Annotated in this window: 51 protein-coding genes and 3 tRNA genes (2 of these 54 running past the window's edge); 10 read left to right on the top strand and 44 right to left on the bottom strand. The window is 71.1% G+C overall.

Annotated elements, in window-relative coordinates:
* On the bottom strand, nt 1-376 hold the 5' portion of the coding sequence (gene ftsY / locus ABD339_RS26845; RefSeq protein WP_344569474.1) for a signal recognition particle-docking protein FtsY. It extends 845 nt beyond the left edge of the window; the window shows 376 of its 1221 coding nt (coding positions 1-376); its start codon is at nt 374-376; the stop codon falls past the left edge of the window.
* Between the two features lie 105 nt (nt 377-481).
* Here ftsY and ABD339_RS26840 point away from each other — a divergent pair, with 105 nt between their 5' ends.
* Entirely contained in the window at nt 482-1531 is a 1050-nt protein-coding gene (locus ABD339_RS26840) for an LLM class flavin-dependent oxidoreductase (protein WP_425576103.1), read from the top strand.
* 117 nt (nt 1532-1648) lie between these two features.
* Here the strand turns inward: ABD339_RS26840 and ABD339_RS26835 are convergent, their stop codons facing one another.
* The 4 genes from ABD339_RS26835 to ABD339_RS26820 all read right to left on the bottom strand — a co-directional run bounded on the left by ABD339_RS26835 (nt 1649) and on the right by ABD339_RS26820 (nt 8133).
* On the bottom strand, nt 1649-3073 hold the full coding sequence (locus ABD339_RS26835) for a sugar porter family MFS transporter (protein WP_344569472.1): 1425 nt from the start codon (nt 3071-3073) through the stop codon (nt 1649-1651).
* Nucleotides 3074-3475: 402 nt separating this feature from the next.
* Nucleotides 3476-7066, bottom strand: a complete 3591-nt coding sequence (smc, locus tag ABD339_RS26830; protein ID WP_344569470.1) for a chromosome segregation protein SMC — start codon at nt 7064-7066, stop codon at nt 3476-3478.
* A gap of 277 nt (nt 7067-7343) precedes the next feature.
* Entirely contained in the window at nt 7344-7559 is a 216-nt protein-coding gene (locus ABD339_RS26825; protein WP_344569468.1) for a hypothetical protein, read from the bottom strand.
* Nucleotides 7560-7869: 310 nt separating this feature from the next.
* Entirely contained in the window at nt 7870-8133 is a 264-nt protein-coding gene (locus ABD339_RS26820) for an acylphosphatase (protein ID WP_344569562.1), read from the bottom strand.
* 309 nt (nt 8134-8442) lie between these two features.
* Between ABD339_RS26820 and ABD339_RS26815 the strand changes: the two genes are divergently transcribed.
* On the top strand, nt 8443-9360 hold the full coding sequence (locus tag ABD339_RS26815; protein WP_425576108.1) for a CAP domain-containing protein: 918 nt from the start codon (nt 8443-8445) through the stop codon (nt 9358-9360).
* A gap of 18 nt (nt 9361-9378) precedes the next feature.
* Here the strand turns inward: ABD339_RS26815 and mutM are convergent, their stop codons facing one another.
* The 9 genes from mutM to ABD339_RS26770 all read right to left on the bottom strand — a co-directional run bounded on the left by mutM (nt 9379) and on the right by ABD339_RS26770 (nt 15287).
* On the bottom strand, nt 9379-10242 hold the full coding sequence (mutM, locus tag ABD339_RS26810; protein WP_344569463.1) for a bifunctional DNA-formamidopyrimidine glycosylase/DNA-(apurinic or apyrimidinic site) lyase: 864 nt from the start codon (nt 10240-10242) through the stop codon (nt 9379-9381).
* A gap of 205 nt (nt 10243-10447) precedes the next feature.
* Complete coding sequence (rnc, locus tag ABD339_RS26805) at nt 10448-11356, bottom strand: ribonuclease III (protein ID WP_344569460.1); 909 nt, start codon at nt 11354-11356, stop codon at nt 10448-10450.
* Nucleotides 11357-11375: 19 nt separating this feature from the next.
* Nucleotides 11376-11549, bottom strand: a complete 174-nt coding sequence (gene rpmF, locus ABD339_RS26800) for a 50S ribosomal protein L32 (protein WP_016470089.1) — start codon at nt 11547-11549, stop codon at nt 11376-11378.
* Nucleotides 11550-11551: 2 nt separating this feature from the next.
* Entirely contained in the window at nt 11552-12148 is a 597-nt protein-coding gene (locus tag ABD339_RS26795; protein WP_344569457.1) for a YceD family protein, read from the bottom strand.
* 186 nt (nt 12149-12334) lie between these two features.
* Nucleotides 12335-13525 carry an ATP synthase subunit B family protein gene (locus ABD339_RS26790; protein ID WP_344569455.1) on the bottom strand — a complete coding sequence of 397 codons (1191 nt, stop codon included), beginning with the start codon at nt 13523-13525 and terminating at the stop codon, nt 12335-12337.
* Between the two features lie 58 nt (nt 13526-13583).
* On the bottom strand, nt 13584-14063 hold the full coding sequence (coaD, locus tag ABD339_RS26785) for a pantetheine-phosphate adenylyltransferase (RefSeq protein ID WP_344569454.1): 480 nt from the start codon (nt 14061-14063) through the stop codon (nt 13584-13586).
* Between the two features lie 53 nt (nt 14064-14116).
* Nucleotides 14117-14716, bottom strand: a complete 600-nt coding sequence (rsmD, locus tag ABD339_RS26780) for a 16S rRNA (guanine(966)-N(2))-methyltransferase RsmD (protein WP_344569453.1) — start codon at nt 14714-14716, stop codon at nt 14117-14119.
* A 242-nt stretch (nt 14717-14958) separates the two neighbouring features.
* Nucleotides 14959-15117: a hypothetical protein gene (locus ABD339_RS26775; protein WP_344569451.1), complete on the bottom strand. Its 159-nt coding sequence runs from the start codon at nt 15115-15117 to the stop codon at nt 14959-14961.
* A gap of 8 nt (nt 15118-15125) precedes the next feature.
* Nucleotides 15126-15287, bottom strand: a complete 162-nt coding sequence (locus ABD339_RS26770; protein WP_344569449.1) for a helix-turn-helix transcriptional regulator — start codon at nt 15285-15287, stop codon at nt 15126-15128.
* A gap of 87 nt (nt 15288-15374) precedes the next feature.
* Here ABD339_RS26770 and ABD339_RS26765 point away from each other — a divergent pair, with 87 nt between their 5' ends.
* Complete coding sequence (locus ABD339_RS26765; RefSeq protein ID WP_344569560.1) at nt 15375-15656, top strand: muconolactone Delta-isomerase family protein; 282 nt, start codon at nt 15375-15377, stop codon at nt 15654-15656.
* Between the two features lie 194 nt (nt 15657-15850).
* Here ABD339_RS26765 and recG read toward each other — a convergent pair whose 3' ends face one another.
* Complete coding sequence (recG, locus tag ABD339_RS26760; protein WP_425576107.1) at nt 15851-18103, bottom strand: ATP-dependent DNA helicase RecG; 2253 nt, start codon at nt 18101-18103, stop codon at nt 15851-15853.
* 164 nt (nt 18104-18267) lie between these two features.
* Nucleotides 18268-20028 (bottom strand): DAK2 domain-containing protein, encoded by a 1761-nt coding sequence (locus ABD339_RS26755; protein WP_344569446.1) that lies wholly within the window; start codon nt 20026-20028, stop codon nt 18268-18270.
* A 254-nt stretch (nt 20029-20282) separates the two neighbouring features.
* Between ABD339_RS26755 and rpmB the strand changes: the two genes are divergently transcribed.
* Nucleotides 20283-20468 carry a 50S ribosomal protein L28 gene (gene rpmB, locus ABD339_RS26750; protein ID WP_016470082.1) on the top strand — a complete coding sequence of 62 codons (186 nt, stop codon included), beginning with the start codon at nt 20283-20285 and terminating at the stop codon, nt 20466-20468.
* Between the two features lie 200 nt (nt 20469-20668).
* On the opposite strand, the gene thiD is transcribed toward rpmB, so the two are convergent.
* Nucleotides 20669-21478 (bottom strand): bifunctional hydroxymethylpyrimidine kinase/phosphomethylpyrimidine kinase, encoded by an 810-nt coding sequence (gene thiD / locus ABD339_RS26745; RefSeq protein WP_344569444.1) that lies wholly within the window; start codon nt 21476-21478, stop codon nt 20669-20671.
* Nucleotides 21479-21505: 27 nt separating this feature from the next.
* Nucleotides 21506-22549 (bottom strand): thiamine-phosphate kinase, encoded by a 1044-nt coding sequence (locus tag ABD339_RS26740; protein WP_344569442.1) that lies wholly within the window; start codon nt 22547-22549, stop codon nt 21506-21508.
* 202 nt (nt 22550-22751) lie between these two features.
* Here ABD339_RS26740 and ABD339_RS26735 point away from each other — a divergent pair, with 202 nt between their 5' ends.
* The gene (locus tag ABD339_RS26735; RefSeq protein ID WP_326687722.1) at nt 22752-22985 is read left to right on the top strand and encodes an Lrp/AsnC family transcriptional regulator; all 234 of its coding nucleotides are present in this window, start codon (nt 22752-22754) and stop codon (nt 22983-22985) included.
* A gap of 83 nt (nt 22986-23068) precedes the next feature.
* Nucleotides 23069-23533: a DUF3515 domain-containing protein gene (locus ABD339_RS26730; RefSeq protein WP_344569439.1), complete on the top strand. Its 465-nt coding sequence runs from the start codon at nt 23069-23071 to the stop codon at nt 23531-23533.
* Between the two features lie 109 nt (nt 23534-23642).
* On the opposite strand, the gene ABD339_RS26725 is transcribed toward ABD339_RS26730, so the two are convergent.
* From ABD339_RS26725 to ABD339_RS26715, 3 genes are all read right to left on the bottom strand, one after another.
* Entirely contained in the window at nt 23643-24779 is a 1137-nt protein-coding gene (locus ABD339_RS26725; protein ID WP_344569437.1) for a D-alanine--D-alanine ligase family protein, read from the bottom strand.
* A gap of 264 nt (nt 24780-25043) precedes the next feature.
* Nucleotides 25044-26069, bottom strand: coding sequence for an NAD(P)H-dependent glycerol-3-phosphate dehydrogenase (locus tag ABD339_RS26720; protein WP_344569435.1), 1026 nt, complete (start codon nt 26067-26069; stop codon nt 25044-25046).
* Entirely contained in the window at nt 26066-26947 is an 882-nt protein-coding gene (locus ABD339_RS26715) for a lysophospholipid acyltransferase family protein (protein ID WP_344569433.1), read from the bottom strand. Before ABD339_RS26715 ends, ABD339_RS26720 begins: the two co-directional genes overlap by 4 nt.
* Nucleotides 26948-27170: 223 nt before the next feature.
* Between ABD339_RS26715 and cofC the strand changes: the two genes are divergently transcribed.
* Both cofC and ABD339_RS26705 read left to right on the top strand, forming a co-directional pair.
* Nucleotides 27171-27833 (top strand): 2-phospho-L-lactate guanylyltransferase, encoded by a 663-nt coding sequence (cofC, locus tag ABD339_RS26710; protein ID WP_344569431.1) that lies wholly within the window; start codon nt 27171-27173, stop codon nt 27831-27833.
* A 20-nt stretch (nt 27834-27853) separates the two neighbouring features.
* Nucleotides 27854-28057, top strand: a complete 204-nt coding sequence (locus ABD339_RS26705; RefSeq protein ID WP_344569429.1) for a hypothetical protein — start codon at nt 27854-27856, stop codon at nt 28055-28057.
* Nucleotides 28058-28416: 359 nt separating this feature from the next.
* On the opposite strand, the gene ABD339_RS26700 is transcribed toward ABD339_RS26705, so the two are convergent.
* The 4 genes from ABD339_RS26700 to leuC form a co-directional block, all read right to left on the bottom strand.
* Entirely contained in the window at nt 28417-29070 is a 654-nt protein-coding gene (locus ABD339_RS26700) for an HU family DNA-binding protein (RefSeq protein WP_344569427.1), read from the bottom strand.
* Between the two features lie 125 nt (nt 29071-29195).
* Nucleotides 29196-29450, bottom strand: a complete 255-nt coding sequence (locus ABD339_RS26695; protein ID WP_344569425.1) for an SCO5555 family protein — start codon at nt 29448-29450, stop codon at nt 29196-29198.
* 274 nt (nt 29451-29724) lie between these two features.
* Nucleotides 29725-30318, bottom strand: a complete 594-nt coding sequence (gene leuD, locus ABD339_RS26690; RefSeq protein WP_344569423.1) for a 3-isopropylmalate dehydratase small subunit — start codon at nt 30316-30318, stop codon at nt 29725-29727.
* A 27-nt stretch (nt 30319-30345) separates the two neighbouring features.
* Nucleotides 30346-31770 carry a 3-isopropylmalate dehydratase large subunit gene (gene leuC / locus ABD339_RS26685; RefSeq protein WP_344569421.1) on the bottom strand — a complete coding sequence of 475 codons (1425 nt, stop codon included), beginning with the start codon at nt 31768-31770 and terminating at the stop codon, nt 30346-30348.
* Between the two features lie 165 nt (nt 31771-31935).
* Between leuC and ndgR the strand changes: the two genes are divergently transcribed.
* The gene (gene ndgR, locus ABD339_RS26680; RefSeq protein WP_344569419.1) at nt 31936-32652 is read left to right on the top strand and encodes an IclR family transcriptional regulator NdgR; all 717 of its coding nucleotides are present in this window, start codon (nt 31936-31938) and stop codon (nt 32650-32652) included.
* Between the two features lie 85 nt (nt 32653-32737).
* Here the strand turns inward: ndgR and ABD339_RS26675 are convergent.
* The 13 genes from ABD339_RS26675 to ABD339_RS26615 form a co-directional block, all read right to left on the bottom strand.
* Nucleotides 32738-32810, bottom strand: a tRNA-Glu gene (locus tag ABD339_RS26675).
* 35 nt (nt 32811-32845) lie between these two features.
* Nucleotides 32846-32918 (bottom strand) — tRNA-Glu (locus ABD339_RS26670).
* Nucleotides 32919-32944: 26 nt separating this feature from the next.
* A tRNA-Gln gene (locus tag ABD339_RS26665) sits at nt 32945-33016 on the bottom strand.
* 204 nt (nt 33017-33220) lie between these two features.
* Entirely contained in the window at nt 33221-34765 is a 1545-nt protein-coding gene (gltX, locus tag ABD339_RS26660; protein WP_344569417.1) for a glutamate--tRNA ligase, read from the bottom strand.
* A complete protein-coding gene (locus ABD339_RS26655) occupies nt 34755-35540 on the bottom strand; it encodes a fumarylacetoacetate hydrolase family protein (RefSeq protein WP_344569413.1) in 786 nt (261 codons plus the stop codon). Before ABD339_RS26655 ends, gltX begins: the two co-directional genes overlap by 11 nt.
* Before the next feature lie 214 nt (nt 35541-35754).
* On the bottom strand, nt 35755-36351 hold the full coding sequence (locus ABD339_RS26650; protein ID WP_344569412.1) for a GTP-binding protein: 597 nt from the start codon (nt 36349-36351) through the stop codon (nt 35755-35757).
* Complete coding sequence (locus ABD339_RS26645; protein WP_425576102.1) at nt 36332-37201, bottom strand: DUF742 domain-containing protein; 870 nt, start codon at nt 37199-37201, stop codon at nt 36332-36334. Before ABD339_RS26645 ends, ABD339_RS26650 begins: the two co-directional genes overlap by 20 nt.
* A gap of 144 nt (nt 37202-37345) precedes the next feature.
* Nucleotides 37346-37759 (bottom strand): roadblock/LC7 domain-containing protein, encoded by a 414-nt coding sequence (locus ABD339_RS26640; protein WP_344569556.1) that lies wholly within the window; start codon nt 37757-37759, stop codon nt 37346-37348.
* A gap of 10 nt (nt 37760-37769) precedes the next feature.
* Nucleotides 37770-41084 (bottom strand): sensor histidine kinase, encoded by a 3315-nt coding sequence (locus tag ABD339_RS26635; RefSeq protein WP_425576101.1) that lies wholly within the window; start codon nt 41082-41084, stop codon nt 37770-37772.
* Nucleotides 41085-41659: 575 nt separating this feature from the next.
* On the bottom strand, nt 41660-42253 hold the full coding sequence (locus tag ABD339_RS26630; RefSeq protein ID WP_344569409.1) for a GTP-binding protein: 594 nt from the start codon (nt 42251-42253) through the stop codon (nt 41660-41662).
* A 58-nt stretch (nt 42254-42311) separates the two neighbouring features.
* Nucleotides 42312-42725, bottom strand: coding sequence for a DUF742 domain-containing protein (locus tag ABD339_RS26625; RefSeq protein ID WP_344569407.1), 414 nt, complete (start codon nt 42723-42725; stop codon nt 42312-42314).
* Between the two features lie 67 nt (nt 42726-42792).
* On the bottom strand, nt 42793-43206 hold the full coding sequence (locus ABD339_RS26620) for a roadblock/LC7 domain-containing protein (protein WP_344569554.1): 414 nt from the start codon (nt 43204-43206) through the stop codon (nt 42793-42795).
* Between the two features lie 9 nt (nt 43207-43215).
* The gene (locus ABD339_RS26615; protein WP_344569405.1) at nt 43216-47496 is read right to left on the bottom strand and encodes a sensor histidine kinase; all 4281 of its coding nucleotides are present in this window, start codon (nt 47494-47496) and stop codon (nt 43216-43218) included.
* A gap of 555 nt (nt 47497-48051) precedes the next feature.
* Here ABD339_RS26615 and ABD339_RS26610 point away from each other — a divergent pair.
* The gene (locus tag ABD339_RS26610) at nt 48052-48273 is read left to right on the top strand and encodes a hypothetical protein (RefSeq protein WP_344569403.1); all 222 of its coding nucleotides are present in this window, start codon (nt 48052-48054) and stop codon (nt 48271-48273) included.
* A gap of 207 nt (nt 48274-48480) precedes the next feature.
* Here the strand turns inward: ABD339_RS26610 and ABD339_RS26605 are convergent, their stop codons facing one another.
* The 6 genes from ABD339_RS26605 to ABD339_RS26580 all read right to left on the bottom strand — a co-directional run.
* Nucleotides 48481-48750, bottom strand: a complete 270-nt coding sequence (locus ABD339_RS26605) for an acyl-CoA carboxylase epsilon subunit (protein ID WP_344569401.1) — start codon at nt 48748-48750, stop codon at nt 48481-48483.
* Nucleotides 48751-48761: 11 nt separating this feature from the next.
* On the bottom strand, nt 48762-50375 hold the full coding sequence (locus ABD339_RS26600; RefSeq protein ID WP_344569399.1) for an acyl-CoA carboxylase subunit beta: 1614 nt from the start codon (nt 50373-50375) through the stop codon (nt 48762-48764).
* A 252-nt stretch (nt 50376-50627) separates the two neighbouring features.
* Nucleotides 50628-52259: a citramalate synthase gene (cimA, locus tag ABD339_RS26595; protein ID WP_344569397.1), complete on the bottom strand. Its 1632-nt coding sequence runs from the start codon at nt 52257-52259 to the stop codon at nt 50628-50630.
* A gap of 340 nt (nt 52260-52599) precedes the next feature.
* Nucleotides 52600-54246 (bottom strand): alkaline phosphatase D family protein, encoded by a 1647-nt coding sequence (locus tag ABD339_RS26590; RefSeq protein WP_344569395.1) that lies wholly within the window; start codon nt 54244-54246, stop codon nt 52600-52602.
* A gap of 187 nt (nt 54247-54433) precedes the next feature.
* Nucleotides 54434-55540, bottom strand: a complete 1107-nt coding sequence (locus ABD339_RS26585; protein WP_344569393.1) for a branched-chain amino acid aminotransferase — start codon at nt 55538-55540, stop codon at nt 54434-54436.
* 271 nt (nt 55541-55811) lie between these two features.
* A protein-coding gene (locus ABD339_RS26580; RefSeq protein ID WP_344569391.1) for a 3-isopropylmalate dehydrogenase crosses the window boundary here: on the bottom strand, nt 55812-56746 show its 3' portion. 130 nt of this gene lie beyond the right edge of the window; the window shows 935 of its 1065 coding nt (coding positions 131-1065); the start codon falls outside the window, past its right edge — the gene reads right to left on this strand; its stop codon occupies nt 55812-55814.

Below are 56746 nucleotides of genomic sequence, written 5' to 3'. Positions count from 1 at the left end.
ACAGCAGGGTCAGCAGGCCCTTGCCCAGGGTGTTCTGCGAGCGGGAGAGCCGGGCGCGCAGGCGCACCAGGCGTCCTGCCGTGGGCTCGGGGATCTCGATCTCGGGCTCCGCCGGGGCGGCGGGTACCGGTGCGGCGGTCTGCGGCGGCGCCTCGGCCTCGGGGAGGCCGACCTCCTCGATCGTTCTGCGCGCTCCCCCGGGCGCGCCCTCGGCTTCCTCGCCGACGTGCGGTTCGGCGGTCGGGGTGGTGGTGCCTTCGTGGGTGGCGGGCTCCTCGGTCTTCAGCGCCTTCTTCTTACGGCCGCTGATCACGAGCCCGCTGACCGCGCCCAGCGCGATCACGGCGATGACTACAACAAGGATGACGATTTCCATAGCGGGTCCAGTATCCGCCACCGTCAACACTTCCCGGTCATTCCCTCTTCGCGCGCGCTCCGCTACGGTCCCCGCGCCCGTGCTGTCTCCCTGTTGGGGGCCCTTGTGACCGTGACGACCAGCGTCCGTTTCAATCTCGTACAGCCGCCCGGACCGCCGGAAGCGTCACGAACACCGGGAGGGCCGGAGTCGCCGGGAGCGCCTGGCGGGCCCCAGGAGAGCCTGGGCGACCGCTACCGTGCCGCGCTCGACATGGCTGCCTACGCCGACGAACACGGTGTGACCTCGCTCGTCGTCGAGGAGCACCACGGGTCGCCGGACGGCTGGCTGCCCGCGCCGCTGGCGCTGGCGGGGGCACTGCTGGGGCGCACGCGGCGGGCGGTGGTGACGGCGTGCGCGATCCTGGCGCCGCTTTACGACCCGCTGCGGCTGGCGGAGGACATCGCGGTGCTCGACCTGGCCAGTGGCGGGCGGCTGATCACCGTCGCCGGGGTCGGCTACCGGCCCGAGGAGTACGCAGCGCTCGGGCGTGACTTCACGCAACGGGGCGCACTCCAGGACGAGGTGCTGGAGACGCTGCTGGCGGCGTGGACCGGGGAGCCGTTCGACTACCGGGGCCGCAAGGTGCGGGTCACACCGCGCCCGCACACCCGTCCGCATCCGATGCTGTTCGTCGGCGGCAGTTCCCGCCCGTCCGCCCGCCGGGCCGCGCGGCTGGGTCTGCCGCTGTTCTTGCCCGCGCATCTGCCGGCTCTCGCCCGCTACTACGAGGAACGGTGCCAGGAGAGCGGCAGCGATCCGCTGTGCCTGATGCCGCCCGAGCGGCTGCCCGCGCTGCATCTCACGGAGGATCCGGAGCGTGCGTGGACGGAGCTGGGAGCGTACTTCCTGTACGAGGCGCGGCAGTACGCGTCCTGGCAGACGGCGGATGTGCGCTCCTTGATGCGGGCCGAGGCCACGACGGTGGAGGAGTTGCGCGAGGAGGGCGTCTACGCGTTCCTCACACCGGATGAGTGCGTGGAGATGGTCTCCCGGCAGCCGGAGGGTGCCCGGCAGTTGCTGCTGCACCCGCTGTGCGGCGGGATGCCCGTCGAGGAGGGGTGGCGGTCGCTGCGGCTGCTGGCGGAGGACGTCATTCCACGTCTGCCCGGATAGCGCCCCGGACAGCGGCAGGACAGCGGCAGGACAGCGGCAGGCCGACAGCGCGCTGCCCCGGCTCGGTCGGGTGAGCCGGGGCAGCGCGGGTGCCGAGGAGTGGGCGGCGGGGGGGGGTCAGCCCATCTCCTCCAACGCCTTGCCCTTGGTCTCCGGCACCCACTTGAGGATGAACGGGATCGAGAGCACGGCGAAGACCGTGTAGAGGATGTACGTCGTCGAGAGGTTCCACTCCGACAGGCTCGGGAAGCTGGCGGTGATCGCCCAGTTGGCGATCCACTGCGCGGAGGCGGCGACACCGAGTGCCGCGGCGCGGATCTTGTTCGGGAAGATCTCGCCGAGCAGCACCCAGACGACCACGCCCCAGGAGAGCGCGAAGAAGAGCGTGAAGGTGTGCGCGCCGATGAGTGCGACGGCGCCCTGGGCGTCGGGGAGGGAGACGTTGTCGCCGGAGCCGGTCCTGGCGGAGAACGCCCAGGCCACCAGCCCCAGCGAGACGGCCATACCCGCCGAGCCGATCAGTGCGAGCGGCTTGCGGCCGATCTTGTCGACGAGCAGCATCGCGACGACGGTGCCGAGGATGTTCACGATGGAGGTCGTAAAGGAGTAGAAGAACGAGCTTTCGGGGTTGATGCCGACCGACTGCCACAGCGTCGAGGAGTAGTAGAAGACGACGTTGATGCCGACGAGCTGCTGGAAGACCGAGAGCCCGATGCCGATCCACACGATGGGCAGCAGGCCGGTGCGGCTGCTGAGCAGGTCCTTGAAGGTGGACTTGTGCTCGCTGCGCATCGCGGTCTCGATCTCGCCGAGCCGCTGGTCGAGGCCCGCGTGCTCTCCCTCGACGCCGGCCAGCACCGTCCGCGCCTCGGCCTGGCGGCCGGCGGAGATCAGGAACCGGGGCGATTCGGGGATCACGAAGGAGAGCAGGAAGTAGGCGACCGCGGGGATCACCATGATTCCGAGCATCCACTGCCAGGCTTCGAGGCCGGCGAGTGAGCCGCGCTGGTCGCCGTCGGCGAGATTCAGCAGGCCCCAGTTGACCAGTTGGGACACCGCGATGCCCAGGACGATGGCGCCCTGCTGGAAGGAGGCGAGCCGGCCGCGGTAGGCGGGCGGGGAGACCTCGGCGATGTAGGCCGGGCCGATCACGGAGGCCATGCCGATCGCGATGCCGCCGAGTACCCGCCACATCGCGAGGTCCCACAGCGCGAACGGGAGGGCGGATCCCACGGCGCTGACGGTGAAGAGGACGGCGGCGATCCGCATGACCTGGATGCGACCTATCCGGTCGGCTATCCGGCCCGCTATGGCGGCGCCGATCGCGCTGCCGATCAGCGCCGCGGCGATGACCTGGGCGAGCAGGGCCGAGCCGACGTCGAAGCGGCCACGCACCGCTTCGACCGCGCCATTGATCACTGAGCTGTCATAGCCGAAGAGGAAGCCGCCCATGGCGGCGGCGGCCGTGATGAAGACGACACGGCCGAGGGGTGCGGTGTGCGCACCGGATGCTGGCCGCGCGGCCTGCGCTGTGCTGGTCACGATCTTCTCCTGAGATGCCGGCGACGGTGCCGGATGGGGACGCCACCTGCCAAGGGGCCGCGTGCTGGAGCAAGAGCAAGAGCGCGCCACGACTTGAACATCTCGATGGCACTTCAGACTGTAAGCCTTCATGTTTCGAAGTCAATACGCGAACGTGTGCGATGCAGAGCACACCGCCTCTCATGTTTCCTTCGAGTTATGAAGAGAAATGGCCCCTGGAAGTCCGGAAGGCGCTTCCAGGGGCCGCGAGAGGCCACCATCAGTCCGCCGCAGCGGGCCAGTTGAAGCATCCGGTGCTCAGGTTCACCGGCATCGCTCGGGGGCCCCGACCGGCGATGCTCCGGCCCGGGAGTCCGGGGGCCGGGAGTCCGGGAGGGGGACCCGCCCGTGGGACGCCCGCGCTCAGTTCAGACGCTGGCTGATGACCTTGGAGACGCCGTCACCCTGCATGGAGACGCCGTAGAGCGCGTCGGCCACCTCCATCGTGCGCTTCTGGTGAGTGATCACGATGAGCTGTGAGCTGTCCTTCAGCTCCTCCATGATCCGGATCAGCCGCTGCAGGTTGGTGTCGTCCAGCGCCGCCTCGACCTCGTCCATCACATAGAACGGACTCGGCCGCGCCTTGAAGATCGACACCAGCAGCGCCACGGCCGTCAGCGAGCGCTCACCGCCGGACAGCAGCGAGAGCCGCTTGACCTTCTTCCCCGGAGGACGGGCCTCCACATCGACGCCGGTGGCGAGCATGTCGTCCGGATCGGTCAGCACGAGCCGCCCCTCGCCACCGGGGAAAAGGCGCGAGAAGACGCCCTCGAACTCCCGGGCCGTGTCGTGGTACGCCTCGGTGAAGACCTGCTCGACGCGCTCATCGACCTCCTTGACCACCTGGAGCAGATCGGCGCGCGTCTTCTTCAGGTCCTCAAGCTGCTCGCTCAGGAACTGGTGCCGCTCCTCCAGCGCCGCGAACTCCTCCAGCGCCAGCGGATTGATCTTCCCCAGCTTCTGGTAGGCGCGCTCCGCCACCTTGAGCCGCTTCTCCTGTTCGGCCCGCACGAACGGCACCGGCTTGTTGCGCGGATGCTCCGGATCCTCCGGCAGCTCCTCGTCCTCGGCGGGCGGCGAGGGCGGCACCAGCTGGTCGGGGCCGTAGTCGCGGACCAGGCCCGCGGGCTCGACGCCCAGCTCCTCCAGCGCCTTGGTCTCCAACTGCTCGATACGCATCCGCTTCTCGGCGCCGAGAACCTCGCCCTTGTGGACCGAGTCGGTGAGCTTGTCCAGCTCGTCCTTCAGCTCCCGGCCCTGGTTGCGCTCGGCGACCAGAGCCTGCTCCCGCTCGGCCTTGGCCCGCTCCGCGCCCTCGCGCTCCTCGCGGGCCCGCTCCAGCGAGGCTTCCACATGCGCGAGCAGCTGCCGGGCGCCCGCGGCCACCGCGTCGGCGACCTCGGCCTCGTGGCGCAGCCTGGCCCGCCGCTCCTCGGCACGGGCCCGCGCTTCCCGCTCGGCTCGCGCGCCCCGGTCCAGCGAATCGGCCCGCCCGGCGAGCGACTTGACCCGCTCCTCGTGCGTGCGGACCTGAAGGCGAGCCTCCATCTCCGTCTGCCGCGCGTTGGCGCCGTCGGCCGAGAGCCGGTCGCGTACGGAGGTGTCCGGGTCCACCGAACCCTCGGCCTCCTGCGCCTCCTCGGCGACGGCCAGCCGCTCGGCCAGTTCCTCGGCCTCCCGGGTGGCCCGCTCCAGCGCTTCCTCGGCCTTGGCCACGGCGGCGGCGGACCGTTCCGCCTCGCCCTGGGCCGCACGGGCCTGGCCCCCGAGCGTGCCCAGGCGGCCGGCCACCCGGGACTTCTCACGCTCGGCTGCGCTCCGGCTCACCGCCAGTTCCTCGACCCGGGCCGCGCACGCCCTGCGGGTCTCTTTCGCGCTGAGCTGCTCCTCCCTGAGCCGCTCGCATCTGGCCTCCAGTTCGGTCAGCTCCGCCGCGGCCTGGTCGACCGACGCCTGCGCCTCCAGGTAGGAGGGCGCGCCTTCCGAGCCGCCGCGGGCGAAGTGGGTGCCCAGCAGGTCGCCTTCGGCGGTGACCGCCGTGCACTCGGGGCGCATGATCAGCAGCTCTTCCGCGGCCTCCAGCGTGTCCACGACGACGATGTCGCGCAGCAGGTGCTCCATCGCCGGACGCAGCGACTCCGGGGCCGTCACCAGCGAGGCGGCGGGGGTGCCCTGCCGGGGGGCGGCGCCCTCGCGCTCATCGGCCCGGGCACCGTGCGGCCCGTGCTGTTCTGGCCGGCCGCTCACCAGCAGCGCGGCCCGGCCCCCGTCCTCCTTGCGCAGGAGACGCAGCGCCTCGGCCGCCGTCGCCACGTCGGCCACTGCCAGGGCGTCGGCGGCCGTGCCGAGTGCTGCCGCTATCGGGAGTTCGTAGCCGGGGGTCACGCTCAGGAGTTCGGCGGCCGGGCCCAGCAGGCCGCCCAGCCGGTCCTTGGCCGCCAGCAGCGCACCTGTGCCGTCCTTGCGGCGCAGGCCCAGGGCGAGCGCGTCATGCCGCGCCGAGGTGGCGGCGCGCTCACGCTCGGCCTCCGTCAGCGCCTCCCGGGCCGTGCCGAACGCGGCCTCCGCCTCGGCCAGTTCCCGCTTGGCCGTCTCGTGCCGGGTGCCCAGGTCCGCGTCGCCCTCGTCCAGGCCCGCCACCTCGGCGCGCAGCGTCTCGTACTCCTCCTGGGCCTCGGTGGCGCGCTGGAGGGCCTCGTCTCTGGCGGTCGCCAACCGGTCGATCTCGGACTGCGCGGAGGCAGCCCGGCTGCGGGCCGTCCCTGCCTGGCCGCGCAGCCGTTCGAGCCCCTCGCGGCGGTCGGCCAGCGCCCGCGCCTCGTCCCTGAGCCGGCGCTCCTCCTGCTCCAGGCGGCGCTCCAGCTCCGAGCGGTGCGCCACGGTCTCATCCAGCGCCGTGGTGGCCGCCTCCAAGGCGGCCACCAGCTCGGCCTCCTGTTCGCGGATACGGGCGGCCTCGCGCTCCATGTCCTCCGGGTCGCGCCCCCGGCGCTCCTCGGCGGGCGCCGAGGCGGCGTGCTGCACCCGCTGTTCCGCCAGGCCGACGGTGCCGCGCACCCGTTCGGCGAGCTGGGAGAGTTCGTACCAGGTCTGCTGGGCCCGCTCCAGCCGCGGACTGAGCGTACGGACCTGCTGCTCCAGGTCGGCCTCGCGGCGCAGGGCCTCCTTCAGCTCGGCCTCGGCCGATTCCTTGCGCTGCTTCAGCTCGGCCTCGTCCGCGACCTCCGTACGCAGTGCCTCACGCAGCCCCACCAGGTCATCGGCCAGCAGCCGCAGCCGGGCGTCGCGCAAATCGGCCTGGATGACCTGGGCCTTGCGGGCGACCGCCGCCTGCCTGCCCAGCGGCTTGAGCTGGCGGCGCAGTTCGTCGGTGAGGTCCTGGACCCGGGCGAGGTTGGCCTGCATCGCGTCCAGCTTGCGCAGCGCCTTCTCCTTGCGCTTGCGGTGCTTGAGGACGCCGGCCGCCTCCTCGATGAAGGCACGCCGCCCGGTCGGGTCGGCGTGCAGGACGCCGTCGAGCTGACCCTGTCCGACGATGACGTGCATCTCGCGGCCGATGCCGGAGTCGGAGAGCAGTTCCTGGATGTCGAGCAGCCGGCAGGTGTCACCATTGATCTGGTACTCGCTGCCGCCGTTGCGGAACATTATCCGCGTAATGGTGACTTCCGAGTATTCGATGGGCAGCGCGCCGTCGGCGTTGTCGATGGTCAGCGAGACCTCGGCCCGGCCCAGCGGCGGGCGCCCGGTGGTCCCGGCGAAGATGACGTCCTCCATCTTGCCGCCGCGCAGCGACTTGGCGCCCTGCTCGCCCATCACCCAGGACAGGGCATCGACGACGTTGGACTTGCCGGAGCCGTTGGGGCCGACGACGCAGGTGATGCCGGGCTCGAAGCGCAGCGTCGTGGCGGAGGCGAAGGACTTGAATCCCCGCAGTGTCAGGCTCTTCAGGTGCACGCGTCCGGACCCTACCGAGGTTGTCGCGGCGATGTCGCGCCGACTGCCCCGAAGGCCCGTGAAGGGTTTTCCCGGAGGGTTTCACCGGGAGGGGCCGGGGGCACATCAGACGGTAACGAGAGCGCCCCCCACGATGACCCCGGGTGAGCCCGGGGCCGTGCCGTTCCCGTCGGCGACGAGAGCACCGAGGAGCACAACGACGAAGGGACGCCGAAGCGTCCCTTACAGATCTTTGTACGGCTGTCCTGCTTCAGCCCGTCCTGCCCGGCGGGCCGGATCAGGTCAGCGCAGGCTCCGCCGAGGAAACGTCGATGCCTTCAATGCCTTCGAGCACCGATTCGGGGTGCCGTGCGGCGGCGGACAGAGCGTCGTTCTCGGCCTGGATCCGTACGATTTCGGATTCGAGGTCCTGGACGCGCTGCTGCAGCCGTCGCATCTCGGCAAGAACCCGGGGGTCGGAGCCGCCGACGTAGCCGAGGAGCGCCTTTGCCATGATGGATGGTCCTCCACACTGAGTGACCGACCTTGGTGTGGTCGTTCGTGAGGGAATCGCACCCGCAGTGTCTGTATCTCGTCTTTTACTGAAGAATCTCTGGATCAAACAGCTCAGGTGCGCGGGGTTCCCAGGGTCTCACCAAAAAGTTTGACGGTCAACACGATCACACACCGCGACCCCGGGCCTGCCCTGACTCGACGGCGATCGGCGCCGGAGGCGGCAGCCCGCTGGTGCTGGTGGAAGATCCACTGAGCTCTCCTGTCGCCGCAGCTTTGCACGCCACAGCGGGATTGGCAACCGTTGTGGATCACCGGATCGCGAAGCCCCGGTACCCACCGCGCGGCTCGTCCCAGATCTCGGTGACACCCTCGACGTGCCCGGGTGTGTCGCCCCCGCGCAGCCAGTCGAGCAGTTCCTCGCAGTGGGCCCTGGCGCCCTCTCCCACGATCTGGACCCGGCCGTCGTCGAGGTTGAGGGCGAAGCCGACGAGTCCCCCGATACGCAGCGCGGCGGCACGGGTGAACCAGCGGAAGCCGACCCCCTGCACTTCGCCGCGCACCCAGATGGTCATCCGCGCCGGCTCCTCGCCGCGGCGTCCGGCCCCCTCCGGTTCCGGTGCTGTCCCCGTCACGGTCGCCGGCGGTACGGCCGGAGCCGTCCCTTCTCCGGGCGCCGGTGTGGCGCCCGTCTCGCCGGTCTCTTCGTGGGTCGAGTCGCTCGCAGCCATGGGGTGCACGCTATCCGGACAATTCTTCTGCCGGCACATCCGCCCCCGGCGTGATGCCGTACATTGCCCGTCAACCCGCTTCACACGTAAGGGTGAAGCGGAGATTCTGTGTTGACCGCCATCGTGACAGTCGAGCCCTGGAGGACAGCGAAGATGGGCCGCCATCGACGTGCTACCCCCGCTCCCGTCGCTCCGCCCGCGCCTTCCCGCCGGCCGGACGCCGACCGGCACCAGGGAGGAGGTCACGGCGGGCACCGCAAGAGGAGCGCGGCGCCCGTACGCACCGGGCTGCTCGGCGCCTCGGCCGCGATGGCGATGGGTGCCGTCGCCGTGGCGTCGGGGCTGATACCCGGCCCCGGCGGGCTGGGCGGCCAGCAGGGCGGAGACCGGGTGCGGGCCGATGGGCCCACCGGACTGGACGCCCCCGCCGTGCCTTCGGCCACCCCCTCGGCAAGGTCGTCCGACCCGGCGGCCAGCCGCGCCGAGGAGCGCAACGAGGGGCCCATGCGCTCGCCCTCGCAGAAGAGTTCCCGTCCCGCGAAGAAGCCGGGCACCACGCCCTCGCGGGACGACAGCTCCACGGCCGCCGAGAAGGAGCGGCCGAGCGGGGACGCCTCGCCTTCCGGCTCGGGAGAAGGGTCCGGCGAGGAGGAGAAGAGCGGCTCCGGCGGCGCCATCAAGTCGTCCGACCCGGAGACCGCCGCCGAGCGGGAGGTGCTGACGCTCGTCAACCAGGAGCGGGCCAAGGCGGGCTGTCAGCCGGTCAAGGCGGACAGCGGCCTGGCGGGGCTGGCGCAGGACTTCAGCGAGGACATGGCGGGGCGCGGTTTCTTCTCCCACACCGACCCCGACGGGCGCAGCCCCTGGGACCGCGCCGAGGCTGCCGGGGTCAGCGACCTCGGCGGCGAGAACATCGCCCGCGGCCAGGCCAACGCGCGCTCGGTGATGGACTCCTGGATGAACAGCCCGGGCCACAGGGCCAACATCCTCAACTGCGACTACCGCACCCTGGGCGTCGGCGCGCACTTCGCCGAGGGCGGCCCCTGGTGGACGCAGGACTTCGGCTTCTAGCCGCGCCCGGGGTGCCGGTCAGGCACCGGCCGGGCGTGGAGTGCGCTGGCAGCGCGGGCAGAAGTAGCTGGAGCGGTTCATCCACGCGCGCCGGCGTACGGGGGTGCCGCAGCGGCGGCAGGGCTCGTCCTCGCGCCCGTAGGCGTCGAGTGACCGCGCGAAGTATCCGGACTGGCCGTTGACGTTCACGTAGAGGCTGTCGAAGCTGGTGCCGCCCACGGCGAGGGCCTCGGTCATCACATCCCGCACATGGCCCACCAGTTCGGTGGTCTGCGGGCGGGTGAGGGTGGCGGTGGGGCGGTCGTAGTGCAGTTTGGTGCGCCAGAGCGCCTCGTCCGCGTAGATGTTGCCGACGCCGCTGATCAGGGACTGGTCCAGCAGAGCGCGCTTGAGCGTCGTACGGCGGCGGCGCAGGGCCGCGTGGAAGGCCGGCAGGTCGAACGCGGGATCCAGCGGGTCGCGCGCGATGTGGGCGATGACGTCGGGCAGCCCGTCCTCGGCCGCCGGGTGGAGTGAGAGGCCGCCGAAGGTCCGCTGATCGACGAAGCGCAGCTCACCCCCCTCGACGTCGTCGAAGGTGATCCGCACCCGCAGATGCCGCTCGTCGGGGGCTCCGGTGGGCTGGATGAGGAGCTGGCCGCTCATGCCGAGGTGGGCGAGCATGGAGTGGCCGCTGTCGCCGATGGGCAGCCACAGGTACTTGCCCCGCCGCATGGCCTGGCCGACGCGCAGCCCCTCCAGCCGGGTGGTGAAGTCCAGCGGGCCCGCGGTGTGGCGGCGGATGGCGCGGGGGTGCAGCACCTCGGCGGTGGCGACCGTACGGCCACTGGCCCAGCGCTCCAGGCCGCGGCGTACGACTTCGACTTCGGGCAGCTCGGGCACGGAGGCTCCTTGAGGAGTGGGCCGACGAAAAGGGCCCGCTCCCCGGAGCGTTCACCGGGGGCGGGCTTCCCGGCCGCAGGGCGGGCGGGTGCGGTTCAGCGCTGCGGGTGCGGGAGCCGGGCGGCGGACCGACGGGTCAAGCCCACCGGAAGCCCGGCGGGGCAGCGGGCCGGCCGGCGCATCACAGCTTCCGGCCGAATCGCTGTCAGCGGCCGGCGGTGCTGTTCCGGGAGGGGCCGCCCTGGGCGGCCGCCGACGCCTCGTCCGTGCGCACGGTGCCGTCCCGCTGCTGTCCGGCGTCCTTCCCGTCAGCCGCCCCGGAGTCGGCGGCGAGCGCGGGCTTGTCGGCAGCAGCGGACTCGCTGCGTGCCGAGATGGCCCGCCAGGCGGCCTCGGCAGCCTGCTGCTCCGCTTCCTTCTTGCTGCGTCCTGTGCCGGTGCCGTACGCGACACCACCGACGCGGGCAGCAGCCGTGAAGGTCTTCTCGTGATCGGGGCCCGTCTCCGAGACCAGATACTCGGGAACTCCCAGGCCCTCGGCCGCGGTCAGCTCCTGGAGACTCGTCTTCCAGTCGAGACCGGCGCCCAGGTTGGAGGAGCGCTCGATCAGCGGGTCGAAGAGGCGGTGGACCAGCTCGGAGGCGGCATCCAGCCCCTGGTCGAGATAGACCGCGCCGATGACCGCTTCCAGGGTGTCGGCGAGGATCGACGCCTTGTCCCGGCCGCCGGTGCCTTCCTCTCCTCTGCCGAGCCGGATGAAGGCGCCCAGGTCGAGACCGCGGGCGACGCCGGCGAGTGCACGGGAGTTGACCACCGCGGCGCGCAGCTTGGCGAGCTGGCCTTCCGGGAGGTCCGGGTGCATCCGGTAGAGCGTGTCGGTGACGACCAGTCCGAGGACGGAGTCGCCGAGGAACTCAAGACGCTCGTTGGTGGGCAGCCCGCCGTTCTCGTACGCGAACGAGCGGTGCGTCAGCGCACGCACCAGAAGGGCGGACTCAAGGTGATAACCGAGCCGCCCTTCCAGGAGCGTGTGGGACGAGGCCGCATCCACCAGCTCCGCCGGATCCCCTCCCTTCTCCGGGGCGGGGGGGCGGGGGGTACTGGCGTCTGACATGGAGCCTGTCACCCGCCGATCAGACCTCTAGGACCTGACGCTTGTTGTAGGTGCCGCAGCTCGGGCACGCGATGTGCTGCTGCTTGGGCTCGCGGCAGCGCTCGCACTTCACCAGGGTCGGGACCGCAGCCTTCCACTGCGACCGGCGGTGGCGCGTGTTGCTGCGCGACATCTTCCGCTTCGGAACAGCCACGGCTACTTCTCCTGTGAGTCGTCCCCGCCGGAGCGGGGCTCTTTGTCCTTCTCGCCGTCCCCGATGGTCTCGGCGAGTCCCTGCAATGCCGCCCAACGGATGTCGACGGCTTCTTCGTGCCCGTGGTCGGGGTCGTCCGCCAGCCGGGCCCCGCACTCGGGGCACAGACCGGGGCAGCCCTCCTGGCACACCGGCTGCAGCGGCAGTGCGAGCACCACCGCGTCGCGCAGCACGGGTTCGAGGTCGAACAGATCGCCCTCTAGGAAGAGTGTGTCCTCCTCGTCCTCGTCGCCGTCGGGCTCCGCACTGGGGCGGCCCCGCTCATCGGCGTCGGGATAGGTGAACATCTCCTGGAAATCCGCTTCGACTTCCTGCTGAAGCGGCTCCAGACACCTTACGCACTCCCCCGTCAGCGGTGCACGGGCGGTGCCTGTGACAAGCACCCCTTCCATGACCGACTCCAGACGGAGGTCCAGCTCGATCTTCGCCCCGTCGGGAACCCTGATGAACTCGACACCGAGATCGCCGGGGGACTCCACTTCGCGGGAGAGCCGCTTCATCGCACCAGGACGCTGCCCCAGCTCACGCGTGTCGAACACGAGAGGGGCGCGGTGGTCGAGGGGGGCGTTCAGGGCTTCCTGCTTTCTACGGGTGGGGCGTGGGCCGCGGCGTGCGTACTCGCGGCCGAAGAACCAGGATACTGGACGCCCGGGCGATGACCCAATCCAGCCCGGACGGTCCCCGGACGGCCCCCGGGAGGGGCCGGTGACGAGACGGGCCGGGCGTCATCCGCCCTGGCCGTGCCGCCGCTCGTACTCCCTGACCTGCTCGATGTCGATCATGCTCGTGTCGAACAGGCTGGTCTCGTCGAGCTGCCCCTGGGCCTGCGGCGTCTGCTGGTAGTGCTGGTGCTGCTGCGACTGCTGAGGCTGCTGGGTGTAGTAGCCGGCCTGCTGCTGACCGTAGGCGTAAGGATCGCTCTGCTGCTGACCGTGCCGGCCGTAGTACGCGTCCTGATAGCCGGTGTCCTGGTACACGTCCTGCTGGACGTAGCCGTACGGATCGTGCTGCTGACCGTAGGCGGGCTGCTGCGCGTAGTACGGGTCCGCGGCGGGCGGCGGGTCCTGGGGCTGGGCGGGGATGTGTGCCGGCTGGGCGGGCCGGGAGGGGGCCTGCGGCTGCTGGGGCAGGCGGGGCTGGTCCTGGGCGGGGGCGTACCCCTGGGGCTGGGCCTGCGCCGCGTCGTCCGTGTGGGCGAGGCCGGCGAGGAAGTCGGCGTCGCTGGTGTGCACGGCGAAACCGTCCGCGCCGTCCTGCGCGGCCATGTGGGCCGCCAGTTCGTCGGTGGGCTCGTGGCCGCGCAGCTTCAGCCGGCCGCGCCCCACCGCCTCCAGCGTCTTGGCGAGCACGGCCGATACGGAGCCCAGCCGGGCCTCGACGTACTGATCGGCCCGCAGTTGCAGTTCGCGGGGGTCGGCGGAGCGCTCGGGGGCGTCCTGCGCGTACTGCTCGTTCCACTCCTCGGCGCCCGGACCGCTGCCCAGCAGTTTCTCCCGGCCGCGGTCCACGGAGCCGATGGTCTTGCTGAGGACGGCCTCGAAGTTGGCGAGCTTGCTGTCGACGTAGTCCTCGGCCTCGGCGCGGGTCTCGGCGGCTTCCCGGCGCGCTTCGGCGAGGATGCGGTCGGCCTCTTCCTGCGCGTGGCGGGCCACTTCGGTGCCGGAGACGAGAGAGCCGCGCTCGGCCTGGGCCGAGTCGATGATGCGCTGGGCCTCCTGGTGCGCCTCGGCCACCACCTGTTCACGGTCGCCGAGGACCTCGCGCGCCTGGGCGAGCGAGCTGGGCAGGGCCTCGCGCACTTCGTCCAGCATGGCGAGCAGTTCGGCCCTGTTGACCACACAGGAGGCGGACATGGGCATCGAGCGCGCGCCGCCGACGGTCGCCACGATCTCGTCGAGTTTCTGCTGTACGTCCACGAAGGTGACTGTACGGCCAGTGGGCGCAAGGCCGTTACCCGTTGCCCAACCTGGCAGGTCAGGGCTTGGTGAGCCGTTCGGTCAGCGCCGCGTACACGGGCTCCGGCACCAGGTGGGAGACGTCGCCGCCCCAGGTGGCGACCTCCTTGACCAGGCTGGAGGACAGGAAGCTGTAGGTGGGGTTGGTCGGCACGAAGAGGGTCTCCACGCCGGAGAGGCCGTTGTTCATCTGGGCCATCTGCAACTCGTAGTCGAAGTCGCTGACCGCGCGCAGGCCCTTGACGATGGCGGGGATCTCCCGCTCCTTGCAGAAGTCCACCAGCAGGCCGTGGAAGGCTTCCACGCGTACGTTCCCGAAGCTCTCGGTGACCTCGCGGATGAGGTCCATGCGCTCGTCCACGGTGAAGAGGCCGCGCTTGGACTTGTTGATCATCACGGCGACGTGGACCGTGTCGTACAGCTTGGAAGCGCGGGCGATGATGTCGAGGTGTCCATTGGTGATGGGGTCGAAGGACCCCGGACAGACTGCGCGACGCACTGGCTCTTCCTCGCTCTCCGGACGGCGGGCCCGGGGACCGGCCCCGGATGACCTCAGCATGACGCGGGCTCGGTCTCCCGCGCGGCGGCGCGACCGTACCAAAGCGTTCCCTCGCCGTAGCGGCGGGACCTGAGCCCCTCGAAACCCTCCGGCCAGCGGAAATCGCCGCCCCTGGTGCTGCGTTCCACGGTGGCGAGAGCGTCCTCGGCGAGCCAGCCCCGTGCACGGAGTGTGAGCAGGATCTCCCGAAGATCATCATCGGAGACCGCGTACGGAGGATCGAGGAAGACCAGGTCGTAGGGGCTTTGCGGCGGGTCGCCCGCGATCGTCTGGGCCGCCTTGCCCGCGCGGATCTCCGCCCCGGGGAGGCCGACCGCGCGCGCGTTGTCCTTGATGACGCGCACGGCACACGGCTCCGCCTCGACGAGCAGGACGTGCGCCGCGCCGCGCGAAAGCGCCTCCAGGCCGACGGCGCCCGAGCCCGCGTACAGGTCCAGCACTCTGGCGCCCTGCCAGGCGGCGGCCCCGCCGAGCTGGGACTCCCAGCTGGAGAAGAGCCCCTCGCGGGCCCGGTCCGAGGTGGGGCGGGTGCCGGTGCCCGGCGGCACGGCCAGGCGCCTGCCGCCGGCGGCTCCGGCGATCACGCGGGTCATGGTGGTGGGGGCCCTTCGGGACGAGGGGTGTGGGCGGTGCGGGGTGGAGGGCGTGGGCTCCGCAGGGCGCGGGGCCGGCTCCGGGGGCTGCCGGTGTCCGGAGCGTGCGTGTCGGACGTCTGCCCCTGCTCGGACTTCTGCCCCGGAACGAGGATCCCATGGCCTCGGGGTGCCCGTTGCCGGTGAAGCGCGCCCGTTCACCGTCCGGGCGCGGGGCAGCCGCCATGGGCCCGGCCCGAAGGTCAGCCGGCCGGCCTGCCGATGCCTTCGCGCCCGCAGGTCCGCAGCACGCTCTTCAGGACGTCCGGGAACCGCTGCACCGCCTCCTTCCGCAGCGAGACGAAACAGCGCGTGCCCTCCAGTCGGTGCCAGGTCGGTCCGGCCTCCCGGAGGGTCTTCATATGATGGCTCAGGTCGAAGGGCCGGCCCCGGCCTGGAAGTCCTCGCGCGGATGCTCCGCGTGGTCGGCGAGCACCGCCGTGATCCGCAGCCGCACGGGATCGCCCAGGGCCGAGAGGACCTGGGCGAGGGGGATGTCCTGCGGGTCGGAGTGGTGCAGCTTGCGGGGCATGGAACCAGCCTACCCTTAATTCGATATTCGACGATCATCGATGCATGGTCCAGGTAGCCAGGAGAATCGGAGAAGACAAGGGACTTCCTGGTACAACTCAACACCTCCCGTGCCTACGAGCTACCGGCGGAAGACCGCAAGGCGCTGCTCGAACGAGAGCGCGTGCGGGGCCGTGAACTGATGGCCGAAGGGGTGCTGCGGCACTTCTGGCGGCTGCCCGGCAAGCGCGCCGACCTCGGCATCTGGACCGTCGCGGACGCGCTGGAGGAGGCGCTGGAGAGCCTGCCGGTCAGGCCCTACGCCGATATCGACGTGACCCCCCTGGCCACCCACCCGATGACGGCGCGGGTCAGGTCCGGGCGGAACTGACCCGCTCGCCAGGGCATCCGGCTGTGACGGCCCGCCGGAGCCGGTCGGCGCCCGAGCGGTCGGCGCCCGAGCGGTCGGGGCTCCGAGTGGTCTGGCCCTGAGTGGTCTGGCCCTGAGTGATCGGGGCCCGAGCGGGCCGGAGATCCGGCCGGAGCGGCCACGGCCCCGGTGGGAGAGCCGGCGCGGAGGGCGGCTCAGCCCTTGTCGAGGTATTCCTCCCGCTCCTCGTCCAGCAGCGCCTCCAGGGCGGTGCGCAGCTCCGGATGCTCTGTCAGGTCGGGGTCGGCGGCGACCAGTGCGCCGGCCTCGTCCCGTGCCTCGGCGATGATGTCCTCGTCCTCGATGACGGCGAGCATCCGGAGCGAGGAGCGCACCCCGGACTGGGCCTGGCCCAGCACATCGCCCTCGCGGCGCTGCTCCAGGTCGATGCGGGACAGCTCGAAGCCGTCCAGCGTCGCGGCCACCGCCTCCAGGCGGGCCCGTGCGGGGCTCGCCTCGGGCATCTCCGTCACCAGCAGGCACAGGCCGGGGGCCGAGCCGCGGCCGACACGTCCGCGCAGCTGGTGCAGCTGGGAGACGCCGAAGCGGTCGGCGTCCATGATGACCATGCCGGTGGCGTTGGGGACGTTGACGCCGACTTCGATCACCGTCGTCGCCACGAGCACATCCACCTCGCCCGCGGCGAAGCGGCGCATCACCTCGTCCTTGGCGTCGGGGTGCATCCGGCCGTGCAGCGGTTCGACTCGCAGGCCGCCGAGCGGCCCGGCCGTGAGCTGCTGGGCGATGTCGAGGACGGCCAGCGGCGGACGCTTCTCCTCCGCGTCGGCCCCGCCGCCCTCGTCCTCGCCGCTCCCCCCGCCTGCCCCGCCCGCCTCCTCCGGAGCGCGGGAGGACGGCCTCTTCGCGCTCTTCGCAGGCTGCTCCTCCTCGTCGCCGATGCGCGGGCACACGACGTACGCCTGGTGTCCGGCCTCGGCCTCCTCCCGTACGCGTTCCCAGGTGCGGGCCAGGAAGTGCGGCTTGTCCTTCGCGGGCACCACGTGGGTGGAGATGGGAGAGCGGCCGGCCGGGAGCTGGTCGAGCACCGAGGTCTCCAGATCGCCGAAGACGGTCATGGCGACCGTCCTGGGAATCGGGGTCGCGGTCATCACCAGCAGGTGGGGCGGCTGCGCGCCTTTGGAGCGCAGCGCGTCGCGCTGCTCGACCCCGAAGCGGTGCTGTTCGTCGACGACGACGAGGCCCAGGTCGTGGAACTTCACCTTGTCCTCGATCAGGGCGTGGGTGCCCACGACGATGCCGGCCTCCCCCGTCACCAGGTCCAGCAGGGCCTGACGGCGCTGGGCCGTGCTCATCGAACCGGTGAGCAGCACGACCTTGGTGCCCTGCTCGGCCCCGCCCAGCGCCCGCCCGTCACCCACCACCGCCCTTCGTTCGAGACGCTTCGCGTCGCTGTGATGACCGGCCAGCTCCCCCATCATCTCCGTGATGGAACGGTGGTGCTGCTGGGCCAGCACCTCGGTGGGCGCGAGCATCGCGGCCTGGCCGCCCGCGTCAACGGTGGCCAGCATCGCGCGCAGCGCCACCAGCGTCTTGCCCGAGCCGACCTCGCCCTGGAGCAGGCGGTGCATGGGGTGTTCGGTGGCCAGGTCGGCGAAGATCTCGCGGCTGACCTCGCGCTGCCCGTCGGTGAGCGTGAAGGGCAGCCGCTCGTCGAAGGCGTCCAGCAGCCCGCCGGGCACGGGGAGACGGGGTGCGGCGGGCAGTTCCGTCTCCTTGGCGCGGCGCCGGGCGAGCGCGACCTGGAGGACGAACGCCTCGTCCCACTTGAGGCGGGCGCGCGCCTGGGCGATGTCCGCCTTGGTGCGCGGCCGGTGGATCTTCTCGAACGCCTCGGGGAGCGGGATGAGGGCACGCTCCTCGCGCAGCGCGATGGGCAGCGGGTCGGCGAGGCCGCGCCATCCGGTGGCCTGGAGCGCGTTCAAGACCGTGGCGACGGACTGCTCGATGCTCCAGGACGAGAGCTGTTTGCACGCCGGATACAGCGGCAGCAGTTCGGCGGCGAACTGCTCGACCGTATCCGCGCCGCTCTCCTCGTCGAGCAGCTTGTAGTCCGGGTGGGACAGCTGGAGCTTGCGGTTGAATACGCCGACCTTGCCGGCGAACATCCCCCGCCTGCCGGGCAGCAGTTCACGCTGGTGGTAGTGCACGGAACGGCCGAAGAAGACGATCTGGAGGCGACCGCTGCCGTCGGTGAGGGTGACCTCCAGGCGCTGGCCCTTGCCCCGGTTGAACTTGTGCACGCGGGCGTCGGCGATCCGCGCGACGACCGTGACGTGCTCGTCCAGCGGCAGCTCGGCCAGCCGCGTCAGCTCGCCGCGCTCGGCATACCTGCGCGGGTAGTGATGCAGCAGGTCGCCGACCGTGCGCAGGCCGAGGTGTTCGGACATCACCTTGGCCGTGTTGCCGCCGAGCAGCGCCTTCAGCGGCTCCTGGAGGGGTTCGGTACGCGTGATTTCTGGCGAGGGCACGGCACCATCCTGCCGGACGCCTCTGACACCGGCGGCGCGATATGGGGCGACCCTCCGGAAGTCCCGTATCCAGGGCGGTCGGTCTATTCGACACCGACGAGCAGGGGGGAGGTCTGCTGCCGTCCCTCGTAGACGAGTGTGTCCACGGCCAGATGCGAGCCGCGCACGTACGCCTCCAGCCCGGCGGCCAGCCCCCGCGGAGCGTCCTCTCCCAGTACGAGGGTGACCAGTTCCCCGCCGGCGGCGAGCATCCGGACGAGCACGTCCATGGCCACCTGCCCGACATCGGTGCCGATCACGGCGACATCGCCCTCCACCAGTCCGAGCACGTCCCCGGCCTGGCAGATCCCCGCCGTCGTCCACGACTCGCGTGCCGCGACGGTCACTTCGCCGTAGCGGGTGGCTCCGGCCGCGGAGGTCATGGCCACCACGTCCTCGTCGAAGCGGCGCTCCGGCTCGTGCACGGCCAGCGCCGCCAGGCCCTGGACGGCGGACCGGGTGGGGATGACGGTGGCGCGCACGCCGCGGGCACGGGCGGCGTCCGCCGCGCGCGCCGCCGCTGCCTGGAACTCGGTGCCGTTGGGCAGCAGGACAGCCTCGGCGGCGCCCGTCGCCCGTACCGCGTCGAGCAGCTCGTCGCCCCGGGTGGCATCGGCGGCGGGGACCACGGCCGCGCCCGCCTCCTGGCACAGCCCGGCCAGCCCCTCCCCCGGTACGACGGCCACAACGGCCCGCGCGCCAGAGGGCTCCGATGCCCCGCGTGCGGCCCCGCCCGCCTCGCGGGCCGCGGCGCGCTCACCCGCCGGACCGCTCTCCTCCGTCCCGCGCTCTCCCGTGCAGGGCAGGTGCGCGATCCGGATCCGGTACGGGCGCCCTGCCGCAAGGCCCGCCTCCACCGCGGCGCCCGCGTCGGTGACATGGACGTGGACGCTCCACAGCCCCTCGCCCCCGCCGATCACCAGGGAGTCACCGAGCGCGTCGAGCCGTTCGCGGAGCGCGTCGATGCTCGCGGCGTCCTCGGTCTCGATGAGATACATCACCTCGAACTCAGGGCCCTCTTCGGCCGCGCACTCCACGGCCGTGCCCGGATCCCGGCGGGCTCCCGCGTCCGGGACCGGCCCCCCGGCGGGCGCCCCGAGTGCCTCTGTGAGCGCGGCCAGCAAGGCCGTCAGGCCGAGCGCGCCCGCGTCCACGACCCCCGCGCGCGAAAGCGGGGCGAGCTGCGCGGGGGTGGCGGCCAGTGCCTCGCGGGCCGCTGCCGCCGGGTCGCGGTCCGCCTCGGCCGCCTCGGCCGCTGCCGCCGCCACCGTGAGCATCGTTCCCTCGACGGGGCGCGCGACGGCGGCGTACGCGGCCTCCGCGCCCCGCCGCAGCGCGCGAGCCAGGAGACGCGCCCGCACGGGCTCTTCCCCTGCCGGCGTCCCCGGCGACGGCGACTTCGGGGACGTCTCCGAAGTCGGGGAGGTCGGGGATGTCTCCGCCAGCCCCCGCGCCATGCCGCGCAGGTATTCGGCGAGGATCGTCCCGGAGTTGCCCCGCGCCTCCAGCAGCGCGGCCCGCGCCATCGCACGCAGCACCCGGGAGGCTTCGGTGGTCCCGGCGGGTGCGGCGACTCCGGCCGCCCGCCCCGCACCGCCTTCTGCCTCCGGACCGGCCGCGCCCTCCGCCCCGGCGCCCGCCGCCCGGGCAGCGGCTTCGAAGGTGAGGGAGAGGTTCGTTCCGGTGTCGCCGTCCGCGACGGGGAAGACGTTGATCGCGTCCATTCGGGCACACTCGGCCAGGAGCGCCTCCCTGCCCAGTGCGCACCATCTGCGTACCGCGGCGGCGTCGAGCGGTTGCGGCACGTGCGGGACCTCCTCCGGGCGGCGGCGATGCGGGAAGGCTAGTCCCGAAGGGGAGGGAAGCCCAGGTCGGGGGCGGGGTGACGGGGCCTGGTTTCGCTGTTCGAGACCGTCCGTTGTATGCTGCTCCGGTTGCCTGATCCGGTATCCCTCCCGAGGGTCCGGAAGGTGACAATCCCCCTGGCAGTGCCGGTCATCTCTTGATCCTGCGTCGCCGGGATTCACCGTACGTGCATCTGAAGTCTTTGGAGTGACCCGTGGCTGCGAACTGCGACGTCTGCGGCAAGGGGCCGGAGTTCGGCAACAACATCTCCCACTCGCACCGCCGCACCCGCCGTCGCTGGAACCCGAACATCCAGCGCGTGCGTGCCGTGGTCGGCGGGACGCCGAAGCGCCTCAACGCCTGCACCTCGTGCATCAAGGCCGGCAAGGTCTCGCGCTGACGTCATCGACGTATCGCAGCGCGGCCACCTCGCCGACCGCCGGACGGAAAACCGGCCCGCCACCCGCGGGCCGGTTTTTTCATGCCCGCGTCTTTTGACCGCGCCCTTTGGCTCGCCCGCACCCTTTGGCTTGCGCCCTCCCCCGTTGGCCGGCCCGCACCCTTTGGCTTGCGCCCTCCCCCGTTGGCCGGCCCGGACCCTCAGCGCAGCCGCCACCCGTGATCCACGGGCCCCAGCCCGGCGCCCAGCGGGAATCCGGCGGCGATGGCTCCGGTGGTGTACTCCTTGGCCGCCCGCGCGGCCTCCGGCACCGGCAGCCCCTTGGCCAGGTGTGAGGCCAGTGCGCTCGCCAGCGTGCAGCCGGTGCCGTGGGTGTGGCGGTTGTCGTGGCGCGGGGCGCGCAGCCAGTGCTCCTCCGTACCGTCCGTGAGCAGGTCCACGGCCTCGCCCGGCAGGTGGCCCCCCTTGATCAGCGCCCAGCGCGGCCCGTAGGAGAGCACGGCGTCCGCCGCCTGGCGCAGCCCCGCCTCGTCCCGCGCGTGGACGCCGGTCAGCTGGGCCACCTCGTCCAGATTGGGGGTGGCGACGGTGGCGACCGGCAGCAGCTTGGAGCGCACCGCGTCCACGGCCTCGGCGGCGAGCAGTGCGTCCCCGTGCTTGGAGACCCCGACGGGATCGACCACCACGGGTGCCGGAGTCGTGCCGAGCAGTTCGGCGACGGTCTCGACGAGTTCGGAGGAAGCGAGCATTCCGGTCTTGACGGCCTGCACCCCGATGTCGTCCACCACACTGCGGTACTGCGCCCGGACCGCCTCGGCGGGCAGTTCCCAATAGCCCTGGACGCCCAGGGAGTTCTGCGCCGTCACCGCGGCGATCACGCTCATACCGTGGGTGCCCAGGGCCAGCATCGTCTTGAGGTCGGCCTGGATACCGGCGCCGCCGCCGGAGTCGGATCCGGCGACGGTCAGCACGAGGGGCGGTCGGCCGGGGCGGATGTGCGGTGCGTCCATGGCCTCGACGGTACGCCCCGGCGGTATTCAGCCTTCGGGGTCGTCCGAGAAGTGGTCCCAGCCGCTCGCCTTGTCCCAGGTGACGCCGTCCACGGTGACCTGCGGCAGGGCCGAGGGCGCGAGCACCTCGCCGATGACGCGCCAGCGCGCGGGGAGCTTCTGGTCCGCGGGGAAGGTGGCCACGATCGCGTGGTCCTCTCCCCCGGTGAGCACCCACTGGAGCGGGTCGATGCCGACGGCCTGCCCGATGTCGGACATCTGCGCGGGCACATCGAGGTCGGCGGAGCGGATGTTGATGCGCACCTTGCTGGCCTCGGCGATGTGACCGAGGTCTGCCACGAGCCCGTCGCTGACGTCGGTCATCGCCGTGGCGCCGAGTCCGGCCGCCGCGGGGCCCGCGTGGTACGGGGGTTCGGGGCGGCGGTGTGCCTCGACGAAGGCGCGGGGCGAGCGGAAGCCGCGCGTGAGCACCGCGTGCCCGGCGGCCGACCAGCCGAGCCAGCCGGTGACCGCGACCAGGTCCCCGGCGCCGGCGCCGGCGCGGGTGACCGGTTCCTTGTTGCGCAGGTCGCCGAGCGCGGTGATGGAGACGGCGATGCTGTCGCCGCGCACCACGTCGCCGCCGACCACGGCCGCCGCAGCGACCTGGGCCTCGTCGCGGATCCCGTCCATCAGTTCGGTGGGCCAGTTCGCGGGCAGTTCGGCGGGCACGATGAGGCCGAGCAGCAGCGCGGTGGGCACGGCGCCCATGGCGGCGATGTCGGCGAGGTTCTGCGCGGCGGCCTTGCGGCCCACGTCGTAGGCGGTGGACCAGTCCCGGCGGAAATGGCGTCCTTCGAGGAGGATGTCGGTGCTGGCGACGACCCGCCGGTCGGGGGCCGCGACCACGGCCGCGTCGTCGCCGGGTCCCACGCGCACCGCGGGAGTGGTGGTGAGCCGGGAGGTCAGCTCCCGGATCAGGCCGAACTCGCCCAGCTCCCCCACGGTGCCCCTCCCCCGCCCCTGGGCGTGCCCGTGAGGGACCTCCGCGCCCGGTGACTCGGACGCGGTGCCGCCCTTCAGATCCCGCATTTGCTCTGCCCCTTCGTTCACTTCAGTCACTTCGCTCGTCATGCGTCACTCGCCCCCGCACCGTCCCCGGTACGCCCCGCGACGCTCCCCCGTTCTTCCCGCCGGGCTCGCCGCCCTGCGGGACTCCCGGCGGGCAGGGGGACGCGGTACGGTGGCGTCTCTTCTCGCCCCGCATGATCCTCGTGACCCCCTGGGAGGTTCCGTGGTACAGGCGTACGTCTTGATCCAGACAGAGGTCGGCAAGGCTTCGACCGTTGCCGAGATCGTCTCCAAGATCCCCGGCGTGATCCAGGCCGAGGATGTAACGGGTCCATACGATGTGATCGTGCGGGCCCAGGCGGACACGATGGATGACCTCGGTCGCATGGTGGTCGCCAAAGTCCAGCAAGTGGACGGCATCACCCGCACTCTGACCTGCCCCATCGTCCATCTCTGAGCCCCCCGTATGCTCGCCCGGTGAGCATTCGACGCCGGTCCTCCACTCGTACCGATCCCCCTGTACCCGCCGTTACCGTCGTCGTGTCCGCTCTCTTGGCGCTGCTGGCGACAGCGTCCTGCTCCTTCACGGGCGACAGCGCGGGCCCCGCGGTTCCCAGCCCCTCGGGCAGGGCGGCCAAGGTGTGCCGGGCGCTCCACGACGCGCTGCCGAAGCGGGTGGACGGCCGGCGGTCCGGGGCCACGGAGCCCGAGTCCGACTACACCGCCGTGTGGGGCGATCCGGCCATCGAACTGCGCTGCGGGGTCGCCAAGCCCGCCAAGCTCACTCCCGGGAACGAAGAGTACAACCCCACGTCCGACGCGGCGGAGGTCAACGGGGTTTCCTGGCTGACCGAACAGCGCGAGGGCGGCTACCGCTTCACCACCACCGACCGGGTCGCGTACGTGGAGGTGACCGTGCCCGACGACTACGCGCCGGAGGTCAATCCGCTCACGGATCTCAGCGGCGCCGTCAAGCGTGCGGTGCCGAAGCGGAACGAGGGCTGACCCGGGGGCCGGACGACGGAGCCCGGAGCGAGCCGGGCCCGTCGGTGCGCGAGTCCGCACCACCGGCCACGGCGCGTGCGGGGGGAGAACCGGTCCTGCGGCGAGGCGCTCAGCGCAGCCCTGTCCGCCGGTTCAGCGCCGCCTGGATGAGGCGGTCGACGAGTTCGGGATAGCTGACGCCGCTCTCCTGCCACATGCGCGGATACATCGAGATGGGAGTGAAGCCCGGCATCGTGTTGATCTCGTTGATGACGAACTCGCCGTCCCCGCACAGGAAGAAATCGGCCCGGACGAGTCCCTCGCAGGAGGCCGCCTCGAAGGCGCGTACGGAAAGCTCGCGCACCCGCGCCGTCTGCTCCTCGGTGAGCGGGGCGGGGACGAGACCGGAGGCCGAGTCGATGTACTTGGTCTCGAAGTCGTAGAAGCCGTGTTCGCCGGCCGGCGGGATCTCGGCGGGCACGCTCGCGCGCGGCCCCTCCTCGAACTCCAGCACCCCGCACTCGATCTCCCGGCCGCGCAGCAGTGCTTCGACGATGACCTTCGGATCGTACCGCCGGGCCTTCTCGAACGCCTCGTCGATCCCGCCGATGCCCGCGACCTTGGAGATGCCCACGGAGGAGCCGGCGCGCGCGGGCTTCACGAAGACGGGCCAGCCGTGCTCGCCCCCGAAGTCCACGACCTTCTTGCGGACCGCCGAGGGATCCACCTCCCACTCGCGGGGGCGGACGGTGAGATAGGGGCCGACGGGCAGGCCGAAGGAGGTCAGGATCCGCTTCATGTACTCCTTGTCCATGCCGACGGCCGAGGCCAGCACGCCCGCGCCGACGTAGGGGACCCCGGACATCTCCAGCAGGCCCTGGATCGTGCCGTCCTCGCCGAAGGGGCCGTGCAGCACGGGGAAGACGACATCGACCTCGCCGAGCGCCTTCGGCACCTGGCCCGGTTCGGTGTGCACGACCTCCCGGCTCTCGGGCGAGACGGGCAGCAGCACCCCCCCGGTGTCGGACTCGGACAGGTCCTCCACGCTCGGCAGCCTGCGATCCTCGATCGCCATCCGGGCCGGATCATCGACCGCCAGCGCCCAGCGGCCGTCCGCCGTGATGCCGATGGGCAACACCTCGTACTTGGCGCGGTCGATGGCACCGAGCACGGAGCCCGCGGTGAGGACGGAGATCGCGTGCTCCGAGTTGCGTCCGCCGAAGACGACGGCGACCCGGGGCTTCGGAGTGGGGCTGTGGCTGCTCATAACGCTCGGACTGTACCGGTCAATCCGGACATCACGGAGATACACGCCACGTGCGGCATTATTCGGACTTCAGGCTGATCCGGGTCCTGTCGGCGGGGAGCCGAGGGACTGCGGGCCGTGCCGGTTCCATGCCGATAACGATGCCCTCGAACGGTCCGGCCAGGTCGGACGCTCAGGTTCCCGGACAGCCGCGCCCGTTCGGACCTCGGGTCCGGCCCGTTCGAACGCTCAGGCCCGCCGGGACGGCCGGACTCGTTCGAACGCTCAGGCCCGCTCGGGCTTGGCGCTGCGCGACATGAGTTCCTTGAGCGCGACATGCGGCGGCTTGCCGTCGTGGACGATGCCGACGACGGTCTCGGTGATGGGCATCTCCACGCCGTGCCTGCGCGCCAGGTCCAGCACGGACTCGCAGGACTTGACGCCCTCGGCCGTCTGCTTCGTGACCGCGATCGTCTCCTGAAGCGTCATGCCACGGCCCAGGTTGGTGCCGAAGGTGTGGTTGCGCGACAGCGGCGAGGAGCAGGTGGCGACCAGGTCGCCCATCCCGGCCAGCCCCGCGAAGGTGTGGGCCTCGGCCCCCATGGCGAGACCGAGCCGGGTGGTCTCGGCAAGGCCCCGGGTGATCAGCGACGCCTTGGAGTTGTCGCCCAGGCCCATCCCGTCGGCGATGCCCACGGCGAGCGCGATGACGTTCTTGACGGCGCCGCCCAGCTCACAGCCGACCACATCGGTGCTGGTGTAGGGCCGGAAGTACGGGGTGTGGCAGGCGCTCTGCAAGGCGCGCGCCGCATCCTCGTCGGCGCAGGCCGCGACGGCGGCGGCCGGCTGCCGGGCGGCGATCTCGCGGGCGAGGTTGGGCCCCGTCAGCACGGCGACCTTCCCGGCCGCGGCGGGCGCCCCGGCGCCGGAGGGGATCCGGGCGACCTCTTCGATGACCTCGCTCATGCGCTTGGCCGTGCCCAGTTCCACCCCCTTCATCAGTGAGACCAGCACGGTGCCCGGGTGCAGCAGGGGTGCCCACTCCTCCAGGTTGCCGCGCAGCGTCTGGGAGGGGACGGACAAGACGGTGAACTCCGCGTCCCGCGCGGCCTCGGCGGGGTCCGTGGTGGCGCGTACGGCCTCGGGGAGTTCGGTGTCGGGGTGGTAGGCGGGGTTGCGGCGCGTGGTGTTGACCGCCTCGACGACTTCGGCCCGGCGCCCCCACAAAGTCACCTCACAGCCGGCGTCGGCGAGCACCATCGCGAAGGCGGTGCCCCAGGAGCCGGTGCCGAATACGGCGGCTTTCCTCACGCGTTCTTCTCTCCCTCCGCCGCCTCGGCCCCGGCCGGTGCCTGGTCGGGCTGCGTGTGCTGGTGCTGCTGCGTGTGCTGGCGCTGTGGCCGCGCGGGCCGCGTGGCGCGCTCGTCGCGCCGGGTGGCGCCGGCGCGCTCACGTCTGTGGAGCGCGGCCTGGCGCGGGTCGTAGCGCTCGGCCGGTACGGGCTCCCCGCGGATACCGGCGAGCTGCTCGGTGACGGCGTCCATCATGACGTCGGTGACCTGGCGGAGGACGTCGGCGGTGGGTTCGCGGTCGTAGAAGTCCGACAGATCGACGGCGGGACCGGCCTGCACGGTCAGGGTCTTGCGGGGGAAGAGCCGCAGCCTCTTCTCCTTGGCGTAGGGCGGCATCGCGAGGTTGGCGCCCCACTGGGCGACGGGGATGACCGGGGCCCTGGTCAGCAGCGCGACACGGGCCGCACCGGTCTTGCCCGGCATCGGCCACATCGCTGGATCGCGGGTGAGGGTGCCCTCGGGATAGAAGGCCACGCACTCCCCCTTCTCGATGGCCTCGACGGCGGCGCGGAAGGCGCCCACGGCGTCGGTGGACTCGCGGTAGACGGGAATCTGTCCGGTACCGCGCATCACGGCGCCCACAAAGCCGCCTTTGAACAGCCCCACCTTGGCCAGGAAGCGGGGCACCCGGCCGGTGTTGTACTGGTAGTGCGCATAGGAGAGCGGGTCGAGATACGAGTTGTGATTGACGACGGTGATAAACCCGCCGTCGGCCGGAATATGTTCCATTCCGCGCCAGTCCCGCTTGAAGAGCAGCACAAGTGGTGGTTTCGCCAATACCGCTGCCAAGCGGTACCAGAAGCCGATCTTCCTGGGTTTCTGGTCACTGCCCCGCATTGCTCGCCCCCTTTTGGTCTGCTTTCCCGGCCGGCGGGCCGGTGGTTGTTACCGGAGCAGACGCAACATGGCGGGACACCCGGACACCATCTCCTCTGGGGGCGAATCGACAACCGCACAAGTGTCGCTGCGTAGTGCCTCTGTGTCGAGCACACTGTCCGCCCCCCACTGTCGTGCACACCGTAACCCCACCGCATCCGCTCCGTGCGGGCAGCAGGCAAGAATGGGGTCGATGCAGCCACATGTGACGCCCGCGGCCTGGACCCTCGTGGTGCCGCTGAAGCCTCTGGAACGGGCCAAGAGCAGGCTTGCCGGCGCGGCGACCGGCACTTCTCTGCCGGACCTGGCGCTGGCGTTCGCGCAGGACACGGTCAGCGCGGCGCTCGCGTGTCCGGCGGTGCGACATGTGGTGGTTGTCACGGACGACGCGCTGGCCGCGGGGGAGCTGACGGGGCTGGGAGCACGTGCCGTGCCGGACGCACCGGCCGCCGGACTCAACGCGGCGCTCACGCACGGTACACGCGTGGTGCGCTCCCGTGATCCTTCCGCCGCCGTCGCGGCGCTGAACGCGGACCTTCCGGCGCTGCGCCCGGAGGAATTGGCGCGGGTTCTGAATACCGCGGCGCGATTCCCCCGTGCTTTTCTCCCTGATGCGGCGGAAATCGGCACAACGCTCCTCTCCGCGCTGCCTCCGGCCCCGCTCTCCCCGGCATTCGGCGGCCCTTCCCGCTCCAGGCACCGGGCATCGGGAGCCGTGGAGCTGGATATTTCCGAGGTGCCCGGCGTACGTCAGGACGTGGATACGCCGGACGATCTGCGTGCCGCTCTCGCGCTGGGCGTGGGCGCCTTCACTTCGGCGCTGCTGGCCGGGCCGGTACCGGGCTGAGGCCGGTTAGGCTGCCAGGCATGCAGGCCACGGCATACACCTACGACCAAGCGTCCCGCTCCGGCAGTGTCCTGCTGGATGACGGAACCCCGCTCCCCTTCGACGCCGCCGCCTTCGACGCGGGCGGTCTGCGGCTCCTGCGGCCCGGCCAGCGGGTGCGCGTGGAGACCGACGGCGAGGGCGACTCCCGCCGTGTCACGTTCGTGACGCTCCAGACAATGTGACGGCCGCACGGGCGGGGCGACGGCCCGTTGAAGGCAACGGCCCCTTGAAGGCAACGGCCCCGAAGATGACGGCCTCGAAGGTGACAAGGCCCTGAAACGGCCGCGGGCCGGGCTCCCCCGAGGGAGCCCGGCCCGGCGCTGCCGCGTGCGGCGTGGTGCCGCGTTCTCGCGGGCCGCCCGAGGTGGGCGGCCTTTCTTTTCCGTGCTGTCCCGGCGCGTTCCGGTGTTCGCCGTTGGTGCCCGGCGATTCCGGCTTCCGCACCCGGCCCGGGCGCCGCGGCCGTACCGGCCTTCCCGCCGTCGGCCCTGGCGCCTTTGCCAGTCCTGCCAGTCGCCCCGACCTTCGGCCCGCCCGGTCCTTATCGCCTGCGGGAGGTGGCCTTCTTGGCAGTGGTCTTGCGTGCCGCGGTCTTGCGCGCGGGGGCCTTCTTGGCGGTGCTCTTGCGGGCGGGGGCCTTCTTCGCCGTAGTCTTCTTGGCCGCCGCGGTCTTGGCACCGGTGGTCTTCTTGGCGGCGCTGCTCTTCTTGGCCGCCGCCTTCTTCGCCGGGGCGGCCTTCTTCGCGGTGGTCTTCTTGGCCGCCGCCTTCTTCGCCGGGGCGGCCTTCTTCGCGGTGGTCTTCTTGGCCGCCGCCTTCTTCGCCGACGCCTTCTTCGCCGTGGCCTTCTTGGTGGCGGTGCCGCCGGAGAGGCTGCCCTTGGGGGCCTTCTTGACGGCCACGTCGTTCTTGGGGAGCTTCTTCGCCCCGCTCACCAGGTCCTTGAAACCCGCGCCCGCGCGGAAGCGCGGAACGGAGGTCTTCTTGACCCGCACCCGTTCGCCCGTCTGCGGGTTGCGGGCGTAGCGGGCCGGGCGGTCGACCTTCTCGAAAGAGCCGAAGCCGGTGACCGAAACACGCTCACCGGATACGACCGCGCGGACGATGGCGTCCAGAACGACGTCCACCGCGTCCGCGGCCTGCTGACGTCCACCGAGCTGGTCTTGGATTGCTTCAACGAGCTGCGCCTTGTTCACGTCTTCCCCTTCGGAGACATTGCTGGAACGAATGTGTTCAAGCTTTTTCGCACGTTAGGCAGATATATACCGCAAATCAAACACGAAACGGGCGAATCACCCTTGTGCCGCAACGAACTCGACCTTCACGGAGTTCCGTCAACGCGCACGTCCCTGTGCCCCGGAAGGAATCGTCCCTCGTCGATGTCGGTCATCAGGCGCTCCAGGCGCCGTTCCGCATCGGCGAGATCGTGCTTCGAAGCCGCGGTGATGACGAGCAGCTTCCGGGTCAGCGCGACCCGTGCGCCCTCCGGGACTTGCGAGGCCCGCACCCGGGTATGCGCTTCCTTGATCCGGGCGGCGAGTCGGTCGTAGAGCTCCAGTTGACCGTCGCGTTCCATGCGGTGATTGTGCCATCTGGGATGAGTTGTCGCTTCCAGCAGGTCTTCATATGGCGGTGGAGTAGCAGGAGCGGCACCAACACCGCTGGCAGCGGCCGTAGTTGGCGCTCCTGCGCGTCGCCTGCGACCGGGTCGCGAGCGGCACCGCTCCCTAGTACGAAAGGAACCGGTGCTCAAGACTAATTCACGTCAATCGTTAACGCACGCGTGTGCGCACACAGCAGCGCGCCCCCGCCGGAGCGGCGGGGGCGCGAGATGAGATTCTGAGGGGTACTCAGGCCGGGAGTGTGCGGGGCTTGAACGCCGCGCGGGACGCCTCGAAATCGACGATGGTGTCCTCGTTCTTCAATGTGATGCTGATGTCGTCCAGCCCCTCCAGCAGCCGCCAGCGGGCGTTCTCGTCCAGCTCGAAGTCAGCTTCGACGCCCGGCGCGAGAACCTTGCGCCCGACCAGATCGACGGTCACCTCGGCGGCCGGGTCGTCCTCGGTCAGCTTCCACAGCTTCTCGACCGTCTCCTGCGGCAGAACGACCGTGAGCAGGCCGTTCTTCAGCGAGTTGCCCCGGAAGATGTCGGCGAAGCGGCTGGAGATCACGGTCTTGAAGCCGTAGTTCTGCAGCGCCCAGACCGCGTGCTCGCGGGAGGAGCCCGTACCGAAGTCGGGCCCGGCGATCAGCACGGTCGCGTCCCGGTGGTCGGGGTTGTTCAGCACAAAGGCCGGATCCTTGCGCCACGCCTCGAAGAGCCCGTCCTCGAAGCCGTCGCGGGTGACCTTCTTCAGCCAGTGCGCCGGGATGATCTGGTCGGTGTCGACGTTGCTGCGGCGCAGCGGGGCCGCCCGGCCGGTGTGTGTGGTGAAGGCTTCCATGTCAGTCTCCCTCTCGTCCCTCGGTCCTCAGACTCCGGCGGGCTCGCGTACGTCGGACAGGTCGGCAGGCGAGGCCAGATGCCCCAGCACCGCCGTGGCGGCGGCGACCTGCGGCGAGACCAGATGAGTGCGCCCGCCCTTGCCCTGCCTGCCCTCGAAGTTGCGGTTGGAGGTGGAGGCGGCGCGCTCACCCGGCTGGAGCTGGTCAGGGTTCATGCCCAGGCACATCGAGCATCCGGCGTGCCGCCATTCGGCTCCGGCGGCGGTGAACACCTTGTCCAGTCCCTCGGCGACGGCCTGGAGCGCGACGCGTACGGAGCCGGGCACCACCAGCATGCGGACATCCTCGGCCACCTGGCGGCCCTCCAGCACCGCCGCGGCCGAACGCAGGTCTTCGATACGGCCGTTGGTGCAGGAGCCGAGGAAGACGGTGTCCACGGTGATCTCGCGCAGCGGCTGACCGGCACTCAGATCCATGTACTCCAGCGCCTTCTCGGCGGAGTAGCGGGCGCCCTCGTCCGTGAAGGAAGCGGGGTCGGGGACCGAGGCGGACAGCGGCGCTCCCTGGCCGGGGTTGGTGCCCCAGGTCACGAAGGGAGCCAGTTCGGCGGCTTCGATGACGACCTCGTGGTCGAAGACCGCGTCCTCGTCGCTGCGCAGCGTCTTCCAGTAGGCCACGGCCTCGTCCCAGTCCGCGCCCTTGGGAGCGTGCTGACGGCCCTCGACGTAGGCGAACGTCGTCTCGTCCGGGGCGATCATCCCGGCGCGGGCGCCGGCCTCGATGGACATGTTGCAGATCGTCATCCGGGCTTCCATCGAGAGCTTCTCGACGGCCTCACCCCGGTACTCGATCACATAGCCCTGGCCGCCGCCGGTGCCGATCTTGGCGATGACCGCGAGGATCAGGTCCTTGGCCGTCACGTCCTCGGGCAGTTCGCCGTTGACGGTCACCGCCATGGTCTTGAACGGGGACATGGACAGCGTCTGGGTGGCCAGCACGTGCTCGACCTGGGAGGTGCCGATGCCGAACGCCAGCGCGCCGAAGGCACCGTGCGTGGAGGTGTGACTGTCGCCGCACACCACGGTCGTGCCCGGCTGGGTCAGCCCGAGCTGCGGCCCCACGACGTGCACGATGCCCTGTTCGTCGTCGCCCAGCGGGTGCAGCCGCACTCCGAAGTCCGCGCAGTTCTTGCGCAGGGTCTCCAACTGGGCTCGTGAGACCGGGTCGGCGACGGGCTTGTCGATGTCGAGGGTGGGGGTGTTGTGGTCCTCGGTCGCGATGGTGAGATCCGTACGCCGCACGGGCCGCCCCGCCTTCCGGAGCCCGTCGAACGCCTGGGGGCTGGTCACCTCGTGGACCAGGTGCAGGTCGATGAAGAGAAGATCCGGCTCGCCTTCCGCGCGCCTGACGACATGGTCGTCCCAGACTTTCTCCGCGAGTGTGCGTCCCATCACTTTCCCTCCGGCCGGCAACGCTGCCGACCACATGTCGAGATCCGTTCCTCCCCCAGCCTTCGGCCGGGGGGACCCCCGAGAGCGGCGGCCGTATCTCCAGGTTGGCGGGTCGCCGGGAAAATTGAACTTGCGTTTCACACTATGAGACGCGAGTATCGACGCATGGACAACTCTAGTGGCGTCGGCGTTCTCGACAAGGCGGCTCTGGTACTGAGCGCTCTGGAGTCCGGTCCGGCCACCCTCGCCGGGCTGGTCGGAGCGACCGGTCTCGCGCGCCCCACGGCGCACCGGCTCGCGGTGGCCCTCGAACACCACCGCATGGTGGCCCGCGACATGCAGGGCCGTTTCATACTCGGCCCCCGGCTCGGGGAACTGGCGGCTGCGGCAGGCGAGGACCGGCTCCTGGCCTCGGCCGGCCCGGTACTCACCCACCTGCGGGATGTGACGGGCGAGAGCGCCCAGCTCTACCGGCGCCAGGGCGACCAGCGCATCTGCGTGGCCGCCGCCGAGCGGCTCTCGGGGCTGCGCGACACCGTTCCGGTCGGCTCGACGCTGCCGATGAAGGCGGGCTCGGCCGCGCAGATCCTCATGGCCTGGGAGGAGCCCGAGCGGCTGCACCGCGGCCTCCAGGGCGCCCGCTTCACCGCGACCGCGCTCTCGGGCGTGCGGCGCAGGGGCTGGGCCCAGTCCATCGGCGAGCGCGAGCCGGGCGTCGCCTCCGTCTCCGCACCCGTGCGGGGCCCCTCCAACCGCGTGGTGGCCGCTGTCTCGGTCTCCGGCCCCATCGAGCGTCTGACTCGCCACCCAGGCCGTATGCACGCCCAGGCCATCGTGGACGCGGCGGCCCGCCTGAGCGAGTCCCTGCGCCGACCCGGCTGACGAGCTGCCGCGCCCACCCTGCGGGGCCTGGGCGCGGCACGACGAAGGCCCCGCACCATCAGGTGCGGGGCCTTCCTTGATCGAGTACCCCCGACCGGATTCGAACCGGCGCTACCGCCTTGAGAGGGCGGCGTGCTAGGCCGCTACACAACGGGGGCCCTAGCTGATCCTGATCTTCCTGACCCAGAATCCGTACCCCCGACCGGATTCGAACCGGCGCTACCGCCTTGAGAGGGCGGCGTGCTAGGCCGCTACACAACGGGGGCCTCGATCTTGCAGAATGCAGATCGCGCTGGGCTACCAGGACTCGAACCTAGACTAACTGAACCAGAATCAGTCGTGCTGCCAATTACACCATAGCCCACCAAAACGCAACCCCGGACGGGGATTTTGTTTGGTTTACCGCCTTCGGTTCGGCCGGTGTGGCCTGCCCCGTTCGGCGACAGGAAGAACATTACCCGATGGGGGACGGTGCTCCAAAACGGGTTCCGCCGCCTGACGGGCCTCGCGCGAAGGGCTCCGGGACTGCTCCGAGGTCACTTCGGAGCCCCTCGCGCACAGCGCGCTCTCAGGCGCCGTCGGCCAGCTTCGTCAGTGCCGCGTCGATCCGCTCCAGGGTGCGGTCCTTGCCCAGGACCTGGAGGGACTCGAAGAGGGGCAGGCCGACCGTGCGCCCGGTCACGGCGACGCGGACCGGGGCCTGCGCCTTGCCGAGCTTGAGGCCGTGTTCCTCACCGGCGCCCAGGACGGCCTCCTTGAGGGAGTCGGGCGAGGTCCAGTCGGCGATGTCCAGCTTGGCGCGGGCAGTGCGCAGCAGGTCGGCCGAGCCCTCCTTCATCGCCTTCTGCCAGGACTTCTCGTCCTCGACAGGCTCGTCCAGGAACAGGAAGTCCACATTGGCGGTGATGTCGGACAGCACCGTGAGGCGGGTCTGGGCCAGCGGCGCCAGTTCCTCGAACGCCCGCTGGGAGAAGCTCTCCTCGGGCCAGGGCGCGTACGGGGCCTTCAGCCACGGCTCGCAGGCCGCGACGAAGTCCTTCTCCGGCAGCTCGCGCAGGTGCGTGGCGTTGATCGCCTCGCACTTCTTCAGGTCGAAGCGGGCCGGGTTGGCGTTGACGTCGTGGATGTCGAAGGCGGCGACCATCTCGTCCATGGAGAAGATGTCGCGGTCCTCGGAGATCGACCAGCCCAGCAGGGAAAGGTAGTTGAGCAGCCCCGAGGGCAGGAACCCGCGCTCGCGGTAGAGGTTGAGAGAAGACTGCGGGTCGCGCTTGGACAGCTTCTTGTTGCCCTCACCCATGACGTAGGGAAGGTGTCCGAACTCCGGGACCCGCTTGGCGACGCCCAGTTCCATGAGCGCCTTGTAGAGCGCGATCTGGCGGGGGGTGGAGGAGAGCAGGTCCTCGCCGCGCAGCACGTGTGTGATGTCCATCAGCGCGTCGTCCACCGGGTTGACGAGCGTGTAGAGCGGGGCGCCGTTGGTGCGCAGGATGCCGTAGTCGGTCACGTTCTCCGGCTGGAAGGTGATCTCGCCGCGTACCAGGTCGGTGAAGGTGAGCGGCTCGTCCGGCATCCGGAAGCGGACGACGTGGCTGCGGCCCTCGGTCTCGTACGCGGCGATCTGCTCGCCGGTCAGCTCGCGGCAGCGGCCGTCGTAGCCGGAGGGGCGGCCTTCCTTGCGGGCGGCCTCGCGGCGCTGCTCCAGCTCCTCGGCCGTGCAGTAGCAGGGGTAGGCGTAGCCGCCGTCCAGCAGCCTGCGCGCGATGTCCGCGTAGATCTCCATCCGCTGGGACTGGCGGTAGGGGCCGTGCGGGCCGCCGCCCGCGACGAAGTCGCCGTCGGACACCTCCGGTCCCTCGTCCCAGTCGAGGCCGAGCCAGCGCAGCGAGTCCAGCAGCTGTTCGTACGACTCCTCCGAGTCGCGCGCCGCGTCGGTGTCCTCGATGCGGAAGACCAGGGTGCCACCGGTGTGCCGGGCGTAGGCCCAGTTGAACAGGGCGGTGCGCACCAGGCCCACGTGGGGGTTGCCGGTCGGGGAGGGGCAAAAACGCACGCGGACGTCCGCGCCCGTCGCGCCGCCGGCGGCGTTGCCCCCGGAGAACTCAGTAGTCACGCTTGATCACCTTGTTGGTGAGAGTGCCGATGCCTTCGATGGTGACGGCGACCTCGTCGCCGACGTTCAGGGGGCCGACACCCGCGGGGGTGCCGGTGAGGATGACGTCGCCCGGCAGGAGGGTCATCGCCTCGGTAAGGTGCACGACGAGGTCCTCGATGGACCTCACCAGCTCGCTGGTGCGGCCGAGCTGGCGCTGCTCGCCGTTGACGGTGCACATGATGCCGAGGTCCGCCGCGTCCAGCTCCGTCTCGGTCCAGGGGCCCAGCGGGCAGGAGCTGTCGAAGCCCTTGGCGCGGGCCCACTGGTTCTCGCTGCGCTGGATGTCGCGCGCGGTGACGTCGTTGGCGCAGGTGTAGCCCAGGATGACGTCCTTGACGCGCTCGCGGGGCACGTCCTTGCACAGGCGGCCGATGACGACGGCCAGCTCGGCCTCGTAGTGCACCTCGGACGAGAAGGACGGGTACACAATCGGGTCCCCCGGGCCGATGACCGAGGTGGAGGGCTTGAAGAAGACGACGGGGGTGTCCGGGACCTCGTTGCCCAGCTCCTTGGCGTGCTCGGCGTAGTTCCTGCCGATGGCGACGACCTTGTTGGGGAGCACGGGCGGCAGGAGGCGGACCTTGTTCAGGGGGAGTTTCTGGCCCGAGCGCTCGAAGTCCGCGAAGGGGTGGCCCTTGATGATGTCCAGGACGGGGCCGCCGTCTGTGGTGGCGTCCCCCTCCACGACACCGAACCCTACGGTTCCGTCTAGTGAGAATCTGGCGATGCGCACGGAGGCTGTGTCCTTCGCTGGGAGTGCTCTTCGGGCTGACGCCCCAGCGTATTCCACTCGCCGCGGGGGCGGGCGCTGGGCTTTGCCGCCCTTCCCCCACCTCCAGCCTCCGGCCGAGGACCCCCGTCTTCCCCTTCCGCCTGGCCCGGCCCGCGCTGTCCCCCGCTGCCCCCACTCCCCCGGCCGCCGGCCGGTGCCCCGGTGGGGGCGCTCGTCAGCGGAGCCGGGCCATCAGGGCGTGCTCGACCAGGGTGATCAACGCGCTCTTCGCGTCCGCGCGGTGGCGGGCGTCGGTGGTGATGATCGGGGCGTCCGGACCGATCTGGAGGGCTTCGCGGACCTCCTCCGGGGAGTAGGGCTGATGCCCGTCGAATCCGTTGAGCGCGATGACGAAGGGCAGTCCGCTGTTCTCGAAATAGTCCACCGCCGGGAAGCAGTCCGCCAGGCGGCGGGTATCCACCAGCACAACCGCGCCGATCGCACCACGCACCAGGTCGTCCCACATGAACCAGAACCGGTCCTGACCCGGCGTACCGAACAGGTACAGGATCAGGTCCTGGTCCAGGGTGATACGGCCGAAGTCCATGGCCACCGTGGTGGTGGTCTTGTCCGCGGTGTGGGTCAGGTCGTCGATACCCGCCGAGGCGGAGGTCATGACGGCCTCGGTACGCAGCGGGTTGATCTCCGAGACCGCGCCGACGAAGGTCGTCTTGCCCACGCCGAAGCCACCGGCCACCACGATCTTCGCGGAGGTCGTGGAGCGGGCTGTCGTACCCCCGACGGGCCCGCCGCTAGAGCTTCCGAAGTCCACTGAGCACCCTTTCGAGCAGTGTCACGTCTGGTTGGCCGTCGGCGCTGGTCGTCTCGCCGCCGGGCTGGTGGATGGCGACGAGTCCGGCCTCGGCCAAGTCGGCGACGAGGATCCGGGCGACGCCGAGCGGGATGGTCAACAGTGCGGAGATCTCGGCGACCGACTTGATCTCGTAGCACAGGCGGCAGATGCGCTGGTGCTCCGGGAGCTGACCCTGGAGCTGTGCGGCTTCGGCCGTGGTGTGCACCAGTGCCTCGATGGCGAGCTGGTAGCGGGGACGGGTCCGGCCGCCCGTCATGGCGTACGGCCGCACCAGTGGCTGCTGCGGCGGTACCGAATACGGGTCACCGTGGTCGGCGGTGCCGGATGTCTCACCGGGCGTGGGCTCCACCGGCTGGATGCGGGGGGGCTGCGGCTGGTGGGGGTGGGCCTCTGGCTGGTACGGCTGAGGCTCGTGCGAAGGGTGCGGCTGGTGGGATTCAGACTGAGCGCCGTGCCCGCCGCCGTACTGGGGCTGCGGGTACTGGCTCTGCTCCTGCCGCATCCACTGTTCCCCGGGCCCCGGCTGTCCCATGTGGCCTGACTGCCCCGGCTGCCCCGGCAGGCCGTGCTGTCCCGCGTGCGGGTACTGCGGCTGCTGGAGCCGCTGCGACGGCCGCGTGCGCTGCGGCGGCCGGGGCTGGGCGGGCGGCTGGGGCGAGGAGGAGGTCTGCACGGACTCGCTGGGCGCGGAGGGGAAGTTGAAGCGGTTCAGGAAAGGCACGTCCCCGCCCGCGGCGGCGGACTGGGCGTCCTGCGGCTGCTGTGGGCCGCTGTCGTACGACGACGGACCTCCTGGGGGCGTTGCCACGTTTCCTCCTCCGGCTCACGGACATACGGGCCGCTGCGTCTGGTTCGGGGCTGTCCCTGCTCTCTCAACGCTCGTGCTCGGCACCGCGTCCCCGCACTTTATGGTGCCCGGACGTGATGTGCACTGCCGTCCGGCGGTTGAGTCCTAGTTGAGAAGACTGCCCTGCAGTTCGGCGCGCAGGTCCGGGGTGAGGACGTTTCCGGCGCGGTCCACGAGCAGCGCCATCTCGTATCCGACAAGACCGATATCGGCCTCCGGGTGGGCGAGGACGGCGAGGGAGGAGCCGTCCGAGATGGACATGATGAACAGGAAGCCACGCTCCATCTCCACCACGGTCTGGTTGACCGAACCGCCCTCGAAGATGCGGGAGGCGCCCGCGGTGAGCGAGGTCAGCCCCGAGGCGACCGCCGCCAACTGGTCGGCGCGATCCCGCGGGAAGCCCTCGGACATCGCGAGCAGAAGTCCGTCGGCGGAGACCACCACCGTGTGCGACACCCCTGGGGTGCTCTCCACGAAGTTGGTGATCAACCAGTTCAGGTTCTGCGCCGCCTGGCTCATCGGGCTCACACTAACGCTCCTGATCGTAGGTGCTGCCGGGGCCGAAGCCCTGTCGGTCATTCTGGTTGGCGTCGCCCGCTGTGCGCCCTCGGCGGACGCCACGGTGCAGGTTGCTCAGTCTTCCGCGCACGTCCTCGGGTGCGCGGGAGACCGAGGGTCCGCCCTGCGGGCTCTCTTCCGCGGCGCCCTCGACCAGGTTGGCCCTGGGCACCCGCCGCGGCAGGCCGGACGAGGTGACGCCGCCGGCCTGGGGAGCACGCAACTGTCCGGCCCTGTCCCAGCGTTCGTCGTTGGGGGACCGCCGGTGGGTTCCGGTTTCCTCCTGCGACGAGGGCTGTACGGCCTGCTCGGGCGAGTTGCCCAAGCCGTCGGGACGGGCCTGGTGTTGCGCTGTCTGAGCCCCTTCCTGCTGCGGTCGCCCCGGCTCACGACGTGGAAGACCAGCATCGGTAGTGGAGCGGTAGCTGCTCGGGAGGGGACCCGGACGGTCGAAGCCTACGCGGTCCTGCTCCCCCTCGGGAATGCCGGGAGCAGATTCCGCTTCTGACTGCTGCGCAGCGTACTGGCCCCCGTACAGGCCCTGTTGGGGAGCGACCGGGCCCAGCGCGGGCTGCCCGGCGGGCAGCCCGTAGGGCGTCGTGGAGGGCTGCTCAGGGGGCGCAGCGGCGGACTGCTCGTGCCACGCGGCACCCGCTTCGTACGGCTGCTCGTACGGCGCCTGCGCGGGCCGCTGTCCGTACGGCGTGTCCGCGGGCTGCCCGTAGGGCGTCCGCGCGGGCTGTCCGCCATAGGGCGACGGGGCCTGCCGCTGCCCGTAGGGGTCGGCCAGCTCCGACGGCGACTGCTGGAACCGAGGCTGGGGCTGTGGGGGCTGGGCGTACGGCTGTTGCGGGTGGTGCTGGCCGCCGGCGCCGTAGGGCTGTCCGTACGACCCGCCGGCGGCTTCGCCGCCCTCGCCGCCCGACGGGAGCTGCGGGGACTCGCCGCGCTGCTGGGCCCCCAGCGCCGCACGGCGCTCCTCCCGCCGCCGGGAGCGGCCCACCGGGCCCAGCGAGGAGAGATCGTCGGAGGCGCCGTAGCGCGAGTCGTCGAAGCCGAGTTCGGCTGCCGATGGAGAGGATCCGACAGGCGACGGGCCAGCGGGCCGGCTGCCCGGCTGTTCGGGCACGATCCGCGAGACCGAGAACTCCTCCTCGGGGCCGTCCTCACCGCCGCCGCCGTGTGTGATGTCGTCGGGGAGCATCACCAGCGAGGTGGTGCCGGCCTGTTCCCCGGAGGGGCGCAGCTGGACGCGGATGCTGTGCCGGTCGGCGAGGCGGCCGACCACGAACAGGCCCATGCGCTGGGAGATCGTGGCGTCCACGGTGGGCGGGTTGGCCAGCTTGTGATTGATGTCCGCGAAGTCCTCGGCGGTCAGGCCGATTCCCTTGTCGTGGATCTCGATCATCATCCGGCCGTCGGGCAGCCGTGTCGCGGTCACCCGCACCCTGGTCTGCGGCGAGGAGAAGGAGGTGGCGTTCTCCAGCAGCTCGGCCAGCAGGTGCACGAGGTCGTTGACGACCTGGGCGTGGATGTCGGTCTCGGGAACCCCGGAGATCTCGATGCGCTCGTAGTGCTCCACCTCGGAGGCGGCGGCGCGCAGGATGTCCACCAGCGGGACGGGCTCGCTCCAGCGGCGGCCGGGCTCCTCGCCCGCGAGGACCAGCAGGTTCTCGCCGTTGCGGCGCATGCGCGTGGCGATGTGGTCCATCCGGAAGAGCTTTTGGAGCTGCTCCGGGTCGGCCTCGCCGCTCTCCATCTCGGAGACGAGGCCCAGCTGGCGCTCGATGAGGCCCTGGTTGCGGCGCGAGAGGTTGGTGAAGATCGCGTTGACGTTGCCGCGCAGCAGCGCCTGTTCGGCGGCGAGCCGCACGGCCTCGCGGTGCACCTGGTCGAAGGCGCGTGCCACCTCGCCGATCTCGTCCCGGCTGGTGAGCGGGATGGGCTGGACACGGGTGTCCACCCGGCCGGGATCGGTGCGGGAGAGCTGATCGACCAGCGCCGGGAGCCGCTGCTCGGCGACGTCGAAGGCGGCGGTGCGCAGGCTGCGCATGCTGCGGCTCATCGAGCGGGCCATCCGGCCGGCGATGACGAACGCGAACAGCAGCGCGACCAGCACGACCGAGGAGTTGATGATCGCGTTGCGCCGGGCGTCGGAGGCGATCTGCCGGGCTTCGTCCACCGCGTGCCGCGTCAGCTGCTTCTCGACGGCGCGGTAGGCGTCGAAGGTACCGGTGGAGGCGGTGAACCAGCTCTGGGTGGTGATGCCCGCCGAGCGCAGCTCTCCCCGGCCCGGGTCGCTGCCGATGGTCTCGGTCATCTTGTCCAGGGAGGGCGGGGCGACGAAGTGTCTGCCGTTGCTGGTGGCCTCGTCCCTGGCGTCCTGGACCCGCTTGCGGCCCGCGTCCTTGGCCTTGGCCGTCTCGTCCTTGAGCAGCTGGACATCCTCCGGGCGCCCCCCGGAGGTGTACTCGCCCTGCGCGATGCGCTCCAGATAGTGATACGAGGCCAGCGCGGTGAGCAGTTGCTTCTTGTTCTTGCCCGATCCCGGCTCGACCAGCAGGTGGACGCCGATGGAGCGCTGGAGGGACTCGGCGGCCTTCGCCAGGGAGATGGCGTAGACGGTGCGGCCGTAGGAGGTGATGTTGCCCGTACCCAGACCCAGCTCATTGGCGAACTCCATGAGCGGGTGCTGGATGGTGACGTAGCCCTCTTCCGTCTCCGCCCCGCTCATATCCTTGGTGTACGCGCTCTCGCGCAGCACCGGCAGCCGGGGCTCGACCTTCTCGAAGCCCCTGAGACGGCGCTTGAGACCGGGGTTGTCGGGCAGCTGGGAGACGGCGCTCTTGAACTTCTTGGCCGCCCGGTCGGTCGCTGCCCGGGCGCTGCGCACCTCGGGGTCCTTCCGGTCGCCCTTGAGGAGGGGTTCGGCGGTGCGGTCGCGCTCGTCGATGAGGGCGTTGCCGTAGTCGGCGGCTGCCTGGACGAGTTCGGCGGTGCGCTGGGCCTCTTTCGCGTCCTGCCATCTGGCGAAGTCCGATTCGACCTTGAAGCCGCCGAAGACGAGGGCGACCAGGACGGGGATGAGCAAGATGGCGTTCAGCCGGGTGGGCACGCGCCAGTTGCGCACCGACAGTCTGCCGCCGCTGCTGGGCTGCGCTGCCGGGGGCATCGTCGCATGGGGCCCCTGCGGCGCCGCGGCGCGTGACGGCGGGGTGAAGTTCCCCCTCGACCCGTCAGGGCCCCCGTCTCGTGGGCCCGGCGTTCCCTTCCTGGATCGCCTCACTCGACTTCTCACCTCTCGGCGCTCGGCGCCCCCTGGTCAGCTTGCGCTCTGGACTACTGCTGAGTCCGGGAATTCCAGCACGTCAGGGCCGTTCACTCAAAACACTTGACGAATACGCAGGGAGATGGAAGGCGGGTACGGAAAAACGGGCATTGGGGCCGTCGCACGCCAAATGGCCTCGATTTCATGCGCAGAGCGAGACGTTCCGCTCGCCTGTTGTGTTCACACGGTCGCAATTGCCTGTCGAAACGTTATGAAGGCGAAGCCGGACATGGCGAATAACACAGCCACGGAAGGCGGCATTCCACCGCCCGGGACACCGGCGTGTCGGCGTCGGTGACCGGGCGGTTTCCCGTCCGGCTGTGTGCGCGGGCCGCGAACGGCCCCTGGCGCCCCGGGTCCGGCGCCGGGAGCGAGCCGTCCGGGACGCGCCGGGAGGGGTGCGCCGTGGGCGCCGGTACACGGGGCGCGGGGCCCGCGCCCCCAGGGCTCCGGCACTACCGGCCGGCCCCGGGCCACCATCGGCCCGCTGGGCCCTCCGAGGCCGCTGGGCTCTCTGGCCCCGCTGGGCCCGCCTACTTGAGGCGGGCGAGCAGCGCGTGCTCCACGAGGGTGATCAGTCCGCTCTTCGCCTCGGCACGGTGGCGGGCGTCGGTGGTGATGATCGGGGCGTCCGGACCGATCTGCAAAGCCTCCCGGACCTCCTCCGGAGAGTAGGGCTGATGCCCGTCGAATCCGTTGAGCGCGATGACGAAGGGCAGTCCGCTGTTCTCGAAATAGTCCACCGCCGGGAAACAATCCGCCAGGCGGCGGGTATCCACCAGCACAACCGCGCCGATCGCACCACGCACCAGGTCGTCCCACATGAACCAGAAACGATCCTGACCCGGCGTACCGAAGAGATACAGAATCAGATCGTCATCGAGCGTGATACGGCCGAAGTCCATGGCCACGGTCGTGGTCGTCTTGCCCGCCGTGTGGGTCAGGTCGTCGATACCCGCCGAGGCGGAGGTCATGACGGCCTCGGTACGCAGCGGGTTGATCTCCGAGACCGCGCCGACGAAGGTCGTCTTGCCCACGCCGAAGCCACCGGCCACCACGATCTTCGCGGAGGTCGTGGAGCGCCCCGCCGCGGGCATGCCGTAACCCTGCTGGCTCGCCTGCCCCATGGAGCCCATGGGGCCCACCGGCGGGGCCGGCCGACGTCCGGTCGGGTCCATCTGCGGGCTAGAGCTTGCGAAGTCCACTGAGCACCCTTTCCAGCAAGGTCACATCGGGGGCACCGCCGGGCTCCGAGCTGCTGCCGGGCTGATGGATGGCCACCATTCCGGCCTCGGCGAGGTCGGCGACGAGGATCCGGGCCACACCGAGCGGTATGGCGAGCAGCGCGGAGACCTCCGCGACCGACTTCACCTCCCGGCACAGGTGGCATATCCGCTGGTGCTCGGGCAACAGCCCCTGTAGCTGCATCGGATCCGCGCTGGTGCTGACCAGGGCCTCGATGGCGAGCTGGTAACGCGGCCGGGTACGCCCACCCGTCATGGCGTAGGGGCGCACCAGTGGCTGGTCGCCCTCACCTCCGTACGACGCGTGGGGATTGGGCACGCCGTACGGGTCGGGCGAGGCGGGCGGCGGGGTCATGGCTCCTCCGAGCGAGGCATGTGGTCGGCTGGCGGACTGTGGTGCTCAAGTGGGGGGAGCTTGCTGGTCAGTTGAGGATGCTCCCCTGGAGCTCCGCGCGGACATCCGGGGTCAGTACCGCTCCGGCCCGGTCCACCAGCAGGGCCATCTCGTAGCCGATCAGGCCGATGTCCGCTTCGGGGTGGGCGAGGACAGCGAGGGAGGAGCCGTCCGAGATGTTCATGATGAACAGGAAGCCACGCTCCATCTCCACCACGGTCTGATTGACCGAACCGCCCTCGAAGATGCGGGAGGCGCCCGCGGTGAGCGAGGTCAGCCCCGAGGCCACCGCCGCCAACTGATCAGCACGATCCCGCGGGAAGCCCTCGGACATCGCGAGCAGAAGTCCGTCGGCGGAGACCACCACCGTGTGCGACACCCCTGGGGTGCTCTCCACGAAGTTGGTGATCAACCAGTTCAGATTCTGCGCCGCCTGGCTCATCGGACTCAACTAACGCTCCTGCTCGTAAGTGGGGCCAATGCCACGGCCGTCCGTACCGGCCTGGCGGCCCTGCTGGATACCGCGGCGCAGATTTGTCAGCCTGCCGCGCACATCGTCGGGCGAGCGCGAGACCTGCGGGCCGGACTGTGCGGAGGACTGCTGCTGTGCGGTGCCCGCGACCAGGTTGGCGCGGGGTACGCGGCGCGGCAGACCCGACGTGGTGACTCCGCCCGCGGCCGGCTGCCGGACCTGTTCGGCCCGGCGCCAGCGCTCGTCGTTGGGCGCGGCACCCCAATTGGCGCCGCTGTCGGCCGTGTTGGCGACCTGGCCCGGGATGCCCGGCCCGTCCGGGGTACCGGGCCGGCCTTGGGCGCCGCCTTCCGGGATGCCGCGCGCCGTCTGGCGCTGGGGCATCGGGGGGACGGCCGCCGCTGCGGGCCCGGCCGGACGCGGGGCGGACCCCTGCGGCTGCGGGCCCGGGCCCTGCTGCGCGGGCTGCGGGGACGGCAGTTGCTGGTACGGCTCCGGCTGCTGACGCGGCGGCTGTTGCTGCCCCGTCAGCTCCCGCGACTCCGGCTCTCCCTGCCACTGCTGGCCCTGGGCCGGGTCGGCGGCCGCGTCCTGCGGGGGCTGTGTGCGGTCCGCGTCCCGGAACCAGTTGGATTCCATCGACGCGAAGATCGGCGTCGGCGCGTCGGCCGGAGCCGGCGGGCCGGAAGGTATGCCGTCGGGCGCGTACGAGGGTCCGGCCGGGCCGCCGAAGGTGCCTTGGCCCCCGTCGGGGAGGCCACCGGGGCTCGTGTAGCCGGGCCTGGCGTGCTCGCCCGTGGTGTCGGGCTCGTCGTGTCCGCGCGGCGCGTCCTCGTCTCCAGGGCTCTGCTCGGCCCTGGCCCAGCTGGGGCGGCCCTGCTCGGGCTCGTTCGGCCCGGTGCCGGAGGGGCCGGTGCCGGAGGGGCCGCCCGGGCGTCCGGCGGCGCTGCCGGGGACGCCGAGGTCCGAGTACGACGGGCGCGCGAACTGGCCGGTGGTGCCGGGACCTTCGGGCTGGGCGTACTCACCGGTCTCCGAGGAGCGCCCCTGTGCCGTCGGCTGTGCGGGCTGCTGGGGTCGCACGAACTGGCCTGTCCGCTCCGGCCCGTCGGGGCCGCCCCGCTGCGACGGCGGCTGTGCGTGCTGCCCGGTTCTGTCGGGGCCTTCGGGGCTCACCTGGGGGAACTGCCCGGTGCTGCCGGGGCCTTCGGTGGCGCCCCGCTGCGACTGCGGCTGCGGGTACTGGCCGGTGCTGTCGGGGCCGTCGGGCGTGACGCGCGGGAACTGGCTGGTGTCGCCGGGGCCTTCGGAGGTGATCCGGGGGAACTGGCTCGTATCGCCCGGACCGCCCTGCGGGGGACCGCCCGGGCGGGCGTACTCCCCCGTCTCCGACGGCCCGCCCGCCTGCGGCAGAGCGAACTGGCCCGTATGACCCGGGCCGTCCGGACGCGGCTGCTGGAACTGACCCGACTGCCCGGCACCGTCCGGGCCACCCGGCTGCGGGTACTGACCCGACTGGCCAGGCCCGTCCGGGCTGACCTGGGGGAACTGACTCGTATCGCCCGGACCGCCCTGACCGGTCTGCGAGGGGCCGCCGGGCAGCTCGGCCGCCGGGCCGCCGCGACCGGCGAGCGGGGGGTTGCTGGGGCTGCCGGGTGCCTGGCCGGGGCCGGGCGGGGAGGGCGGGGCACCGAAGAAGTTGACGCCGCTTTCCGCCGCGCCGCCCTGGCTGCCCGGGCCGCCCTGACCGCCGGGGGCTTCGCCGCTTCCGGGCAGGGCGGGGCGCTGCGAACTGCCGGAGACCTGACCGCGCGGCGGCACGGAGCCCAGCCGGGAGGTCGAGCCGGTGCCGGTGCCCGCACCCGCGCCCGCACCGAGGCCCGGAGCACCGGGGCCGCCCTGCGGGCCGCGCTGGAGGGCCGCCGCGAGGTTGCCGCCCTTCTGTGCGCGCGGCGGGGGCGCGCTGCCGGGGCCGCCGGCGGCGCCGGGCCTGCCCTTGGGACCCTGCGCTCCGCCCTGGGCGACATCGACGGGGAGCATGACCAGCGCGGTCGTGCCGCCGGAGTCGGAGGGGCGCAGCTGGATGCGGATGCCGTGCCGCAGGGAGAGGCGGCCGACCACGAACAGGCCCATGCGGCGGGAGACGGAGACGTCCACCGTCGGCGGGTTGGCCAGCCGCTCGTTGATCGCGGACAGGTCCTCGGGCGAGAGGCCGATGCCGGTGTCGTGGATCTCGATGAGCACCCGGCCGTCGGGCAGGGCGTGACCGGTGACCTTGACCTTGGTCTGCGGCGAGGAGAAGGAGGTGGCGTTCTCCAGCAGCTCGGCGAGCAGGTGCACGAGGTCGTTGACGACGCGGCCGGCGACCTCGGTGGCGGGCACCGAGTTCAGCTCGATGCGCTCGTACTGCTCCACCTCGGAGGCGGCGGCACGCAGGACGTCCACCAGCGGGACGGGGCGCGTCCAGCGGCGGCCGGGCTCCTCGCCGGCGAGGACCAGCAGGTTCTCGCCGTTGCGGCGCATGCGGGTGGCGAGGTGGTCGAGCTTGAAGAGCGAGGAGAGCTGGTCGGGATCGGCCTCGCGGGACTCCAGTTCGGAGATGAGCGAGAGCTGACGCTGGATCAGGCCCTGGCTGCGGCGCGAGAGGTTGGTGAACATCGCGTTGACGTTCCCCCGCAGCAGCGCCTGTTCGCCCGCCAGCCGGACCGCCTCGCGGTGCACGTCGTCGAACGCCGCGGCGACCTTGCCGATCTCGTCCCGGCTGTGCACGCCGACGGACTCGACGGAGGTGTCCACATCCTGCGGCTCGGCCTCGGACATCTGCTTGACCAGCTCGGGCAGGCGCCTGCGGGCGACGTCCTGCGCCGTGTCCTGGAGGCGGCGCAGCGAGCGGACCATGGAGCGGGCGACGACGAAAGCGCCGACCAGGGAGATGCCGAGGACGAGGAGGATGAGCGCGCCGCTGATGAGCGCCTCGCGCTGGGCCTCGGCGCGCAGTTCGCGGGCCTGCTGCTCCATCTTGGACAGCAGGGTGCGCTCGATCTTGCCCATGGCGTCGATCTTGGACGCGTCCTGGTCCATCCAGTCGACGAAGGTGCGCTTCTGCTTCTTGATCGCGTCCGGGCTGTGCAGCATCCGGTCGCGGTACTTGTCCGCCATCTCGATGTTGACGTCGCCGCCGTCGAGCGCCTTGGCGAGGGAGTTGTACTTCTCCTCGCCGTAGATCTGGCCGAAGCTGTTCAGCTCGGCGCTCTCACTGTCGGTGGCGGTCCTGGCGTAGAGGCGGTCGCTCTCGGAGAGCTGCGGGTTGGGCTGGTGCGCCAGACCGGCGGAGATGATCGCGCGCTGGATGGAGGCGAACTCCTTGGCGCTGGAGAAGGCGGCCAGGGCACGGGTGCTCTGGATCATCTCCGAGTTGCTCGTCGCCTGCGCCATGTCCTGGGAGAGGGACAGCAGCGACTCGATGAGCTGGTTGTAGCTGTTGACCGTCTGCGAGACGTAGTTCTGGTTCTTGTAGGCGCGCTCGCGGATGGTGTTGATGTCGTTGAGCTGACGGGTGATGTCCAAGACGGTCGACTGGACGCCCGCCATCACCTTGTCGCTGCCGTCGATGTCGCCGGAGGCTTCCTTGAAGGACTGGAAAGCCTTGTCGGTCTGCTCGCGGGGCGCGACGACCAGGTCGTCCTTCTCGTTCCCCGTGCTGACCAGGGGGCCGGCGGAGCGGTCGCGCTCCTCCTGGAGGGCGGCGGCAAGCTCGGTGGCCTGCTCCGTCATCTCGGTCAGCCGCTTCATGTTGTCGAGCTGATCGATGTTGCTGAGCGAGCTGGAGATGCGCATGCCGCCGAGCGTGGTGGCGGCGATGACCGGGAGGGTCAGCAGGGAGACGAGGCGGGTGCTGATGCGCCAGTTGCGCAGGGCCGCGCGCGAGCCGACATCGGGGAGGGCGTTGGCGGCGGGAGGGGCACTACCCTTGGCGGACTTGCCCGCCTTACCTGCCTTGCCGCTCTTCTCGGACTTGGCCGCCTTGCCCGGCTTCCCGGACTTGCCCTCTCCGGCCTTGCCCTGCTTCGTCTGCTTGGCCTGCTTGCCCGCGACTCCGCCTCCCGGGCCCTGAAGTTCGGCGGACGGGCCGTTCGCACCCTGGGAAGGCGCGCCGGGCGCACCCTCCTGGGCGCGCTGGGGCTGCGACCCTCGGTCGGCCGAGCCGCGCGCCTCCGGGTCCCCCTCGGCGCTGCCATCCCTCTTGAAACGTCCCTGCACTAGCGTCGCAACCTCTGGACCAGGCGTCCCCCCGCTTGGACGGCGGGACGGTATCGAGTCGTGGGGGTTCCAAGGCCCCCCTGGCGGTCGTGATGACCGGCGCGTCCCCTCATCACCGTCGCGCGGCGCCGCACTGCGCCAAACGCGCGCCGGTCTGTGTCGTCCTGCGGCGGTCCGTGGAATTCCAGCACAGTGCCGGATCTCCAACAAGGGCTGTGGATAACTGGTGGAGATCCGTCACCGATCGCTCACCACGTCTCACGGGGAGTAGAAGAGGGGTCCGAAATTCCGGATTTTTACCTACGCGAAACCCAGCGGCACGCAGTGCCCAACTAGCAAGCAGTGGACGCGTATTGCGCCATAAGCCCGCTCTGTCCGATTAAGGAGCCGGATTCAACGATTCCTTATGTCGCTTTTGGTAACGGGTTCGTGAGCAAACTCACAGTACGCACGTTGCCTACGTCACGTCTCAAGTGGGAATAGCGCGCCTACTCTCAGCCTTTACACAACGTACTGAAGTGACAAGCCGAGCAAGCCGAACGAGGTAAGGGCACAGTGAAGTCCACCTTGACCATGCACAACATAGCCAACCCGCGTCGCACCACTCTGGCGCACCTCAAGGACGCGGATGAGCTGACGACCCGGGCCGTCGCCGCGGCCGAGGCGGACGAAGCACGCGAGTCCGCGGGGCTTCCCGAGGCCGACGCCGCGGCCGAGCTCCCCCGGAGCACCGCCAACCCCCGCCGCACCGTGCTGGTGGACGCCCCGGCGGACTGAGCCGGAGGCCCGCGCTCCCGCCGCAGGCGGCCCGCACCCCCAGGGGCCACACACCGGCGCCCCGCGCGGGGACAGCGACAAGCGGCAGAGCGCCGGAAAGCCGCACACACGACAGCGCGTGCGGGAAGTCCGAAGAGGACTCCCGCACGCGCTGTCGTCGTTGAGCGCTGTTGCGTCCGGAGCTGTTGCGTCCGACGCCCGGAGGGTCTAGCCCTGCCAGCTGTGCGGCGCGCGGAATCCGTGCTGGCGCTCCAGGCGGCGCCAGCCCGCCTTCGTCGTCCGGCCGCGGCGCGCGGGCACCTGGGCGTGCTGCGAGGTGGCGGCGGCACGGGCGAGGAGCAGCGCGGTGACGGCTGCCAGCTCCTCGGCGTTGGCCTCGCCCTTCTCCACCCGGACGAGGCTGCCGACGCGCGCGGCGCCGCCGTCTTCGGTGCTCGGCGAGCCCGTACTGCCAGGCTCCTGGGGGGTGTTGCTCATCGGTACTCCCATCACTGCGGAGGATTGCCGTGCTTGCGGGACGGCAGGTCGGCGTGCTTGTTGCGGAGCATCGCGAGGGAGCGGATGAGGACCTCGCGGGTCTCGGCCGGGTCGATGACATCATCGACCAGACCGCGCTCGGCGGCGTAGTAGGGGTGCATCAGCTCGGACTTGTACTCCTTGACCATGCGGACCCGCATGGCCTCGGGGTCGTCGGCCGCGGCGATCTGCCGGCGGAAGACGACGTTGGCCGCGCCCTCGGCACCCATCACCGCGATCTCGTTGGTGGGCCAGGCGAAGGTCAGGTCGGCGCCGACGGACTGGCTGTCCATCACGATGTAGGCGCCGCCGTACGCCTTGCGCAGGACGACGGAGATGCGCGGCACGGTGGCGTTGCAGTAGGCGTACAGCAGCTTGGCGCCGTGCCGGATGATGCCGCCGTGCTCCTGGTCGACGCCGGGAAGGAAGCCGGGGACGTCCAGCAGGGTGAGGATCGGGATGTTGAAGGCGTCGCACATCTGCACGAAGCGGGCGGCCTTCTCGCTGGCCTCGATGTCCAGCACCCCGGCCAGGGACTGCGGCTGGTTGGCGACGATACCGACGACCTCGCCGTCCATCCGCGCCAGGGCGCAGATGATGTTGGTCGCCCAGCGCTCGTGGACCTCCAGGAAGTCGCCGTCGTCCACCAGCTCTTCGAGGACCTTGCGCATGTCGTAGGGCCGGTTGCCGTCGGCGGGCACCAGGTCCAGCAGGGCATCCGAGCGCCGGTCCGCCGGGTCCTCGGTGGGCTCCGCCGGCGGGTTCTCGCGGTTGTTCTGCGGCAGCAGCGAGAGGAGGTAGCGGACCTCTTCGAGGCAGGTCTCCTCGTCGTCGTAGGCGAAGTGCGCGACACCGGAGGTGGCCGCGTGCACATCGGCACCGCCGAGCCCGTTCTGCGTCACCTCGGCGCCGGTCACCGCCTGGACCACATCGGGTCCGGTGATGAACATCTGCGAGGTCTCCCGCACCATGAAGACGAAGTCCGTCAGCGCCGGGCTGTAGGCGGCGCCGCCGGCGCAGGGGCCGAGCATCACGGAGATCTGCGGGATGACACCGGACGCCTTGGTGTTGCGCTGGAAGATCCCCCCGTATCCGGCGAGCGCGGAGACGCCCTCCTGGATCCGGGCACCGGCACCGTCGTTGAGGGAGACCAGGGGCGCGCCCGCGGCGATCGCCTTGTCCATGATCTTGTGGATCTTGGCGGCGTGCGCCTCGCCGAGCGCGCCGCCGAAGATGCGGAAGTCGTGCGCGTAGACGAAGACCGTCCGGCCGTGCACGGTGCCCCAGCCGGTGATCACTCCGTCCGTGTAGGGCTTCTTGGCTTCGAGGCCGAAGCCCGTGGCGCGGTGCCTGCGCAGCGGCTCGACCTCCCGGAAGCTGCCCTCGTCCAGCAGCAGTTCGATACGCTCGCGCGCGGTCAGCTTCCCCTTGGCGTGCTGGGCCTCGGTGGCCCGCTCACTGGGGCCCCGGTACGCCTCGGCCCGGATCGCGTGCAGTTCGGCGACGCGTCCGCGCGCATCCTGCGCGGGGGCGGTGGAGGGCGCGGCCTCCGTCGTCCGGGGTGACGGCTGGGACAGATCGGTCATGTATAGACCCTACGAAACACACGGGTCGATTGACGTCGTCAGATTCGTACAGTCTCCACGCCCGAATCATGGCCGCGCTGGACAGAACCCGACACCCCCGCCGACGCCAAGCAGTGGTTTCTCTCATCAAGAGCGTCAGGGGTTGTGGGGTCCGCACAGCCACCCGACGGCGGCGGGGTGCCTCCGCGCCCGAGCGGGTCACGCGCTGCCACAGCGCACACCGGAGTGTAGCGCCGTCGCTCCGGCACCCGGTCAGTCGTGCGGCTGGACGCCGGCCCGCAGCAGCCCGTAGGTGTAGCCGTCGTCGAGTGCCTGCCAGGAGGCGGCGATGACGTTGTGGCCGACCCCCACCGTGGTCCACCCCGCGCCGCCGTCGCTCATCGACAGCAGTACCCGGGTGGTGGAGGAGGTGCCTTGGGCGCCTTCCAGGATGCGGACTTTGTAGTCCACCAGCGCCAGCCGGGCCAGCTCCGGGTGCAGGCGCTCCAGTCCGGCGCGCAGTGCGCGATCCAGCGCATCGACGGGGCCGTTGCCCTCGCCGGTGACGACGGCCCGCTCCCCCTTGGCCCACAGCCGGACCGTCGCCTCGTTGACCTGTACGCCGTCGGGGCGCTGCTCGACGATGGTGCGCCAGGACTCCGCGCGGAAGAAGCGGGGGGCGGTGCCGGTGGCGCCGCCGTGCACCTCGTCGCGCAGCAGCAGTTCGAAAGAGGCGTCAGCAGCCTCATACGTATACCCCTTCAGCTCCTGCTCCTTGACCCGCTCGACCACGCGGCCCACCAGTTCGCGATCGCCGCCCAGGTCGTAGCCAAGCTCCTTGCCCTTCAGCTCGACCGAGGCGCGTCCGGCCATGTCGGAGACGAGCATCCGCATGGTGTTGCCGACGAGTTCGGGGTCGATGTGCTGGTACAGGTCGGGGTCGATCTTGATCGCGGAGGCGTGCAGGCCGCCCTTGTGGGCAAAGGCCGAGGTGCCGACGTAGGGCTGGTGGGTGGAGGGGGTGAGGTTGACGACCTCGGCGATGGCGTGTGAGATCCGGGTCGTCTCGGCCAGCGCGCCCTCGGGCAGTACCCGCTTGCCGTACTTCAGCTCCAGTGCGGCCACCACGGGGAAGAGGTTGGCGTTGCCGACCCGTTCGCCGTAGCCGTTGGCGGTGCACTGGACGTGTGTGGCGCCGCCGTCCACGGCCGCGAGGGTGTTGGCGACGGCGCATCCGGTGTCGTCCTGCGCGTGGATGCCCAGCCGGGCGCCGGTGTCGGCGGCGACGGTGCGTACGACGGCCTGGATCTGCGCGGGGATCATACCGCCGTTGGTGTCGCACAGCACGACGACCTCGGCGCCGGCCTCGTGCGCGGTGTGCACGACCTGCTTCGCGTAGCCGGGATCGGCGTGGTAGCCGTCGAAGAAGTGCTCGCAGTCCACGAAGACGCGGCGGCCCTGTTCGCGCAGGTAGGAGACGGTGTCGCGGATCATCGCGAGGTTTTCTTCGAGCGTGGTGCGCAAGGCCAGCTCGACGTGCCGGTCGTGCGCCTTGGCGACCAGGGTGACGACCGGGGCCCGGGAGTCGAGGAGCGCCTTGACCTGCGGATCGATCTGCGCGGGTACGCCCGCCCTGCGGGTGGAGCCGAAGGCCACGAGCTGGGCGTGCCGGAAGTCGATCTCCTGGAGGGCGCGGGCGAAGAACTCGGTGTCGCGCGGGTTGGCGCCGGGCCAGCCGCCCTCGATGAAGCCGACGCCGTACTCGTCGAGGTGACGGGCGATGGTGAGCTTGTCGGCGACGGTCAGGCTGATGCCCTCGCGCTGCGCCCCGTCCCGCAAGGTGGTGTCGAAGACGTGGAAGGCGTCGCTGGGGGCGCCGGGTCGCCCGGTGGCTTCGGTGGTCATGGCTGGTGACTCCTGGCTGGATCAGTGGGTTGCGGAATTATGCGCTCCACTTGCCCCCATCATCCCTCGCGCCGTCCGGTCCCGGCATGGTCGGCCGGAAAACGAAAAAACCCCTCGCGGGTGCGAGAGGTCTGCGCGCGGGTCTGGGGCACGGTGGCCGCTGCCGCACAGGTCTTCCTGCGGCAGTCGGTCACTGCGGACCGGCGCGCCTGCTGCCAATAATCATGACGAACGAGGGCACGGGGGCAGTTTGGCACACAACCACCCCCGCGCCCCTGGGCGTCTCACGATGCGGAAGCTCCGCCCGCCCACCGGGCACGGGTCCGGTTCGGCCCCGGGCTCAGACCTCGCGCAGCCCCTGGTCGCCGGCCTCCGTGACGAAGGAGGCGGCCGTCCTGACCGGCGCGCCGGGGGTGGTGACGGCGGAGACCGTGCGGAAGTCGGCGCGCGCCTCCCCGGGGGTGAGGCGGACGGTCACATAGCCGCGCCTGCCGTTGTAGAACTTCATGTGCGGGTTGGCGCCGGTGTAGTCGGCCCAGTCGGCGGGCTTGTCCTCGCCGTCCTTGCCGCTGGTGATGGAGGTCGCCACGATCTCGGTGCCCAGCGTGCGCGAGTCCTGGTCGCCGAAGTGGCGCTTGATGTCATAGGCGTAGCCCTTGTGCACATCGCCGGTGAGCACCATCAGGTTCTCCACCCCGGCGGCCTCGGCGCCCGCCAGCACCCGCTCGCGGGAGGCGGGGTAGCCGTCCCAGGCGTCCATGCTCAGCTTGTAGGCGGGCGTGCTGTTGGTGCGGCGTTCGCTGAAGGTGACCTGCTGGGGTACGACGTTCCACACGGTGTCCGAGGCCCGCCAGCCGTCGATCAGCCAGCGCTCCTGCGCGGCCCCCGTGATGGTGCGCTGGGGGTCCTCGGACTCGGGCCCCGGCGCGTGTGCGCCGTCGCCGTACGCCTGGTCGGAGCGGTACTGGCGGGTGTCGAGGATGTCGAACTGCGCGAGCGTGCCGAAGCGCAGCCTGCGGTAGAGGCGCATGTCGGGGCCCGAGGGCCGCTGGGGGCGGCGCAGCGGCTGGTTCTCCCAGTAGGCGCGATAGGCGGCGGCCCGGCGCACCAGGAAGTCCGTGGAGGAGCTGTTGTCTTCCGGGATGTCGTCCGCGTAGTTGTTCTCGGTCTCGTGGTCGTCCCAGGTGACGAGGAAGGGGTGTGCGGCGTGTGCGGCCCGCAGGTCGGGGTCGGACTTGTAGAGGGCGTAGCGCAGCCGGTAGTCCTCCAGCGTGACGGTCTCGCGGTCGAAGACGGCCGGGAGGGTGCGGTCGGTGTAGCGGCGGGCGCCGCCGGACGCGTTCACGGCGTATTCGTACAGGTAGTCGCCCAGGTGGAAGACCAGGTCCACGTCCTCCTCGGCGAGGTGGCGGTGCGCGGTGTAGTAGCCATCGTGGTACGCCTGGCACGAGATGGCGGCCAGCCGCAGGTCGGTCAGGCCGGCGCCGGGCGCCGGGGCGGTGCGGGTGCGGCCCACGGGGCTGATCCACTTCCCGGTGCGGAAGCGGTAGTAGTACACCCGGTCGGCGTCCAGGCCCTCGGCCTCGATGTGCACCGAGTGGTTCAGCTCGGGGTGCGCGCTGGTCTCGCCCCGCCGTTCGACCTTGCGGAAGCGGCTGTCGTGGGCGATCTCCCACTGGACGGTGATCCGCGCGTCCGGCAGCCCGCTGCCGCTCTCGTACGGCTTGGGTGCCAGCCGGGTCCACAGGACGACGGAGCCGGGCAGCGGGTCGCCGGAGGCGACGCCGAGGGTGAAGGGGTCGTCACTGACGGCCTTGCGCGCGTCGGCCCCGGCCGCGTGGGCGCTGCCGGGCAGGTTGGTGGCGAAGGCGAGCGCCGCGGCGGCGCTCGTGACGGTCAGAAAGCGGCGGCGGCCGAGTGCCGCCGCCGCTCTTTCGATCTCCTGTTGCTGCCTTTCCTGGCCGTGCTGGTTCACCTGGTACGGCATCGTGGATGTCGGCCCTCCGGGAGGCGGTCGATGACACCGCTATCACAGGGGGGTCCGGTATCCCGCCGGTCACGGCCGCACGGCCGTCACATGTCAGGTACATGTACTGTCGGTCGGCTCTGACCCGGGCCGGACAGCGGCCCGACGGTGGTCCGGCCGACCTGACCGTGGCCCGACAACGGCCGGATCAGGAGCCCAGCGGGTGCATCCAGCCGTGTGCGTCCTCCGCCTGGCCGGTCTGGACCGCCAGCAGCGCCTCGCGCAGCTTCATGGTGATCTCCCCCGCGCCGCCGTCGCCGACCCGCCACTCGCCCCGCGCCGACTTCGCCTCGCCGACCGGAGTGATCACGGCGGCCGTCCCGCACGCGAAGACCTCGGTGATCGAGCCGTCCGCGTTGCCCTGCCGCCACTCGTCGGTGGTGATCCGGGCCTCCTCGGTGGCGTACCCCATGTCCGCGGCGATCCGCAGCAGCGAGTCCCGGGTGATGCCCGGCAGCAGGGTGCCCGTCAGCTCGGGGGTGACGATGCGGGCGTTCTCGCCCTCGCCGTAGACGAAGTAGAGGTTCATGCCGCCCATCTCCTCGATGTAGCGGCGCTCCACGGCATCCAGCCAGACGACCTGGTCACAGCCCTGGGCCGCGGCCTCGGCCTGGGCGACCAGGGAGGCGGCGTAGTTGCCCGCGCACTTCGCCTCGCCCGTGCCGCCCGGCGAGGCTCGCACGTACTCCTCGGACAGCCAGACCGAGACCGGCTGCACACCGCCGGTGAAGTAGGAGCCGGCCGGGGAGGCGATGACCATGAACGTGTACTGGTCGGCCGGCCTGACCCCCAGCCCCACCTCGCTGGCGAACATGAAGGGACGCAGGTAGAGCGAAGCCTCCCCCTCGGAGGGCACCCACTCCTTGTCCTGCCGGACCAGCAGGTCGCACGCCTCGATGAAGGTCTCCACCGGCAGTTCGGGCATGGCCAGCCGGCGGGCGCTGCGCTGGAAGCGGCGCGCGTTGGCGTCCGGGCGGAAGACCGCCACGGAGTCGTCCGGCTGCCGGTACGCCTTGAGGCCCTCGAAGATCGACTGCGCGTAGTGCAGCGTCATGTTCGCGGGGTCCATCTGGAGCGGGGCGTACGGCTGGAGCTGGGCGTCGTGCCAGCCCCTGCCCTCGGTCCACTGGATGGTGACCATGTGATCGGTGAAATACCGCCCGAAGCCGGGGTTCGCCAGCACCGCCTCGCGTTCGGCGGCGGCCAGGGGCCGCGCGGCGGGCTTGAGTTCGAATTCGATACGGGGCGTCGTCATGAGAGCGCGTCCTTCGCTTGTGTTGGTACGGACCGCGCCCCGGTTCGCTTCGGATGCGGACCAGTGCTAGGACGTCCGAGCTTCCCGACCTGTGGCGGCCTCACGTTCGATTATCGCGCGGGAGACATGTGTAGCGGCCACACGTGGGTGGGGAGGCGGTCCTGGGATAGATGGTGACACCCGACCGCCTGGTAGCACAGATACGTACAGCTACACACAGCACAGCGGCCGGGCACCGGGCCCGGCCGCTGGTGAGCGGAGGATCCAGGCCCTAGCCGGCTACTCGTGCCGCGAGAGCGTCGCCGGTCTCCTGGGTCGAGCGCGTGGTGCCGGCCCGCTCGGCGAGGTCGGCGGTGACCGCCTCGTCGATGCGCGCCGCCTCGGCCTCGAAGCCCAGGTGGCGCAGCAGCAGCGCGACGGACAGCACGGTCGCGGTGGGGTCGGCCTTGCCGGAGCCCGCGATGTCGGGCGCGGAGCCGTGCACCGGCTCGAACATGGAGGGGAACTCGCGGTCCGGGTTGATGTTCCCGGAGGCCGCCAGCCCGATGCCGCCGCTGACGGCGGCGGCGAGGTCGGTGATGATGTCGCCGAAGAGGTTGTCGGTGACGATCACATCGAACCGCGCCGGGTCGGTGACCAGGAAGATCGTGGCGGCATCGACGTGCAGATAGTCGGTGCTGACCTCGGGGTACTCCTGGCCGACCCTGTCGAAGGTGTTCTTCCACAGGTGGCCGGCGTGCACCAGCACATTGTTCTTGTGGACCAGGGTCAGCTTCTTCGCCGTACGCGCCCGGGCCCGCTCGTAGGCGTCCCGTACGACCCGCTCCACACCGAAGGCCGTGTTCACACTGACCTCGTTGGCGACCTCCTGCGGGGTGCCCGTACGGATGCTGCCGCCGTTGCCGACGTACGGTCCCTCGGTGCCCTCGCGGACGACGACGAAGTCGATGTCCGGGCGGCCCGCCAGCGGCGAGTCGGTGTTCGGGAACAGCCTGGAGGGGCGCAGGTTGACGAAGTGGTCGAAGGCGAAGCGGAGCTTGAGCAGCAGGCCGCGCTCCAGGATCCCGGAGGGGACACCCGGGTCGCCGATGGCGCCCAGCAAGATCGCGTCGTGCTCCTTGAGCCGCTCCAGCTCGGCGTCCGGGAGGGTCTCCCCCGTGGCGTGCCAGCGCCTGGCGCCGAGATCGTACTCGTGTGTCTCCAGCT

The organism is Streptomyces axinellae (genome assembly GCF_039532135.1).
Lineage (GTDB): Bacteria > Actinomycetota > Actinomycetes > Streptomycetales > Streptomycetaceae > Streptomyces > Streptomyces axinellae.
This window is presented reverse-complemented; position numbering and strand designations above follow the sequence as displayed.

What these genes read in the sequence shown, in the direction of transcription:
- ABD339_RS26770 (WP_344569449.1), bottom strand. Translation starts at nt 15,287, where the DNA reads ATGCCCCGCAAGCTGCACCACTCCGACCCGCAGGACATCCCCCTCGCC.
- ABD339_RS26605 (WP_344569401.1), bottom strand. Translation starts at nt 48,750, where the DNA reads ATGAGCAACACCCCCCAGGAGCCTGGCAGTACGGGCTCGCCGAGCACC.
- ABD339_RS26815 (WP_425576108.1), top strand. Translation starts at nt 8,443, where the DNA reads ATGGGCCGCCATCGACGTGCTACCCCCGCTCCCGTCGCTCCGCCCGCG.
- cofC (WP_344569431.1), top strand. Translation starts at nt 27,171, where the DNA reads ATGGGGTCGATGCAGCCACATGTGACGCCCGCGGCCTGGACCCTCGTG.
- ABD339_RS26600 (WP_344569399.1), bottom strand. Translation starts at nt 50,375, where the DNA reads ATGACCGATCTGTCCCAGCCGTCACCCCGGACGACGGAGGCCGCGCCC.
- ABD339_RS26725 (WP_344569437.1), bottom strand. Translation starts at nt 24,779, where the DNA reads ATGAGCAGCCACAGCCCCACTCCGAAGCCCCGGGTCGCCGTCGTCTTC.
- ABD339_RS26775 (WP_344569451.1), bottom strand. Translation starts at nt 15,117, where the DNA reads ATGAAGACCCTCCGGGAGGCCGGACCGACCTGGCACCGACTGGAGGGC.
- ABD339_RS26820 (WP_344569562.1), bottom strand. Translation starts at nt 8,133, where the DNA reads ATGACCATCTGGGTGCGCGGCGAAGTGCAGGGGGTCGGCTTCCGCTGG.
- thiD (WP_344569444.1), bottom strand. Translation starts at nt 21,478, where the DNA reads ATGGACGCACCGCACATCCGCCCCGGCCGACCGCCCCTCGTGCTGACC.
- ABD339_RS26740 (WP_344569442.1), bottom strand. Translation starts at nt 22,549, where the DNA reads ATGCGGGATCTGAAGGGCGGCACCGCGTCCGAGTCACCGGGCGCGGAG.
- ABD339_RS26625 (WP_344569407.1), bottom strand. Translation starts at nt 42,725, where the DNA reads ATGACCCCGCCGCCCGCCTCGCCCGACCCGTACGGCGTGCCCAATCCC.
- rsmD (WP_344569453.1), bottom strand. Translation starts at nt 14,716, where the DNA reads ATGACCCGCGTGATCGCCGGAGCCGCCGGCGGCAGGCGCCTGGCCGTG.
- ABD339_RS26705 (WP_344569429.1), top strand. Translation starts at nt 27,854, where the DNA reads ATGCAGGCCACGGCATACACCTACGACCAAGCGTCCCGCTCCGGCAGT.
- ABD339_RS26695 (WP_344569425.1), bottom strand. Translation starts at nt 29,450, where the DNA reads ATGGAACGCGACGGTCAACTGGAGCTCTACGACCGACTCGCCGCCCGG.
- ABD339_RS26590 (WP_344569395.1), bottom strand. Translation starts at nt 54,246, where the DNA reads ATGCCGTACCAGGTGAACCAGCACGGCCAGGAAAGGCAGCAACAGGAG.
- cimA (WP_344569397.1), bottom strand. Translation starts at nt 52,259, where the DNA reads ATGACCACCGAAGCCACCGGGCGACCCGGCGCCCCCAGCGACGCCTTC.
- leuD (WP_344569423.1), bottom strand. Translation starts at nt 30,318, where the DNA reads ATGGAAGCCTTCACCACACACACCGGCCGGGCGGCCCCGCTGCGCCGC.
- ndgR (WP_344569419.1), top strand. Translation starts at nt 31,936, where the DNA reads ATGGACAACTCTAGTGGCGTCGGCGTTCTCGACAAGGCGGCTCTGGTA.
- recG (WP_425576107.1), bottom strand. Translation starts at nt 18,103, where the DNA reads ATGTCCGAACACCTCGGCCTGCGCACGGTCGGCGACCTGCTGCATCAC.
- ABD339_RS26715 (WP_344569433.1), bottom strand. Translation starts at nt 26,947, where the DNA reads ATGCGGGGCAGTGACCAGAAACCCAGGAAGATCGGCTTCTGGTACCGC.
- ABD339_RS26640 (WP_344569556.1), bottom strand. Translation starts at nt 37,759, where the DNA reads ATGAGCCAGGCGGCGCAGAACCTGAACTGGTTGATCACCAACTTCGTG.
- rnc (WP_344569460.1), bottom strand. Translation starts at nt 11,356, where the DNA reads ATGTCAGACGCCAGTACCCCCCGCCCCCCCGCCCCGGAGAAGGGAGGG.
- ABD339_RS26585 (WP_344569393.1), bottom strand. Translation starts at nt 55,540, where the DNA reads ATGACGACGCCCCGTATCGAATTCGAACTCAAGCCCGCCGCGCGGCCC.
- ABD339_RS26825 (WP_344569468.1), bottom strand. Translation starts at nt 7,559, where the DNA reads ATGGCAAAGGCGCTCCTCGGCTACGTCGGCGGCTCCGACCCCCGGGTT.
- ABD339_RS26620 (WP_344569554.1), bottom strand. Translation starts at nt 43,206, where the DNA reads ATGAGCCAGGCGGCGCAGAATCTGAACTGGTTGATCACCAACTTCGTG.
- ABD339_RS26630 (WP_344569409.1), bottom strand. Translation starts at nt 42,253, where the DNA reads ATGGGGCAGGCGAGCCAGCAGGGTTACGGCATGCCCGCGGCGGGGCGC.
- leuC (WP_344569421.1), bottom strand. Translation starts at nt 31,770, where the DNA reads ATGGGACGCACACTCGCGGAGAAAGTCTGGGACGACCATGTCGTCAGG.